Below are 54,642 nucleotides of genomic sequence, written 5' to 3' on the forward strand. Positions count from 1 at the left end.
TTCCGCACGAGCTTCTCTGACATTTCCGCCCATTACCACGTGGAGGTCCCCGTCACGGAGATCGCCTACGCATACGACTACATCAATTCCCGGCATGCCCCTCGCAGGCAGGCCACGCTGAACGACGGGTCCGCGGCCCGGCAGGAAGAATGACGCGCCTCGGCACAGGCCATGCCGAAACGCGTCACGCAAGCAAAGGAAGGAAGCCAACATCACATGAGCATCATCGCAGCACGCATCGACAACCGCCTGCTACACGGCATAGTGGCAACCCAGTGGGTACCCGAGTTCCGTCCGCAGCGTCTCATGGTCATCGATGACATCGTCGCCAACGACCCGACCAAGAAGGCTGCCATGCGGATGGCAAAGCCCTCGGGAGTCGCCCTCTCCATTATCAACAAGGAGACGGCTCTCGCGAACTATCGGGCGGGCAAGTACGACGACCACACGGTCTTCATCGTGGCGCGAGACCCCCAGACCATCCTCGACGTCATACAGACGGGCCAGGTTGTTCCCACACTCGTGGTCGGAGGCACAGTCTTTCCCGAAGAGGGGTCAGACGCCGTCCAGGTGAGCAGTCGCGCCTACGTCACCAAAGACGAGCTGCCCGCATATCGAGCGATTGCTGGCACCGGCTGCGATATCACCGTTCGCTATGTGCCGGCCGACAAGCCCGTAGAGCTCTCCAGCATCATCACGCTTTAGCAAGGGAGTGAACTTATGACACCATCCATCATCCAGATAGCCGTCGTTACACTCATCGCCTTCATCTACGGAGCCGAGAAGAACGCGGGACAAATTCTCACGAACATGTCCGTCACGCCAGCATGGTTCGTCGGACTTGCGCTCGGCGACCCCGTAACCGGCCTCGCCGTCGGCGCCATCGTCCAACTCATGAGCCTGGGCGTGGCGGCCATGGGAGGAGCCTCCGTCCCCGACTATCCCACTGCCGCCATCATTGGCGCCGTCGTTGCCATCACCTCGGGTCAGGAGGCGAGCGTCGGCGTTGCCGCCGGAATCGCAGTCGGCATGCTCGGCCTTCAGCTCGACGTCATCGCCAAGACGGCAAACGGCTTCCTCGGGCGTGCCTCGCAGCGCTTTGCCGAAGAGGGCAAGTACTCGCAGATGAAGAGCGTACTTTTCCTCGGTCCGGTCTTCTATGGCCTTACGGCGGCCATCCCCACGTTTGCCGTACTGCTCTTTGGCGCCGATGCCGTCAACGCTTTCCTCTCCGTCATGCCCTCCTGGTTCACGACCGGCCTCTCCATCGCCGCCGGTATCCTCCCCGTCGTCGGCCTTGCGATGCTTCTGTCCTTCATGCCAATGAAGAAGTTCATCGCCTACGCCATCGTTGGCTTCGTTCTGGCCGCCTACCTGCAGATAAGCATTCTCCCCATCGCCCTGCTCGGTGCCGCCGCGGCCATCGAGTACTACAAGTCGCACAGCAATCCGTCCGTAAACGCCCTCGACGCTGGAGGTCTGGAAGATGAGTAACGAAGTTAACGCCACCAAGGCAAACGAAGCGCCAACCTGCCTGGCAGACGGAACGTACCAGCCAGTCCTCACCGTTTCCGATCTCGACCGTTGCGGCCGCCGCTGGATGCTCGGCGCGTCCATCTATAACTATGAGTCCCAGTGTGCCCCGGCGGTCATGTTCGCAACCGAACCCGCCCTGCGCAAGATCTATGCAGGAGACGAGGAGGGCTACCGCAGGTCACTTCTGAGCACCTATCGCTATTACAATGCGACTCCCCAGGTAAGCGGCCTGCTCCTCGGCGCCGGCCTAGCCTTGGAGGACAAGGGGCACAATGACGCCATCGACGCGGTCCAAGACCTTAAGATTGGCCTCATGGGCTCCCTCTCAGGAGTCGGCGACACGATCTTCGCCATCCTCATTCCCACCATCTTCGGCTCCATCGCCGCCTACATGGGACAGGCGGGAAACCCCGTCGGCGTGCTTCTCTGGCTTGCCGTCGCCATCGCCATCTTCGTATGGAAGCTCTTTGACTGGCGCATAGGCTATAAGTTCGGCGACAAGCTCTTCACGACCCTTGCCGAGAAGATGTCCGTTTTCACCGAGTCGACGTCGGCACTTGGCATGATGGTCGTCGGTGCGCTCATCCCCACCGTCATCAAGGTCTCGTGTGGTCTCACGTTCACCATGGGTGAAGTTACGCTCGACGTCCAGACGGGCATCCTCGACCAAATCATGGTCGGCATGCTGCCCGTAATAGCCACAGCCATCGTCTACGCCCTCGTCAAGCGCAAGGTCAGCATCAACAAGATTGTCCTCGGCATCCTCATCATCTCGTGGGTGTGCGCGGCTTTCGGCATTCTTGCTGCCTAGCCTAGGGCTAGACCAACCCACAAAGGACGCATTATGAGGCACATCATCATTGCATCGCACTACGGCCTGGCAGCCGGACTCGGAGACACGCTCAAGGCCATCATAGGACCGGGGCACGACATCAGGGTTGTCTGCGCGTTTACAGACGAAACCCCGCTCGAGGAGAAGCTCGCCAGCGCATTCGAGGGCATCGCCGAAGATGACGAGACCCTCGTTCTCACCGACATCCTTCAGGGCAGCGTAAACCAGCTCGTAGCCTGCTCGGCTCCGCGAGGCGCGTTCATAGTGACCGGCGTAAACCTTCCCGTGGCCCTCGAGCTCTCGCTCCACGCCGGACAGCTTACTCCCGATGTGGTGAGGCATGTCGTCACCCAAGCCAAAGAGCAGCTCGTCTACCTCGGAGATCTGACTCCGGACGTTGACGAAGAAGACGAATAGGAAAGACGCGACAGTAAGGAGGACGAGACATGCGCAAAGTCCCGACCAATAACCAGCACCTGTTCTACCAACCGAAGGACGTGTGGGTGGGAGACGTCATGCCCTTCGGCAAGGACGGCACGTTCTATCTATACCACCAGCGTGACACGCGCGACCCCGCTCCGCTTGCCGAAGGACAGCCCTTTGGGTGGTCGCTCGCGACCACCCAGGACTTCGTGACGTACCAGGAACACGGAACGGCGATCCCCCACGGCGGAGAAGACGACCAAGACCAGTTCATCTACGCCGGAACCGTCTACGAGGCAAAAGGGGAGGTACGCGCTTTCTATACCGGGTTCAACCGCAACTACCTGCGAGAAGGCAAAACGTCCCAGGTGCTCATGCAGGCGAAGGCCTGCTCGGATGATTATGCGACGTGGAAAAAGACGGGTGTTGCAGCAGAGCTCACGCCTCAGCCAGGATACGATGGGCGCAACTGGCGCGACCCTTTCGTAATATGGGATGACGACCGGAAGGAATACCTCCTCGTACTGGGCACGCGTAAGGGAGACGACCCCTCCAAAACCCTCCAAACTGGCAGGCTCGTTCACTTTACGTCGAAGGACCTCGAGCACTGGCAGTTCAAGGGCGACTTTTGGGCCCCCGGCCTCTACACCATGTTCGAAATGCCAGACATTTTCAAAATTGGCGATTGGTGGTACCTGGTCTACTCTGAGTACAGCGACGAGAACAAGATCGTCTACCGCATGAGCCGCGATCTCTACGGTCCGTGGGAGAAGCCGAGAGATGACGCCTTCGACGGGAGGGCGTATTACGCCGGACGGACCGCCTTCGACGGATCGCGCAGGATTCTGTCCGGCTGGGTCCCCACGCGCGAGAACGACGATGACCGGGCCAACTGGCTTTGGGGTGGCTCGTTTATGCCCCATGAGGTGTACCAGCGCCCCAATGGCACCCTCGGCGTTCGCCCTCCCCAAAGCATAAGGGATGCGTTCGAGTGCCCTGATGCCGTCCCGGATATCGAGCTTCGCGGAGACCACGAACGAACGGAGTGCGTAATCACCGAAAACGCAGGCGAGATCTTCTGCTTCGAGGCAGACGTGACGTTCAGGGACGCTTGCGGCTTCTCAATTCGAGCCTACAAGAATCTCGAGACCGACGAGTCGTACGAATACCGCTTCGACCTCGACGCGAATCGGCTCTCGTTCGACAAGAGTCCCTGTTACAAGTGGTTCCGCGTAATGGATAAGGGGCTTTGGAGGCCAGTCTGGCTCGAGTCCGGGCGTTCTTACCACCTGCAGCTCATCGTTGACGACAACATCCTCGTCCTCTACCTCGACGGTACCGCACTCACGACACGCGTCTGCGAGAAGTTCGGCCACTCGCTTGCTGTTACGGTAACGAATGGCGAACTCAAACTGTCCAACATAGCCTTGGCGAAGGGGCTGCGCGAACAGGAAAAGTAAGCCAGTGAACCTCGTCGCCACAGCGACTCCCCCAGCAAAACATGCGAACAACGGGTCCGGCCGCATTTCGGCGACCGGACCCGTCCTGCGCCCTGATGGCACATGGCCCCAGGCTGCCGACAGCAAGGCGGCCTTAGGGGCCTCGCTTACAGGTTGCGGAGCGCGTCGACGAGGGGGCCTTGTCCTCGGCGACTCGTTGGCCTGCTTGATGACCTTCGCGGACACGCCGGTCACCACGGCACCGGCCGGCACGTCCTCCACGCATACGGCACCGGTGGCCACCGTGGCGCCCTTGCCCACGCGAACATGCGCATGATGTTGGGGTGGGCGGCCAGACGCTCCACGTTGGCCGCGCTGATGCTGCAGCCGGTGCGCCCGGGGATGTTGTAGATGATGCAGGGGATGTCCACCGCGCTGGCCGTGTGAACGAGGCACTGGTAGATGTCCTCCTCGTTGGACTTGTTGCAGTACGGCGAGATGATGAGCGGGGCGTCGGCGTTCAGCTTCTAGTACGTGAGGCTCTTGCGCGCCTGCGTGGCCGTGCAGTTGGAGCCCGAACCGGCGATGGCCGGCACGTGCCCGGCCACGTGCTCCACGACTAACTTGACGACCTCGTTGTTTTCCTCGTCGGTCATCGTGGCTGACTTGCCGGTGGTGCCCAGTGTGAGGATGGCGTCGGTGCCGCTCTCGATCTGGAGTTCGAGCAGCATCTCGAGCTGGGCAAAGTTGACGGAGCCGTCCTCGTCGAATGGCGTGACGAGCGCGATTATGGAACCCTCGAGCTTGCGGACGTCCATGGTTTCCTGCCTTTCCGAGCCGTCCGGGCGCGGGGCGTCCGCGCCAGCGGCAGAGTCGGTTCGAGCGATGTAGCCAGAGACGGAGCAAACGGCGAGGCGCTCGGCGGACAGCGCCGTTGCCGCTCGCTGTGTCGAGCGCAAGTGTCGAGAAGTCGCCATATGTCACTACAGATGTATCATGGAGTGCCGAAGTGCACGCGCCCGTGACGGAACGCGGGCGCCAACCCGTCCCGAGCACCACCCCGCCCGTAAGGTGTGGGACGAAAGGAGGACCAGCCGCATGAACATCCCCGAGACACAGAAAGACCTGCTTGCCTACCTCGATCGCATCACGCGCGAGCTTGGCAGCACGCGGGGCGGGCGCATCCAGAACCGTCTCGACCACTTCACCACGGCATCTATAACCGACTCGCTCGCCATCTCGCGCAGCCTGGCAAGTCAGTATCTCAACGAGCTCGTGCGCGCTGGCCTCGTGGTGAAAGCAGGGGCGCGACCGGTGTGCTACTTCCACCGCCGCTCCCTCGAACGCTTCTTCCAGTCTCGCATTGAGCGTAGCACCTACCCTTCGGTCGAGCAGCTCTTCGCCACGCTCGGAAACGGCGAGCGACTCGACTTTGACCGCGCAATCGGTCACGAGCTGAGCCTTGCGCCCTGCATCAGCCAGCTCTGCGCCGCGCTCAAGTACCCGCCAGCTGGCCTGCCCATCCTGCTCTGTGGCGCTTCGGGAACCGGCAAGGGTCTACTCGCCGAACTGCCCTCGAATACGGCAAGAACGTCGGCGTCCTGCAGCAGGAAGCCAAGCTTGTGAGCATCGACTGCTCGCATTACGCAGACGATGCCCGCGCGCTCACTCACGATCTGTGCGCAGATGGCGGGCCTGCAGATCGGGCGAGCGGCGGCATCGTTTATCTCAAGGACGTCGACACCCTCTCACCCGCTGCCCAGGACGCGCTCTTGGAGTGGGCCTCCGCACAGGCGGGCGCCATTGTGCCAGCCCCTGCTGCGCGCCTTATCTTTGCCACCTCAAACGAGGCAGACAGTACCGAGTGCCGCAGCCTCACGCGTCGCATCCCCATGTCCGCCCAGGTGCCGTCTCTGCGCGAGCGCACCCAGGAGGAGCGTGAGGAACTGACTCTCCACTTCCTCAAGGAGGAGGGCCGACGCATAGGACGCGACATCCTCATAAGTCGCGGAGCCTTCCGAGCCCTCGCCGGCACCAACTTCGAGGAGAACGTACGCGGCCTACGCGACTGCATCACCAACTGTTGCGCCGAGGCCTATCTAGACACGAAGGGTGACAGCCTGGAGATTCGCACCTACCAGCTTCCCTCCGCAATCCTTGCCGGCTCCGCACTTGAGCGCAGCGAGAACGATATGCAGCTCATCGACACCACCCGGAGCATCCAAAGCCAGGCGGACGACCGCGCACGGCATGTACTCGACGCCATGCTGGAGCCATACGAGAGCTATCGCGAAGGCACGCTTGATGGGAGCGCGTGCAGCGCTCAGCTGGTGGAGCGAGCCCGCGACCTTGAGGACTACCTGGCGTTCGGGCAAAACCCGGGCCGCTCGAAGTCCGACGCATACGAGCAGATCGCCGACAGCGTCGTCACTTCCGTGAACGAACTCTACTCGATCGATTTGTCCCGAAAGAGCTCGCATCTAATCGCCCAGGGCATCTGCCTCCAGCTGTGGCCGCCCGCAAACCTCTCGCGTTGGAAGAGCTCCCATGCAAGCGAGCTTTCCGGCATGCGCGGCGTCGTGGCCCAGCGCAACCGCTTTGCCGTTACTGTCTGCGCCTGCATCGCTGATGAACTCAAGGCTACGCTCGGCATCGCGCTCGACGATCTCACGTGTCTGCTCGTCCTTGCGCATGCGGCACTCGCACTCGACCCGTCTAAGCGTCGTCGGAGCGTCGGTATCGTCCTCAGTCATGGCTACTCGACCGCCACGAGCATCGCCGACGCTGCCAATCGGATTCTTGACACGAGGGTCTTCGAGGCCATCGATATGCCCTACGACCAGAAGGTTACGGACGTCGCTGCTCCTCTTCAGCAAATCATCGACCGCTTCTCCTACGCAGACGAGGTCGTCATCCTCGTGGACATGGGATCGCTCCAGGATATTTATAAGAGTCTGGAATCCACCTCCGGCATGACACTCGGCATCATCAACAACGCCTCTACCGGCCTTGCGGTGGAGGTTGGCGCCGGACTTATCGCGGGTCGCTCCGTGCGAGAGGTTCTCGACGATGCTGCGGCAGCTTGCACCTGTAATTATCACATCGTGGCGCGCAACGCCCGACCGGACGCGATTGTCTTCTGCTCCGAAGGCGGACTTGACGCAGCTGCGCGGATCCGCGATCTCGTGGCGCAGAGCCTGCCTGGCGAGTCCCCCGCGCGGCTTGTCGCCGTTGACTGGCGGCAGCTCGCCAATAACGGGTCTGAGGATGCCGCCTTCTCCCAGTACAACGTGCGCTCGGTCATCGGCACGGACAATCCGCACGCCGACGGAGTCCCGTTCATTTCGCTCGAGGAACTCATCGCCGGCGAAGGAACGGCCCAGATAGACCGCGCCTTCGCACGCTTGCTCGACGCTGACGGCTTGCGCACGTTCCACCAGAATCTCGTCAAGAACATGACCCTCAGGAACGTGGTCGAGTCCATCACAATCCTTAACCCCAACAAGCTCTTCGGCGAAATCGAGAGTGCCGCGGAGCGGCTCCAGCAGCTCACCGGAGACGTGATTGGCGCTCGTGTGAGCATGGGGCTCTACGTGCACCTGTGTTGTCTCGTGGAGCGCCTCGTGACCAGAAGCCCCATCGAGAACTACGCAGACGAGCAGCGCTTCGCCAATGAACACAACGATTTCGTCGAGGCATGCCGCACGAGCTTCTCTGACATTTCCGCCCATTACCACGTGGAGGTCCCCGTCACGGAGATCGCCTACGCATACGACTACATCAATTCCCGGCATACCCCGCGCAGGCAGGCCACGCTGAACGATGGGCCCGTGGCCCAGCAGGACGAGTGACGCGCCTCGCAAGCAAAGGAAGGAAGCCAACATCACATGAGCATCATCGCCGCATGTATCGACAACCGCCTGCTACACGGCATAGTGGCAACCCAGCGGATACTGGAGCGAACGGCGAGCCGCTCGTCGGCCGGGAAGCAGTCAAAGGTGGCAAAGTAGTCGCGCGGCTCCTCGGCGCAGCGGATGAGCTGGCCCGACCCGTCCGGACGCATCAGCACCTCGGCACGCTTGAGCCGGCCGTTGTAGTTGTAGCCCACCGAGAACCCGTGCGCGCCCGCATCGTGGATGACGAGCAAGTCGCCCTCCTCCACTTCGGGCGGGCGCCGGTCGATAGCGAGCTTGTCGTTGTTCTCGCACAGCGACCCCACCACGCCGTAGGTGTGCTCGGCAGCACCGCTATGCGGAACGCCCCGCGATCTCGACCGAGAGCACGTCGGAGAACGGGATGTCTAATTGCTGGGGCCTGTCAGCTTGGGGCCTGCCGCCGCGGGTGTAGCCGGACTGCATGCGTTCGGCGCTGCTAGGCACGATGTCGGGCATCGCCGCGGGCAAGACGGCGGGTCTCACCGTGTTCGCCAAGCGCGAGGAGCGTTTTGGTTTTTCGCAAGCAAATGCGGACGAAATCATCGACCAGATTCCCGATCTGCTCAAACATGCAGGGCCCCTATGTGTTTAACCTCATTTTTCCGTGTGCGGTAGAATGGAGTAGTTGAGATCGCGAACGCCTTAAAGGGAGAGTTTTTGTGGATACGCATCTGGATGGGGGCTCTTCCGCCCCGCTGTATCAACAGGTGCTCGATTTGCTCAAGAGCGATATCGAACAGGGGACATATCCCGTTGACTCGCAGATTCCAACGGAACTTGAGCTTTCTAAGATGTACGGCGTGGGAAGGGTCACGGTTCGTCGCGCAATAGAGGAGCTTGTGGGCGAGGGGTATCTCACCAAGCGGCAGGGGCGTGGTACGTTTGTGACCGCGACAAAGATAATTCGCAAGGTGCATCAGAAGGACGATGTTCAGAGTTTTACCCAAGCATGCGCTGAAAACGGCATGAAGGCGGGCGCTCGCGTCGTTGCCCGCAAGACCGTTGCCGCCGATCGCGACCTCGCTTCTTTCTTTGGCTTGGATGAAGGCTCTGACCTCATCTTGGTCTCACGCGTGCGTACCGCAGACGGCGTGCCGGTCCTGTTCGAGAACAACTACTATCCTGTTGACGGATTCGAATTTCTCAAAGATATCGGTCTCTCCAATTGCTCGATATTCGAGGCCGTGGGGGAGCGTACGGGTAGGTATCCCTGTTCATCCGATCCCTGCAGGCTAGAGATCGCCCGTGCGGGAATTGATACCGCCCGCGAGCTCAAGGTCCCAGTAGGGGAGCCGCTATTCTTCATGAACGCGGGCTTTCTCGATTCCAACGGAGAGCGCTTAGTACTACGTGGGTTCGCGCTACAGCTTCGATATCTAGCGGCTCTGTCTCGCGCAGCGCTGTTCTCGCCATCGCCGCAACAGGTCCGTTTAGCGCGTAAAAGTTACCACTTATAGAACAACCTAATATGTTTCTTGACCGGCAATAGGACAACCTAAGATGTTTGCTTATACGTGAGGGTTTTTTGGCAAGCATCGTTGCTCTGACAGGAGGTTAAGAATGTCGGATGCCAAACAGGAGAAGCCCAAGCGCAGATTCCATCTCCAGCTTCCCCATGTGTACACCATCGCGTTCATGCTGATTGTGTTCTTCGCGGTGCTCACATGGATCGTCCCATCGGGTCAGTTCGACCGTCAGACCATTCAGACGGCCGCGGGCGAGCGAGAAGTCGCCGTAGCCGGAACGTACCAAGAAGTCGACAAGGTCTACACCGATTCGGAGACGGGGGAGACCGTCGATCTGCGACAGGGCATCGATGCCGTCCTGCAGGCTCCCGCCAAGGGCATCCAGGCTGCGGCCGATGTCGTCGCGTTCGTCCTGCTGATCGGCGGATCGTTCGCCATCGTCACCAAGACCAACGCCCTAAACGCCGGTATGAGCCGCGTGATCAAGAAGTTGAAGAACAAGGACATCTTGATCATCCCCATCTCCATGGTCCTGCTCTCGATCTGCGGCACCACGTTCGGCATGTCCGAGGAGGCGCTGCCGTTCTACGCGATCTTCATCCCCATCATGCTGAGCATCGGGTATGACTCCATGACCGCATTCATCATCTGCTTCCTCGGCCCCAACCTTGGTTACTGCGCATCCACTATCGATCCTTTCAACGTGCTGATCGCCCAGGGCGTTATCGGCATCGAGGGAAATCCCCAGCTTTGGCTCCGCGCCATCCTGTGGGCCATCTTCACCGCCGCGGGCATTTTCTGGGCCATGCGCTACGCGCGCCGCGTCAAGCTCGATCCCAAGTCCTCCATCACCTATGAGGACGATAAGCAGAAGCGCATCGAGTTCTCTGTCACCGACGCCTCTATCGAAGAGGAGTTCACGCTTCGCCACGAGCTCGTCCTCATTGATTTCGCGGTCGGCATGGGCGTTATCGTGTGGGGCCTCGTTACCCAGGGCTGGTATATGGACGAGATCTCTATGGTGTTCCTGGCCATGGGCCTTCTTGCCGGCATACTCGGCGGCTTGGACGAGAAGACCATTGCGGAGGAGTTCGTCCGCGGAATCGCCGACTTCGCCTACGCAGCCTGCATCATCGGTATCGCCCGCGGCATCCTGGTCGTTGCAGAGGGCGGAATGATCATCGACTCTATTCTTAACTGGCTCGTCGGACTCCTTGCGGGCGCTCCGTCCTTCATCTATACCACCTTCATGTACATCGTCCTCGGCCTGCTTTCGCTGCTGGTTCCTTCCAGCTCCGGCCTCGCTGCACTCACCATGCCAGTCATGGGCCCGCTGACCGAGCTTATGGGTCTCAATCCCGAGGCTGCCGTCACCGCTCTGCAGTTCGCGAACCAGACCATCAACACCATCAGCCCCGTTGCGGGCATGACCGTCGCGGGTCTCGCCGTAGCGAAGATCTCCTTCGGGCAATGGTGGAAGACCATCTGGAAGTTCTTTATCTTCATGGTCCTGTTCGGATTGGTCGCGACTACGATCTCCGGCCTACTGCCGATGTAGGAGGTGCCCGGTGTTTGATCGTTCGCTAGTATTGCTGTCCCGCAGCATCTTTACCGGCCTTTCCGATGAACCGATCGACGGATATGTTTCGATTCGCGGTAATCGCATCGAATCCGTGGGCGCCTCTGATCGGGCTGCCGAATATACTGCGCATGCGGACGAGGTTCGCGACCTTGGCTCCAGAACCGTCATGGCAGGCCTTGTCGACGTGCACACGTTCTTTACCGGCTGGGTGCTCCGTCGCATCGGCGCCGATCTTATCGATGCGACCTCGGCAGATGATGTTTTCACCGCGATGTCGAATTGGAAGGAGGAGCGGCCCCAGGCCCCTATGGCGTTGGGCATGAACCTTCCGGAGACCCTTATGGGTGACGACTTGGTTGATATGTTGGACGAGAAGTTCTCATCCACGCCTGCCGTCGCCTTTACTGCCGGCGCGGAGACCTGCGTGCTCAACTCCGCCGCATCTGCGCGCTATGGTTTTACGCCCGAGGCTTGCTATGCCGAGATGATTTGGCACCTTATGCGCGATTATCTACCTCTTCAGGAAGTCCGCGATGCGTATGGCGACTACATGACCATGCTTAACTCCCGTGGCGTCACCGCCATCAAGGAGATGTGCTTTGACGATTATTACGGATTTGCGGACGAGATGTATCGCCGCGAGCAGGAAGGCGAACTTACGGTTAGGGTCGACATGATGAGCCAGCCCGTCGGGCATGGAGCCGACCTTGATTACGCCTGCTCGGCGCGCGACCGCTTCCAAGGAGACTTCGTCAGGTTCTCCGGCTTCAATCGCATGACCGATCGCGGCGTGTGGTGCGGCCTGGCCGAGATGATCGATCCCTACGAGGAGGGGGCCGATGCGGGTGCCGGCGGAAAGACCGTGGTCGAGGAGCCCGAATGGGACCTCATCTCTCGCGAGCTGTCCGAGATCGATGCCCAGGGATTCCGCTACTCCCTGCATTGCCAGGGGGATGGGGCCGTTCGCAAGACGATCGACCTGTATGAGCGGCTACCGCGTGATGAGTCGGGAAGGCTCGCTCGCAGGCATTCGATTACGGACCTTGAGAACTCCGATCCAGCTGACCTGGCGCGCATGGGCGCCATCGGCGGTATCTGCGAGGTCTATCCCCAGATCCTTACTCTTGATAAGCGCGAGGATTGCCTTTCGACCATGCGTCGCCAGATAGGAGAGAAGAGGCTCTCCCGCAGCTGGAACCGTCGCGCCATGGTGGATGGCGGATGTGTGCTGTGCTGCGGAACCGATCTTCCCCTCCTTATCCCGCATCTAGGAGATTCGATCTACAGCGCCTGCGGAGGGTACTTCGCCGACGGTTTGGACGTCAACCCGCAGAATACCGTTAGCGTTGCCGAGCTGCTGCGGGCATGGACTGCCGGGGGTTCCTACGATCTGGTTCGCGAGAACGATTTCGGCACCCTCGAGGCGGGCAAGCTCGCGGACATCTGCGTTTTGGACCGCGATGTGTTTGCGGTGGACCCCAAAGATGCCAGAGACATCCAGGTCTCGCTCACGCTGAGCGATGGTCGGGTCGTGTACGAAGATTGCTAGGAGAGGAGATGCCCAGCATGGATTTAAACGCTTCCGCGCCCCGCCTGCGTCGCGAGCAGGTCGCCGGCATGAACATTCACTACATCATGTGGTCGCTCGATTATTTCCTTGATGTTCAGCAGCGCCTTGGCTTCAAAACCATCGAGCTTTGGGCGGCCGAGCCGCACGTGACGCTGGACCACACGGGGTATTTCGAGGCCGACAAGCTTCGCCGCAAGATCGAGTCCCGCGGACTCTCCGGGAGCTCCCTGTGCCCGGAGAACGTGGTGTATCCGTGGCAGTACGCTGCCAGAAAGCCCCTCCACGCGCAGCGGAGCCTCGCTTACTTCAAGCACGGCATCGAGCTCGCCGAGGTGCTCGGCGCCCCGTATATGTCCATCAACTCCGGTTGGGGCGATTGGGACGAGGACCGCGAGGAAGCTTGGAAGCGCTCTGCCGAGCACTTGGCGATTCTTGCGGACTATGCCGGCGAGCACGGCGTGACCCTCTGCATGGAGAGCCTGAGGCCGGAAGAGAGCAACTTGGTGGTTACACTCGCGGATGCCAGGCGCATGCTTGACCAAGTAGCCAACCCGCACCTTACTCCAATGGTGGACACTACTGCTATGGGAGTCGCCGGCGAGAGCCTTGAAGAGTGGTTTGCCGAGTTTGGCGATGGTGCCATAAGGAACATGCACTTCATTGATGGCGACCCATACGGCCATCTGGTTTGGGGCGATGGAAAGCACAGCATGGACGATTTCGTGCGTGTCCTCAACGCGCATGGGTTCGAGGGCTATCTTGGCCAGGAGATCACCGATGGAAGGTATTTCGATGATCCCGCAGCAGCGGACCGGCGCAACATGGACGCCTTCGAGAGGTATTTTGTCGACTAGCGCGTAGCTCCCATTCGCGTGGGGCAGTCAACACGCTTGACGAGAAGACTTGCAGTAAACGTTGGCGGATTCGTCCGCCGTATCGAAAGGAAGAATAACAATGAACGCACATGATCTCATCGCCGACGCAATCGCCGAAAAGGGCGGTTTCGATAGCGTCTTCTGGGTTGCCTGCGGCGGCTCCCTCATCGACCTGCTGCCCGCCCATGAGCTGCTTAAGCGCGAGGCGACTACGTTTGCCAGTGAGGCGTATACCGCCCGCGAGTTCGATATCATGCGTCCCAAGCGCCTGGGCGAAAAGTCCCTTGTTATCGCTTGCAGCCACTCCGGCAACACTCCCGAGGTAATCGATGCGTGCTCGATCGCCAAGGCGGCGGGCGCAACCGTTATCGCACAGACCGACAACGCCGGCTCCGGCATCGATAACGGTGAGTGGACGTGCTGGGTATATCCGTGGGGCGAGGGAGTTCCGCAGGCGGAGGTACCCGCCGGCATCTCTTTGGCTCTCGCTGCCGAGCTCTTGGATCAGCAGGAAGGTTATGCTGACCTTGCCGATATGTACGAAGGCATCGCCAAGATGGACCGGATCCTGCCTGCGGCTCGCGAGAAGGTCAACGCCGAACTTTGCGACCGTTTCGCTGCCCTGTGCCAGGACCACAAGTTCCTGTATATCTTGGGATCCGGTCCCGTGTTTAGCCAGACCTATGGCTTCGCTATCTGCTCGCTTATGGAGATGCAGTGGCAGAGCTGCGCCTATATCCACTCCGGCGAGTACTTCCACGGCCCCTTCGAGGTGACCGAGCCCGGAGTCTTCTACTTCCTGCAGATGTCTTCCAGTGAGTGCCGAGCCATGGATGAGCGCGCCCTCGCATTCCTCGAGACCCATACCGACACTCTTATGGTGCTCGACGCCATGGAGTACGGCATGGACCAAGTACCGGCAAGCGTTCGCGCGTTCCTTGATCCAATCCTGTTCTACGCGATGAACTGTGAGCTGCGCTCCGCTCGCGGCAAGGTGTTCGACCATCACCCGGACGTGCGTCGTTACATGGGCATCGAGAAGTACTAGCGATTTTAGAACGGGGCGCGAAGCGCGTTGAGACGTGCGAATCCTCGCGCCTCTTCTGCTCGCCGTAGCCACGGCGGTTTACCTGAATGGAGATAACCATGGCAGCCTATCCTATAAGCGTGCTCGGCTTTGGAGACAACGTTGTCGATAAGTACGAGCATATCAAGACTATGTATCCCGGCGGCAACGCAGTCAACTTCGCCGTCTTCGCCAAGAAGCTCGGTGTCGATCGCAGCGCCTACATGGGAATCTTCGGATCAGATGAGGAGGCCGAGCACGTTATAGCATCGCTTGAGGACGAGGGCGTCGAGCTTCTTCGCTGCCAGCAGGTCCTGGGCGTCAACGGCGCCGCTCGCGTGACCGTTGACAAGACCGGGGACCGTATCTTCCTGGGCTCCAATGAAGGCGGCATACGTGGCGACATGCGCTACGTGATAGACCGCTTCGCCGCCGAGTACGTCAGCGGCTTCGATTTGGTGCACAGCGGCAACTACTGCTTCACCGAGCGCGAGCTCCCCAAGATCAAGGCTGCCGGTGTGCCTATCAGCTTCGACTTCTCCGATGACTCCACCGACGAGTACTTCGAGCAGATTGCGCCATTTGTGACGTACGCCTTTATGTCCATGGGCGACGCTTCCCTGGAGGATATCAAGGCGAAGCTCGAGTGGGTGAAGGCCCTTGGCCCTCAAATCGTATGCGCGTCGCGCGGGAGCAAGGGTTCCGTCGCCTATGACGGCGAAAACTTCTACGAGCAGGGCATCAAGCCCGTGGCGCCCGAGGAGCTCAAAGACGCTATGGCGGCCGGCGATTCACTGCTGACGGCGTTTTTGGTCACCTATCTTTCCAAGAAGAAGGCCGGCGAGTGCGGCGAGGCCGCAATTCGCGAGAGCTTGGACTTCGCTGCCGGTTTTGCGGCGCAGACCTGCAAGATCGAGGGCAGTTGGGGCCACCCGCTGGTCTACGAGAACTAGTTTTTTGTCGTGGCGGGGTGTCTTGGGGCGCCCCGCATTGCGTTGGGAGTCAAGATGTCCGTTCGTGCCTGCGCGGCAGGATTTTGCTGTGCCGATGTCTACCAGAATCTGGATCCCCTGGGTTGCATCCAAGGGGGCCTCTCAGGAGCGCTTCGAGGGGTGCTTCTTGAGTATATGAAGGCAAAAGGGATATGCAATCTTCATATACGGCCTTCTTTTAGAGGGCGTTGTCCTTACTCTTTCATCTCCTTGCTTCTGGACATTTTGTCTATAGGCAAGAGTCCATGGTCGAGACCATGGTGAAGTTCTGCGGCTAGTAATTACTGCATCACATATCTGTTGTTACCTGAGAGGCTCGCTTTTGCGGGCCTCTTTGCGTTGCTATGGAGCCCTGGCCTGTCGATAAATAACGCGCCCGCTTGCTGGGGAGCAAGCGGGCGCCGTTGAGCGAATATGTTTGCGGCCATAGCCGCTGCAGGTGATGGGTTGTCGACTAGTTAGTCGTCGTGTCGGAATCGTCACCCGAGGCAGAGCCAGAAAGCGAAACCGTCAGCGTGATCGTGCTGTCGGTGGACTGCTTGCCGGTGGGGGAGACGCCCGTAACGGTGGCGTTTTCGTTGCCGCTCACGGGGTTGCCGTTCTGATCGCAGAATGCGATGTTGTAGAAACCGGCGTTGTTGAGCGCGGTGACGGCGGCGGAGATGCTCTTGCCGTACAGGTTACCCGGGACGCTGGCCTTGCCGGACTTCTTGGCGATGACGACGGTGATCGTGGCACCGGGCTTCTGCTTGCCGCTAGGGTTCCAGCTAATTACGGTGCCCTCGGTAACCGAGTCGTTTTCCTGGTAGCTCACGTCGACGCCAAAGCCAGCCATGTCGAGAGCGTTGCGTGCCTGGGCCTCGGTCATGTCGGTCAGATCGGGGACGGAGGTGGTGTCAGGACCGCTGGAGACCTTATACGAGATGGTCGTGCCCTTCTCGACTTCCTTGCCGGCATCAGTGCCCTGCTCAAAGACCTGGCCTTCGTCGGCCTCGTTGGCCTCCTCGGTTGCGTTGCCCTTCAGGCCCACGCTTGCCAGCGCGGCCTCGGCCTGGTCCTTGGTTAGGCCGACGAGCTGCGGAACCTCAACTTTCTCGGAGGGCTTGGGGCCCTTGGAGATCACCAGGTTCACCTTGGAGCCCTTGGGCTTCTTAGTGTTGCCGTTGGGGGTCTGCTCGGCAACCTTGCCCTCGTCGACATCGTCGTTATAGCTCTGGTCGACAGTTCCGACCTCAAGGCCGGCCTCCTTGATCAGCTCGATAGCGGTCTGCTGGTCCTTGTTAAGCACATCGGGCACCGTAACCTGCTCGCCCCCAAAGAGCCCGGTGGCGAAGGCCACCACAACGCCAACCACGGCGATTGCGGCGACTACGGCGGCGATGATCTTGTTCTTGTTGGATTTGGGCTCTTCGACCTCGTAGGAGCCGGTGGAGCCCGAAACCGAGCTGCGGGCGGTATTTTGGCCGCTCACGCCCGAGACGGGACGCACCATGGCGCGCGTCTGATCGGAAAGCTCGCGAGTCTTGGTGGCGCCCAGCTCACCGGGGGCACCGATGATGCGCGTGGGCTCCGAGACGTTGACGGCACGGCCCGACAGGTAGCTGTTGAGCACCTGACGCAGCTCGTCGGCGGTCTGGAAGCGGTTTGCGGGGTCCTTCTCCATGCACTTGAGGATGATGCGCTCAAGGTCGGCGTCGACACCGGAGTTGATCTGGCTCGGCGGAATAGGTAGCTCGTTGACCTGCTTGAGTGCGACCGAGATAGCGTCGTCACCGTCAAAGGGCACGCGGCCGGTGGCGCACTCGTACATCACGACGCCCAGCGAGTAGATATCCGAGGTGGGGCCGAGGTCCTGACCACGGGTCTGCTCGGGGCTGACGTAGTGGGCGGTTCCCAGCACGTTGTTGTCTTGCGTGAGGTGGCTGTTCTTGGCGCGCGCGATGCCAAAGTCCATCACCTTGATGTTGCCGTCGGGCAGCACCATGATGTTCTGCGGCTTAATGTCGCGGTGGATGATTTCGTGCTTGTGGGCGACCGAAAGCGCGGAGCTGATCTGCGAGCCGATCTGCGCGACCTTCTTGGGGTCGAGGGCGCCGTGGCTCTTGATGCCGCTCTTAAGGTCGGTGCCGCGTAGGTACTCCATGACGATGTAATAGGTGTCGCCGTCCTTGCCCCAATCGTAGACGCCCACGATATAGGGGGAGGAGAGGCCGGCTGCTGCCTGGGCCTCCTGCTTAAAGCGTGCGGCGAAGGTCGCGTCGCCAGCATACTGCGGCAGCATGATCTTGACGGCTACCGTGCGGTCGAGAACCTGGTCCTGTGCACGGTAGACGGTCGCCATGCCGCCTGTTCCCACCTTATCCTTGAGGAGGTATCTTCCCCCGAGGACCCTCTGTTCCATTCCTGCTCCTAACATAACTATTCGCTCAACGATGTGTGTAGTACCTACGATGTGGCCGCTGGGGCCGTGTGACGCGTTGCCGCTAACCCTTAGGCCGCGGCGCGCCTCGGGTGTCCGATTCGATCATGGGCATCACGCTCCCTGTGCGGCAAGCGCCGCGGTCAGGACGATACCGGCGATCTTGGCGGCCTTGACGTCATGCTTGTCGAAATCCTCCAAGGCCACCGAGATGGCGACCGTGGGTGAATCGTAAGGTGCAAAGCCAACGAACGTCGAGTTGACGTTGGTGCCGCCAGTCTCGGGCGAGCCGGTCTTGCCGGCGACCTTGACACCGGGGATTTGGGCATCGGTGCCGGTGCCGGACTGGACGACGGCAAGCATGGCCTGCTTGACCTGGTCGGCCGTGGCGGAGCTGACGGCCTGACCAAGCGAGCGGGACTGCGTGGTCTTGACCACGGTTCCGTCCGGGGCGAGTACCTGGGCTACAAAGTACGGGTCCATGACCACGCCGCTGTTAGCGATGGCGGCGGCAATCACGGCGTTTTGCATGACGGTGGTCTGCGGGCCGGGCGTGTGGTCCATGCCGACAGGCTGGCCGGCGCCGGCCCAGGCGGTCTCCCACTCGGTCATGAGCGACGGGTCGGCCATGATGGAGGCCGCGGAGGTCAGGTCCTGGCCGAGCTTTTGGCCGTAGCCAAAGGCGTTGGCAAACTGCACGAGCGTGTTTGCGCCAACTTCGTTTGCCACCTGGCCAAAGACGACGTTGGAGGACACGGCAAAGGCCTGCTGCAGGCTGATGGTGCCGTAGCTCTCGTTGGCATAGTTGGTGACCGGTGCGTTGCCGATGTCCATGGAGCCGGGCGCCTGGTAGGTGCTGGTAAGGCTGGCGGTACCGGTCTCGAGTGCCGCGGAAAGCGTAACGACCTTAAACGTTGAGCCCGGCGTGTACAGCGCGTCCATGGCGCGATTGTACATGGAGCCGTCCTCGCCGCCGCCCGTCTGCAGCAGGGCATCGATGTTGGTGTTGTCGTAGGTGGGCGAGCTGGCACATGCGAGCACCGCGCCGGTACGCGGGTCGATGACCACTACAGCGCCCTTAAAGCCCTTGAGCGCCTGCTCAGCAGCCGTCTGGATACGCGAGTCGATGGTGAGCTTGGCGGTGTTGCCCGGCTGGGTCTGGCCCGCGAGCGACGCGATGGCGTTGTTCCAGCTGGAGTAATCCTTAGAGCCGGTGAGCGTGTCGTTCATGACGCTCTCGATGGCGGTGGTGCCATACTGCTGGCTCACGTAGCCAACCACGTGCGCTGCCAGGTTACCGTTGGGGTAGGAGCGTACGTAGGTGCCGTCCTCCTGTTGCAGCGACTCGGCCAGCGTCACGCCGTCGGACGTGATGATGGAACCGCGCTGGATGTACTTGGAGCGGGCGATGGTGTGGTTGTTGGTCGGCATGTCCTGATAGTCCTTGGCCTTGATGACCTGGACATAGGTGAGGTTGCCGATAAGGATGGCGAACAGCGCCGTAAAGGCGAGCACCGCACGGGTTAGACGGTTGGCGAGCGCAACGCGGCCGAGCACACCGGATTCAGGCGTGTCGAGCAGGCGACGGCGCATGCGCGAGCCGATGGAATGGCTGCCGCTGCCGTAGGAAGACGAGGTGGCAAAGCGCGTGCCCGTCGGGGCGGCGGCAGATGCGACCTGATTATCGGTGATGGCGGCCATGGTGCCGGTGCCGGTAAGCTCGGCCTCGCGTCCGGTCGCCTCGTCACCGGCGCGCAGCAGGAGCGCGACGATGATAAAGCTCGCCAGCAGAGAGGAGCCGCCCTGGCTCATAAAGGGCAGGGTGACGCCGGTCAGCGGGATCAGGCGGGTTACGCCGCCGACGATCAAGAAGGCCTGGAAGCTGATGGCGGCCGTAAGGCCTGTGGCACTAAAGGCGGCGAGGTCGGATTTAGCGCGGGCAGCCGTGGTGAGGCCACGCACGGCAAAGAGCATAAACAGGATGAGCACGGCGCCGCCGCCCAAAAGGCCCATCTCCTCGCCGATAGCCGAGAAGATAAAGTCGGACTCGACGACAGGGATGTTGTTGGCCATGCCGTTGCCGATGCCAACACCGACCAGACCGCCATCGGCAAGCGAGAAGAGCGACTGGACGATCTGGTAGCCCTGGCCCTGGGCGTCCTTAAACGGATCGAGCCAAACCTGGAAACGCACCTGAACGTGAGACAGGAACTTGTAGGCGCCCACGGCTCCAACAGCTAAGAGCGCAAGGCCGATAACGACATACGAAAAGCGCCCCGTGGCAACGTAGAGCATCAGCAAGAAGATGGTGTAGAACAGCACGGCCGAACCCAGGTCGCGTTCGAAGACGACGACGAGCAGGCACACACCCCACACGGCAAACAGCGGCAGCAGCAGTCGCAGGCGAGGGATCTTAAAGCCCAGAATCTTGCGGTTGGAGATGGAGAGCAGCTCGCGGTTCTCGGCCAGGTAGCCGGCCAGGAACAGGACGATAAAGACCTTGGCGAACTCGCCGGGCTGGATGGTAAAGCCCGCGATGCGAATCCACAGCTTGGAGCCCGAGATCGTGGTGCCGATAAAGATAGGCAGCATCAGCAGAATGATGCCGATGATGCCAAAGGTGTACTTGTAGCGCATGACCACGTCGAGGTTTTTGACTAATGCAAGCGTTCCCACCATGAGCGCCACCGAGACAAACAGGATGATGAGCTGTGAGATGGCGAGAGCGGGGGCGAGACGCGTCACGAACGTGATGCCGATGCCCGAAAGTATAAATACGATGGGCAGGATGGCGGGGTCGGCACCGGGCGCCAAGATGCGCACGGCAATGTGGGCCGCGGCAAAGGCGGCAAAGAGGCCGATCGGTACGGCGAGCGTCTCAAAGGAGATGGCAGCGCCCGCGGTGAGGACGTACATCGCATACAGCAGGATGACGGGGAACGCCGAGGCGATGAGCAAGAGCAGCTCGGTGTTGCGGCGACTCATAAGCGGCACTCCCTTTCTAATTCTTATCGGAGGCTTCGGCCTCGGCGGACTGTTCGGCGGTTTTCTCGGAATCTGATTCGGAGGTCGATCCCTGATTGGTGTTGTCGCGAATCGTTTGCGCGTCGATCACCTGGCGGGTCTGCTCCTCGTCGATCTGGTGGCGGTACTTGGATATCGTGTCCTGCGCATCGTCGACACTTGTTTGCGGAATGCCCGCCTTGAGGCGGTTTTGCGTGTCTTCGGGCAGGTCGGACAGCTTAATGCTGGTTTCGCTTTCGAGCCAGTGGAGCTTGAGTCCGAGCGGCTTGCCGGGCAGGCCGCGCCAGACGGCGACATTGCCCTGGTAGGTACCCAGGTAGTACGAGCCGGTGACACCCGTGTAGGCCCAGATGCCAGCTGCCAGCACAAAGACGAGGGCCAGGATGGCGGCGATAGTAACGTTGCGGCGACGCACGCGTTGTGCCTCGCGCATGACGCCATCGTCAACCAGGTCAACGACTACTACGGTCACGTTGTCGTGGCCGCCGGCGGCAAGCGCCGCGTCCACTAGGTTGTCGACGCAGATTTGCGCGGTTGAGGACTGCGTGGCGATGTTCTCGATATCGCTATCGGGAATCATGCTCGAAAGGCCGTCGGAGCACAGGATCAGACGGTCGCCTTCCTCGATATGCAGAGTGAAGTGGTCGGCATACATAGCGGGGTCCGAGCCCAGCGCGCGGGTGATGACCGAACGGTTGGGGTGGACGCGAGCCTCATCTGCCGTGATCTCGCCGGCGTCCACGAGCTCCTCCACGTAGGAGTGGTCGCGGGTCACGCGGATGAGCGTGCCCTCGTGGAGCAGGTAGGCGCGAGAGTCACCCACGTGGGCGATGGCGAGCGTGTCGTTTTCGATATAGGCGCAAGTGGCTGTGCAACCCATGCCGGGCTTGCCCAGGCCATTCAAGGCAGCCTCGATTACGGCGGCGTTGGCTGCCTCGACGGCTGCGGCCAGGCGTGCTGCGTCGGCGGACTGTGGGGCCGTCTTGGCGATGGTCTCGACAGCGATAGAAGAGGCCACCTCGCCGGCAGCGTGACCACCCATGCCGTCGCATACGCAAAAGAGCGGCGACTGCACCAGGTAGGAATCCTCATTGTGCGGGCGCACGCAGCCAACGTCGGAGCGGGCGCCCCACATGAGTTGCGTGGTGGTGCCGGCATCATAGGTCGAGTCGGTCTCGATGCGCTCCTCGGTTAGGGGTTCAAAGCTCATGGTCGAGCCGGGGTCTTTGAGCTTGGCCTCAACGGCGGCAACGTCGATTTCGGCTGTGTCACCGGGAGAGACGGTGTCGGTCTCGGCGTTTGATTCGGAATCACCGGTGTCCGGGGAGTCGGGCTCCTCGGAAACGCGGGCGGTCGACTCGTCGTCTTGCGGGCTGACGTCTATAGGCTCGGGCGCCGGCGTAGACGCGGGCGCAACCTTGGATGCCGGGGCTATGGGAAACGCCGGCGCGGCGGGCTCGGGTGCCGCAAACACCGCAGCGCTCTCGTTGATTGCCGCGGCGACGGGCTCTGCAAAGTGAGCCGGCGCCGGGGTTGCTTCGGGCGCTGTGGGCTGTTCCGCAGCATGTGCGCCGATGGGCGCTGCTACGGCATCCTCTTCGTCCTCGTTATCGGCGAGATCCGAAATGTCATGCGTTACATGCGAAAGAGGCAGGGAGAACACGGTGTCCTCGGGCTCCACGGGTGCGGAGCCCGCCGGAGCGGCGTGGGCCGGCGCAGCTGTGGCGGCGGCCGGTGCCTCGGTCATAGTTGCGGACTTGTTCTCCTCGTCGATCATCGACGGTTCACCTTCATGACCACGTCGCCAATCTGGACTTCGTCGCCCTCGCGCAGCGTTGCGGGCTCCACGAGCTGGCGGCCGTTGACGAGCGTGCCGTTAAGCGAGTTGAGGTCCTCGATGATGAGCGCCGGGCCCTGCAGCGAAAAGCGCGCATGCGAGGCCGAGACGAACGGTTCGTTGATGCAGATGTCCGAAGACGGCGAGCGGCCGACGATGACGGGGCCGAGCATGTCTACGTGGATGCCGCGGATACCGCGCGGACCCTTGTCCACATCAATCGTCCAGATAGCCGAGTCGCGGCGCTGCCCGCGCACAAGTCCCACGCCGGTCTTCATGACGGCGAACAGGAAGATATAGAGCAGGGCGACTAGGACGATGCGGCCTGCAAAAAGGACGATATCGATGTTCATAAGCGACTATCCCCTAAATTCAAAGGTACTCAGGCCAAACGTCAGCAGATCGCCGTTGCGCAGCGGGCAGCGCGTAATGCGGCGGTTGTTGACGAGCGTGCCGTTGGTGGAATTGAGGTCCTCGATCGACCAATCCGAGCCCGTAAAGGTGAGCTGGGCGTGGCGGCGCGACACGTTGGGGTCGCGCAGGGCAATGTCGGAAACTGAGCGCTCGCGACCGATGGTCACCTGTGCGGAGGTGATGCTATGGCTCTCGCCGCTCACGACGTCGACGAGCTGGGCGAGCGGGCGCTGCGGGGCGCGAGTGCTCGCCATGTTGGAGGCGATGCCGGCTGCGGCGCCTAGGCCCACGGCGGCACCGGTCGCGGCGGCTCCGCCCATGCCGGCAAGCGCGTCGCGCGAGACGGTCTGCGGCACCGGGATGGGTGCGGCGGCGGGGTCGGGGACGCTAGGCGCGAAGGGATCTGCCACGGCAAGCGGGTCGGGAGCGGCGGCGCGAGGCGTCGGCTGCTGCTGGGGCATGGCGGCGGGGCGCTGCTGCTGCGGGGCAGCAAACTGCTGCTGGCCGGCGCGCGGGGCGCTGGCGGCACGGCTTGCGGCCGAGTTGTTCTGTCCCAGGCCGTTTTGGTAGGCGCGCTCTTCCTCGTACAGGCGGCCGAGCGTGGGCGCATCGACGTTCTCGGCAAAGACCGAGAACTTGCCGGCGCGCAGCTGCGGATCGATCATAAAGCGCACGAGGGGCTCGCCGACAAAGACATAGCGGCGCTTTTCGGCCTGCGCCTTCACAAACTCGCGGACCTCGCGCGAAAGCTCGGGGTAGAACGGGGCGAGCATGGGATCGTCGTCGGCGGCGATCAGGATGGTATAGAGTGCCGGCGCCGTGTTGACGCCGTTGATCACCAGAGTCTGATCCTCCATGTCGCGAGCGGCCTGCTTGGCAAGCTTCTTAAAGGAGAACGGGGCACGGGTGGCACCGAAGATGCCGGCCACGTGGTCCTCGAAGATGTTCAGGAAGTTCACGAAAGATCACTCTCCGTATAAGTTCTTTGGTATCCGAGCAAATATAGGCATATCCCAACGATTATAGAGGATAGGGTTCCCGCAACCGCCGCCTTGGCGACGACCGCGGCTGCAAGGCTGGCAATTTCCATATGGTGTGCAAGACAGGACGCCGCTGCGCAGCCGATGCCGGTGACAGCGATGGCGGCGATTGCGGCAAGGTTTGAGCCCTGATCGGCACGCTTGGCATGGGCATTGAGCAGCGCAGATGACGCCGCGGCAGTTGCCGCTACCAGCACAAAGGCAGCCCAAAGGAGCGGGTCTCCCAGCGCTGCGGCAACGTTACCGAGCCCCAGCACGCCTCCGGCTGAAAGCGCGACCGTGGCCAGACGGGCAAAAAGCGCGCCCATGCCCGTTGCCGCGGCGGCGCTTGCCGGGCCGAGCCAAAATGACGCGACGCCGGCGGCGACCCCAGCTGCCAGGAAGGTATTGCCGGTCAGACAGCCAAGCGCGAGTGCACAGGTGAGCGTGGCGCTCGCGGCAGTCTCGGTGCGACCCCAGGCGATCCACCAACCGGACATGGCGGCGGCAAAGATCACCGCGACGGGCAGCATCGACAGGATGCCCTGTGCCTGCATGGTGGCGTTGGCCATGAGCACCAAAAAGCCCACAGCCGAGATGGCCGAGCCAATCTGGGGGGCCAGGCCAGCCGCCGCTCCGATCGCGATGGCCGCAATGACCAGGCCGGGAAGCGCCGCGACCCCGGCCGTTTGCATCAGCAAAAAGCTAAAGGTGCCGCACGTTAGCGCCGAGATAGTGCGCATGGTGTAGTCGCGCGCATGGCTCCAGCGCGTGCCCGCCCAGCCAAGTGCGGGGTCGACCTCGATGGCGTCGTCCTCGTAGTGCGACGGCTCGATATCGTCGAGCTCCTGCTCGTCATCCGAAAGTTCGCCAACCATTTGCTCTAGGCTGCGACGGCCCTCGCGCACGCTGCCCAGACCGGCAAGGAGCTGGTCGCAAAATGCCTCGATGCTGTTGGGGCGGTCCTGCGGCATGGGGGAGAGCGCGCTCATGAGCGCGGCCTCGGCTCCCGGGGGAAAGTGTGGTATCAGCTCGCTGGGATAGGTGGCGCCGCCGATGATGCGGTCGAGCGAGTCGGCGGGCGTGGCCGCCATAAAGGGGGCGCTGCCGCACAGGCCCTCATAGATTACACAGGCGAGGGCAAAGACATCGGCGCGCTCATCGACCGTGCCGGTCTCGATATCGAGCTGCTCGGGCGGCATGTAGCCGATGGTGCCGCCGCGCGAGCCGCCAAAGCCACCGGCGGACGACAGTCGCGCCATGCCAAAGTCGGTGAGCTTTACATTGCCCGAGTGGTCGATGAGCACGTTGGCGGGCTTAATGTCCAGGTGGAGTACGCCATTACTATGGGCGAAGGTGAGCGCCTGGCCTAGGGCATCGGCAATGGCCGCGGCCTCGTCAAAGGTAAGTGAGTGACCGTCCACGCGGTGCAAAAACTCGGCCAGCGACATGCCATCGACATATTCCATAACCAGGTAGGCATAGGCTGTGTCGTGCGTAAAGTCGATGACCTGCACGATGTTGGGATGTTGAAGCATGGCGGCAGTGTGCGCCTCGCGCAGGACATCCATGATGTCGCTGGCGGGCATGCCGACACCGTTAATAAGGGGGATGCGCTTAATGGCGACGCGGCGGCGCAGGTGCGTGTCGCGGCAGATCTCGATGGAGCCAAAACCGCCGGTCGCAAGTGTCTCGAGCGGCTGGTACCGCTTGAGCAGCTCGCGAGAGCTGGTGCCCTCCAAAGGAACGTCCGGCGAGAACCGGGCGGTATGTTGCGAGAAAAGCGGCATGGCCAACCCTCGTGCGTTTAAAGTTCGTTTGCGAGCGGCGGGCGCGGGGCCGAGCCGTTCGCGGTGGCATAGATGCTGCTAGTGTAGCACGCTCGGGTGCATGGGGAGGATAGCGGGATGCGAGGCTGCCTGTCTGGCTTGGCCTTAGCGCTTCTTCTTGTTCTTCTTCTGCTTGCGCTTGGTCTCCTGGGGCTTGTCGCCCTGCTTGGCCTCGGCGGCGGCCTTCTCGGCCTTCATTTTCTTCTTCTTGGTCTCGATGCGGAGTTTTTTGTTGATGCGCGCCTTAAGGAAGGGACCGAACTGCTCGGCATCGCCGCGGACAAAGGTGTCCTTAGGGATCGTCACGCCCTGGTCGGCGAACATGGCCACAAAGATGCGCTCGCCGTCGAGCACGTGGTCGAGCTTTTCAAACGGGAAGAACTGTGACTTGCCGCTCTTGCCCCAAACCATCAGGCCGTCCTCGTTGGCGGCGACGCGGCGATAGCGGCCACCCATGGACTCGTCGGCCTCAACGGCGTCGATAAAGTCGCGGGCGAGGGTGTGGTGCAGGTTTTTGCTCCACCAGGCCAAAAAGGCGCCGAACACGATCAGGACGACGCCAAACTTGATCCAGTTGCCGCCGGCCACCAGCATGCCGATGCCGATGAGCGCGGCAATTGCCGCGGCGACATACAGCGAGCCGCGACGCCTGGGCGAGGCGACCAGGCGGGCGAAGTCGGTGACCAGGTCGTTTTCGTACTGGTACTCGTTGAGGTACAGGATGCCGTCGTCGGCTGCGGCCTGCTCCTCGAGCGCGACCTCGACCTGGTCGGCTGCTTCGGAGGGGACGAGGTTGCTCTCTGCGTCTGCCATGCTCTTTGGACTCCTATCGCGGCGGGCTCGCCGTACGGGTATTATGGAATGCAGTATGCCGTGCGACCGCATGGCCGCCGCGGCAACAAGACTCAGTATACCCGGGGGAGCACCCATGGAATCGTTGTACCGAAAGTATCGCCCGCTCACCTTCGACTCCGTGGTGGGCCAGCAGCATATCGTCTCGACGCTCGAGCACGCCATCACCGAGGGGCGCCTGTCCCACGCGTACCTATTCTGCGGACCGCGCGGCACGGGCAAGACCACCATGGCGCGCATTCTGGCCAAGGCGCTGCTGTGCCGCAATGCCGAGGCGGCGCGCGCCGAGGGTGCAAGCGGCTGCATGCCCGACGGTACTTGCGAGGAGTGCGAGCTCATTGCCGAGGGTAACCACCCCGATGTCTACGAGCTCGATGCCGCAAGCCGTACTGGCGTGGACAACGTGCGCGAGGAGATCATCAACTCCGTCAACTTTGCCCCGGTGCGCGGCAAGTACAAGATTTATATCATCGACGAGGTCCACATGCTCACGACGGCGGCGTTCAACGCGCTGCTCAAGACGCTTGAGGAGCCGCCGGCACACGTGATCTTTGTGCTGTGCACCACCGACCCGCAAAAGATTCTGGAGACCATCCTCTCGCGCTGCCAGCGCTTCGATTTCCATCGTATCGGCAACGAGGATATTGAGCATCGCCTGACATACGTGTGCGAGCAGGAGGGCTTCGATTACGACGACGAGGCGCTGGCTATCGTGGCACGCCATGCCAAGGGCGGCATGCGCGACGCGTTGTCCACGCTGGAGCAGCTGAGCGTTTTTGGCAACGGCGCCGTGCATGCGGACGATGCCCGCTCGCTTTTGGGCGAGGTTTCGGACCAGATCCTGGGCGAGTTTGCCCGCGCCATTGCCGATCGCGATGTTGCCGAGCTATATGGACTGATCCGTGCGCAGGTCGAGGAAGGAAACGACCTGCTGGAGCTGACGCGCGACCTGGTGGCGCATGTGCGTGACGTGTACGTTGCCTGCGTTGCCGGTGCCCGTGCCGAGCTGTTTGAGGGCGGCTCCGAGCAGGCCGAGGCGCTTGCTGCCGAGGCCGCTGCCTTTGGCGAGCATCCTGCCGACCGCCTGGCCCGTGTGCTGACAGTGCTCGACGATGCCGCGCTGGAGATGAGGGGCGCGAGCGACGTGCGCCTGGTGCTTGAGATTGCCTGCACGCGTCTGGCACGTCCCGAGGCTGATTTAACGATTGAGGCATTGGCCGAGCGCGTGGCACGTCTGGAGGCCATGGTTGCCAACGGCGCCGTGCCGGCGAGCGTGGCCGCTGCTCAGGCCGCCGCGCCTGCAGCATCCGTACCCGCTGCTGCCCAACAGCCGACGCTCATTTCGGGCGCCCGTGCTGCCGCTCCGGCGGCATCCGCTGCCCCCGCTGCTACGTCCGCGCATCAGGGTGGCATGCCTTGGGACCGCGGCGCTGCTGTTCCGGCTGCCCAGTCTGCTCCCCGTTCTGCGTCCGTGTCAGCTTCCAAGTCTGCAGCGCCTGCACCTCAGCCTGCGCCGACGTCGACGCCTCAGCCCGTTGCTGCCCCCGCGCCTGCCACCGCTCCGGCACCTAAGCCCCAGTCCAACAATGCCGCCCAGGTTGCCGCCGCCGGTGCTGCCGAGACGCCCGCGGTCGAGGATGCCGGAGAGCTGCAGCGCAAATGGGCCGAGGTCGTCGAGCGTGTCAAGGCGCGTCAGGCTTCCTACGCAGGGCTTTTGCTCAACGCCCGCGCCACGGCCGACGACGGCTCCAAGCTCACCGTCTCGTTCCCCGCGGGCTCGACCTTTGCCATCAAGATGCTCGGTCGCGCCGATACGCAATCGGTGGTCCTGCCGACGGTCTGCGCAGTCTTCGGTCGTCGTACCGTCGACTATGTCTTGGATGGGGGTGGCACGCCGGCTCCTCAACATGAGGAGCATTCTCCATCTGCACGGGCTGCGGCATCTGCGGACCCGCAACCCGTGTCCTCGGCGGCCCCTGCATCCTCGAGCGCCAGCGCGCCGCAGCGGCAAGCGACACCGGTAGCGGCGTCGACCCCGTCGGCGCCTAAGCCCGCGGCGCCCAAACCGGCTGCTCCGACACCCGTGTCCAAGCCCGCCTCGCCCGCGCCCAAGTCGTCTGACCTAGGCAAAGCCCCCTGGCTACGCTCCGACAACCCCGCCGGCGCTCCTGCCACGGGTAAGCTCCCGACCGAGCCCGCACCCCGTGCGCCCGAGCGCTCGGCTGCCCCCAAGGCTCAGTCTGTCGCGCAGTCCGCGCCGTGGGAATCCGAGCAGGTGCCCTACGACGACGCCATGGTCGGCGGCTTTGCCGGCGATGCGAGCGGGGACGATCTTCCTCCGTTCGACGTGCCGGGTGCGGCGTCCGCGCCCAAGTCCGCTGCAGCTGCCCCCAAAGAGGGGGACGCCCCCGCTGCCCCTTGGGAGTCCAACCCCGGCGCCGGCAGCCCCTTCGGCCATCAGGGCGCAGCCCCGAGCATCCCGCAGACCGAGGACGAGGCCAAAGCCCTCATCCGCAACGTCTTCGGCCAGGCCACCATCTTCAAACCGGTGGAGTAACCGTGCGGGCGGGTATGCTGCTCAAGAAAAGATTTCTTTGAACGGAGCGAGCTTATGATGTGGGAATATGTCCGCCTTGAGGACGATACGCAGGTTTCGTATTCCGAAGTCCGGGAGGACAACACAGTGAAGGTTGTTGTGGAGCGCCCGCGCGATTGGGGTTTTGACACGGCGGAGTGTATCTTGCCGGCATTCAATTGGGTGTCACACGAGGGCTTTAGCGAAGCGGACCTCAAAGAACTCGATGATTTTGTGCGTAATAACGCCCCGCTTATCTTGCGTTTTGCTCACGAAGGCGGACGAGTCTATGCCTAATGCCTAGTTTGTTTCGACTTGGCCATATATCACTTTCTTTTGTCCGGGCGCATCTGTATTTCGGACATGTGTAGTGTGGTGCCGCGTATATCGCATTCGAGCAGACAGGCACGTGACGGTCGGCCTAGGATGCTGAGGTCGATACGATACGTCGCATGGCTGTCCGTGTACTCGACTTGCTCGGCGTTAATGGTTGCTCCGATTGCCAAATAAACGCCTAGCTCGGCATCGACAATCTTGAAGTCCTTTATCTTGACCTTGAACTCTTGATAGAGGGACGGGCTGTTGTAGTAGACGGTTCGGGTTCCGTCGGTGCACTCATCGGTCGTCTCCCATTTGACGACGGGCTGGTCCGAGCTGGCTATCAGCAGTTCTGCTCCAAAAGCTATGGCATGGGTGATGACAACCAGCAATGCCCAGCCGACAAAGAGATAGAGAACCACATATGCAACGGGGTGTTTTGAGCGGATGTTTTGGAGCGCGTTGGGGGCATTCATGGGGCACCTCCAAATTACTATCTATGGCAATCAAATTATACCCTGCCGCCATGTGCGCCGCCTCGAGCAGCGGTTCGGCATTTAGCTATTTAGTGGCGCACATGAAATGCCGGATTCGGCTCTACTAGATTGAGTGTGCGATATTATGCAACCTTGCATAATTCGACCTTGCATAATCTTTGAGTGCGGTTTGTATTGGAGGACATGTATATCGACTGAGGTAACACGTCCGCCCCGCTCTCTCGCCGCGCGCCGTGGTACGATTTTTGAGTTTGAAAGTCCCGCCGTGCTCCGGCTGCCCTTGCAGCTCGGCGTGCGGCCGCACGTAAAGGAGCCATCATGGCCGGTATGAACATGCAGCAGATGATGAAGCAGGCTCGCAAGATGCAGGAGCAGCTTGCCGCCGCGCAGGAGAACCTCAAGTCCCAGACCGTCGACGCCTCTGCCGGCGGCGGCATGGTCAAGGTGACCGTTAACGGCGAGATGGAGCTCGTCAACCTCACCATCGATCCCGATGCGCTCGATCCCGAGGACGTCGATATGCTGCAGGATATGATCATGGCTGCCGTCAACGAGGCCGTCCGCGGCGTCAACGAGCTCGCCAACAAGCAGATGGGCGCCATCACCGGCGGCCTCAACATCCCGGGCATGCCGTTCTAAGACACGCATATATATGAGTGCCAACCACAGTCTGCAAAAACTGCTCGATGAGCTGGGCCGTCTGCCGGGCATTGGTCCCAAGTCGGCCCAGCGCATCGCCTATTACCTGTTGGAGGCCGACGCCGAGGAGGCGCGCCGCCTGGCCGAGGCCATCCTGGAGGTCAAGCAGGAGGTCCACTTTTGCAGCCGCTGCTTTAACTACGCCACGGCCGACGAGTGCTCCATCTGCCAGGACCCGATGCGCGATACCACTCGCATTTGCGTGGTGGGCGAGCCGCGCGATGTCCAGGCGATCGAGCGCACGGGCAGCTACCACGGCCTCTACCACGTATTGGGCGGCGTGATCAGTCCCATGGACAAGATTGGCCCCGAGCAGCTGCACATTCGAGAGCTGCTGGCACGCTTGGGCCACGAGGACATCCACGAGGTCATCATCGCCACCAACCCCAATATTGAGGGCGAGACCACGGCGAGCTATCTGGCCCGTACCATCAAGCCGTTGGGCGTCGAGGTGTCGCGTCTGGCAAGCGGCCTTCCCGTGGGCGGCGACTTGGAGTATGCCGACGAGCTTACGCTTGGCCGCGCCATCGAGGCCCGCCGCGCGATTTAGGTGGCGAGCCTGCTCCTGCCGTATGTTTTCCTCGCGACGCACGGGTTAGTCATAATTTCCCCGTGCGACTGTGAGTTTGTTGTGCAACAAAGATGCTTCGTATCTGCTTATCGCATGGATGCTTCCGCTCGCATCCTTAATTTGTCCATTCGTTGCGCAACCTTTTTGGTTCGCTGATACACTCAAATATGGATTCGAATGAATGCGCCGCTCCCGAGCGGCGTGTTTTTGTTGGAGGAGAACGCATGCGGCCCGGTGGCACTCAGACAAAGCGCGGCGCCGCGGTGCGCATACGACGCCGACTGGGCTTGGCGCCGCGGGCGTACGCACTGCTATCGTGCTCGCTGGTGCTGGTCATAGCTGGCGTTTCTGCCTATGGCATGACCGTGCCGTCCATGATGCAGGCGCATGCCGCACGCGAACCGCGCGTGGGGGCATGAGGTCAAAAGCGATCTGGGCACCACGACTGGATATGCTTGGGCAAGTGTGGTCGGGCATATTGTGTTTGGCACCGACGATGCGGACGGCGCCGAGGCCCTGGACAACGAAGTCACGCTTGCCAATGGCAAAACCATCGTGCTCACCAACACCAAGATCATCGATCGATTGTCCAACAATAGCGTGGCGGCAACGGTGAATAAGGTCGAGCAGCAAAAGGAGCAGGACGCCCAGCAGTCCGGAAAGCCCGGTAGCTCGGATACTTCTGGCTCCGGCTCGGATTCATCGAGTTCGGGCGGCGGCTCTGGGTCGGGTTCCTCTACCGGAGGGCCTGGAAACGGCGGCTCGACGGGCGGCAACACTGACAACGATGCAAACTCCGGCGGCCTTTCCGCTGCTGAGGAAGAGAGCATTCACAGTTGGCTTGTGACCAAGTACAACATGCTCGACGGCTATGTTTCTCGTGCCAATGACGTGGTCTCGACCTATAACTCTACGGGGGATCCCAGGCCGTGCGACAGCCTGGTCGGGGAGATGTTTGTCATTCGAGCCGAGTTCGGTCGTCAGACATTCTCGCCCCGGTCAAGGTGGTATCAGCAGTATGCCAATCTGTGGGGCTGTTACACCAACCTATGTCAATGGGTCGGCCATTACGGCGATGATGACGTCGCGCTCGGTAACTTCAACAATAACGTGGCGGCGCTTGCCCTATGATGACCGATCTTGCATCCACCACACCACAATCGCTCGGTCGCGATCCCATGGTCGGCCTGCGCCTGGCGCGTGTCGACGGGTTTGAGCCGGCCATTGCGCTCGGTCAGGACGAACTGCCTGCCTATCTGCGTCGTTTTACGATACTGTTTGCCGACGATGCCACCATGCGCCGTGGCGGTATCGGCCGCGTGACGCGTGCTGTCAACGCCCAAGGCGAGGACGTAGCACTCAAACAGCTCATCTTGCCGACGCGCGATGAGTTTGACGACGATGCCGCCCATGAGTCGCTGGTCGCCAAGTTCAAAGCGGCATTTCGCGAGGAATATGAATGCCATCGCGCCCTTTCGGGCCTTAAGGGCTTTCCCCGCCTCTATGGCTGGGGCGAGGTTGACGGTGTGCCTGCAATTGTCATGGAATGGGTCGAGGGCGAGACGCTCGCCCGCTTGCGCTCGCGACTCGCCGTGGACGATGCCGGACGCCTATCGCCGCTTGTGGCGGCGCGCTTGGGGCGCGACCTGTTCGACCTGCTCTGCCGCATGAGCCTGGTGGGGGAGGGCTTTGTCCATCGCGATATCTCGCCCGCTAATATTATGGTGCGTACGGCGCGTTTACCGCTTGACCGGCAGCTTGCCGAGGGCACCTTTGGCCTGTGCCTGATCGACTTTGGCTCGTCGCTGGCGCTTGAGCCTGCGTCGGCCGTGGCCGGTACCGGCGGCAAGGCATCCTTTACCGAGCGCTATGCCACGCTGCGTCGCGCGACGGTTGCCTATGCCCCGCCCGAGATGCTCACCGACGATATTCCCGATCTGCGCGCTTTGCGTATGTCGCCGGCGATCGACGTCTATGCCGCGGCAAGCACGGTTTACGAGCTCATTGCCGGCGTCGCGCCATACGAAGCCGCGCCGAGCACTTCGGGCACCTCGGGTTCGCGCAAAAAGACGCGCGACATCGCGAGCCCCTACCGTCTCAAGATGGACACGCGGCCCGACTATCCCATTGGTGCCCATGCGCCCGGTTGTGATTTGACTCAGCTGCTTCGTCGTGAGCCCGATGTGGCGCTCGCCGCGGCCGAGCAGGCCCAGCAGCTAGGGCTTGAGCCGGATTCCGAAGAGCTACGCGATGCGCTGGCGTTTGTCGATGCCCAGCTGTTCGACGTGGTGATGGCCTGTCTGTCCAGCCATCAAAAAGATCGTCCCGAGCCGGCGGCGGTCGAGGCGGCGCTCTCAGCGTTTTGTGACCACTATGCGCAAAATGTCGGCCGCTCGCTCCGCGGCGAGCCGCTCACGCCGTGCCCCATGGATGCGTCTGGCCGCGCGGTTCGTCGCGCGCTGATGGTCGGCGCGACGGTCGTCTGTGGCGTGGTTTGGGCTGTGATCGTGGTTTCGGCCGCGCTGCTGGCGTCGGGCGCTCGCGTGACGGCGACTTTGGGATCGCTCGTGTGGTCTGGGTCGCTACCGGGTATTATTGCCGCACTGGCGTTGGCGCTGCCAGGCATAGCCGGCGTTGCCGCGGGGGCGCTTGCGCGCGATCGGCGCTCGGGCTTCCTGCAGGGTGTGCTTGCGCTTTCTGCCTGCGAGGTTCCGGTGCTGGTTGTGGCTGCATGTAGCGTATTTTCCCAACGCGCCGTGATAGGCGGCCTTGTTGCCGCTCTGGTTGCAACCTATACGCTTACGTGGTTTTTGCTTGCGATGGGCTTTGCCTTTGAACTTCCCGTTTCGGCACCGCGACGCACAAAAGCCCAGATGGCGACTCCGCTTGCCGGTGGAGCCGCAGCTGCCCGTACTTTTGGCGGACCTGTCGAAGTATCGTCCGATTCTATTTCTACGACTAAGGAGGCCTAGGTCATGGCATCTCAAGTTGAGCTCACCCCATGCGGGGCCATGTTTGACATCTTTAAGCGCGCGGCGCATCTGAGCCATATCGAGCTGTGCGGCTTGGTGCTTTCGTCCCGTCCGCTCGCCGACGGCCGCAGCCCGCAGAGCCGAGCCGCCGATCGCTCTTGGGTTTCCCGCTTTATCGTTCGCGCGCCGGTCGGCACGCTTCAGCATCGCTACTTTGCCGAATACGGTACCTCGGCTGCGCGTATTATGTCGCAACTGGCCCTGCGCCAGCGCAATCCCATGGACTCCACGGCTGTGATCAATATGGTGTGCGGTCCTGCAGGTGAACCGATGGTACGCGCGCTCGAAGAGTGCCACCAGGACACGAATCTCTATCGCAACGCGCTCGATCGCCTGTCCCAGGCGGCGGAACTCATGCCCGCCGAGCGCGCCGAGGCCGTGCTGGTGCTGTTTGTCGCCGTCGGTTGTTCGGCGGATGTGCGGTCCTCGGTGAACTATGCCATCGACTACGCGCACGCGACCTGTGGCGGAGGCACATCCACGCCGCGTTCGCTTGGCATGTCGATGACCGCGGGCGAACGCGAACCCGCCCCGGCGCACCCCTTGGGCTTGCTGCGCGTACAAAACAGTTTTGTCGTGAGCGCCCCGCGCTGGATTCAGCCGAGTGAGCAGGGTGTTGAGATTGGCGCGCTGGCCACTGGTGAGGGCGATATTACCGACGTCGGCGACGATGTCTCGGCCCGCCATGCCCATATCTGGTGCGATGCTCAAAATATCTGGCACGTCGAGGACTTGTCGTCCACCAACGGAACCGTGGTGGTAAACGGGGCCACGCGCGTCTGCATTCAGGTCGAGCCCGGTCGTTCCGCCCAACTTAATCCCGGCGACGAGCTCAAACTCGGCGAATCCACTACCTACGCCATCCTCTTCGGTGCCCTCTAGCCAGTCCCGCCAAATGGTCCCTCCGTCCCCAAGGGATCATTTTGCTCCCGGCAGTCACCCGAGGTAAACCTTTACCGCCCGCCTATATTTGCCGAAATTACACTTGACGGCGGGGTACAATAAACCCGCATGCGGATTTCCGTTGCGGGCGCTTCCCATCGCCGGGGCGTGCCCGGGAGCATCCGGCATGCGGCCTTTGCGGCGCTCGGTCATGTGCAAGACGGGCGGTCGGGCCTGTAGGGCGCATCAGCTGCCCCTCGCCTCGGCATGTCTTCTCTCCACGCCATGTACCTGCTGCTGAGCCTGCCTGCCAGATGATTGGAAGCAACAGCGTAAATCCCATCACGCCAACATCCCGGCGATCGCCGGGGCCTGTATACCTATATGAGAGGAGAGGGGTATATGGCGCGTAAGTTTAAGTCTATGGACGGCAACGAGGCGGCCGCATATGTTTCGTATGCGTACACCGAGGTAGCGGGAATCTATCCCATTACGCCGTCCAGCCCGATGGCCGACCATGTCGACCAGTGGGCGGCCCAGGGTCGCAAGAACATCTTCGGCACCCCGGTCAAGGTCGTCGAGATGGAGTCCGAGGCAGGTGCAGCCGGTACCGTTCACGGTTCGCTGGGTGCCGGTGCTCTGACCACCACCTACACGGCTTCTCAGGGTCTGCTCCTGATGATTCCGAACATGTACAAGATCGCGGGCGAGCAGCTCCCGGGCGTCTTCCACGTCTCCGCGCGTTGCGTCGCTTCCCACGCCCTGAACATTTTTGGCGATCACTCCGACGTCATGGCTTGTCGTCAGACCGGCTTCGCCATGCTCGCCGAGGGCAACGTCCAGGAGGTCATGGACCTCTCGCCGGTGGCTCACCTTGCCGCCATCGAGGGCAAGACCCCGTTCCTTAACTTCTTCGACGGCTTCCGCACCAGCCACGAGATCCAGAAGGTCGCCATGTGGGACTACAAGGATCTGGCCGAGATGTGCGACATGGACGCCGTCCAGGCTTTCCGCGATCACGCGCTCAACCCTGAGCACCCGCACACCCGCGGTAGCCACGAGAACGGCGATATCTTCTTCCAGAACCGTGAGGCCTGCAACAAGGTCTACGACGAGCTTCCCGCCGTCGTCGAGGGCTACATGAAGAAGATCAACGAGAAGCTCGGCACCGATTACGGCCTGTTCAACTACTACGGCGCTCCCGATGCCGATCGCGTCGTCGTGTGCATGGGCTCCTTCTGCGACGTGCTCGAGGAAGTCATCGACTACCTCAACGCTCACGGCGAGAAGGTCGGCCTGGTCAAGGTTCGTCTGTTCCGTCCGTTCTCCATCAAGCACTTCGTCGACGTTCTCCCCGAGACCGTCCAGAAGATCGCCGTCATGGACCGTACCAAGGAGCCGGGTTCCATCGGCGAGCCGCTCTACCAGGACGTCGTCTCCGCTCTCTACGAGGCCGGCAAGACGGGTATCAAGGTCGTCGGCGGCCGTTACGGTCTGGGCAGCAAGGACACGCCTCCCGCGTCCGCGTTCGCTGTCTTCGAGGAGCTCAAGAAGGACGAGCCCAAGCGCGAGTTCACCATCGGCATTGTCGACGACGTGACCAACCTGAGCCTGCCCGAGGCCGAGGATGCGCCCAACACCGCAGCCCCCGGCACCATCGAGTGCAAGTTCTGGGGTCTGGGTGGCGACGGTACCGTCGGCGCCAACAAGAACTCGATTAAGATCATTGGCGACCACACCGACAAGTACGTCCAGGCCTACTTCCAGTACGACTCCAAGAAGACCGGCGGCGTCACCGTCTCGCACCTGCGCTTTGGTGATTCCCCGATTCGCTCGCCGTACTACGTGACCAAGGCCGACTTTGTCGCCTGCCATAACCCCAGCTACATCGTTAAGGGCTTCAAGATGGTCCGCGACGTCAAGCCGGGCGGCACCTTCCTGGTCAACTGCCAGTGGAGCGACGAGGAGTTCGCCGAGCACATGCCCGCCGTGGCCAAGCGCTACATCGCGAACAACAACGTCAACGTCTACCTGATCGACGCTATCGACCTGGCCGCCAAGGTCGGCATGGGCAAGCGCACCAACACGGTGCTCCAGTCCGCCTTCTTCGCGCTGGCCAAGGTCCTGCCCGCCGAGGACGCCCTGCAGTACATGAAGGACGCGGCTACCAAGTCCTACATGAAGAAGGGCCAGGCCATCGTCGACGCCAACCACAAGGCCATCGATGCCGGCGCTACCGCTTTCCGTAAGTTCGAGGTTCCGGCCGACTGGGCTACCGCCGAGGATGTCGCTCCCGTCGAGCTCTCCGAGGAGACCAAGTCCGCTATCGCCCAGCAGGTCAAGAACCTGCTCGAGCCCATCGATCGCATGGACGGCGACAGCCTGCCTGTTTCCGCCTTCGTCGATTGCGCCGACGGCCAGTTTGAGCTGGGCGCCTCCGCATACGAGAAGCGCGGCGTCGCCGTGGTCGTTCCCCACTGGGATGAGACCAAGTGCATCCAGTGCAACCAGTGCGCCTACGTGTGCCCGCATGCCACCATCCGTCCGTTCGCGATGACCGAGGACGAGGCTGCCGCCGCGCCCGAGGCTACCCGCACGCTCGACGCCATGGGCCCCAAGGCCAAGGGCATGAAGTTCACCATGGCTGTGTCCCCGCTCGACTGCATGGGCTGCACCAACTGCGTCAAGGTTTGCCCCAAGGGCGCCCTCGAGATGGTTCCCACCGAGCAGGAGATGGACCAGCAGCCCGTTTGGGACTACATGGTCGAGAACGTCTCCGAGAAGAAGGAGCTCATCGCGGCCAACGTCAAGGGCAGCCAGTTTAAGCAGCCCTACCTGGAGTTCTCTGGCTCCTGCGCCGGCTGCGCCGAGACCGCCTATGCACGTCTGGTGACCCAGGTCGCCGGCGATCGCATGTTCATTTCCAACGCCACCGGCTGCTCCTCCATTTGGGGCAACCCCGCTGCCACCGCTCCTTACTGCAAGGACAAGGACGGTCACGGCCCGGCGTGGAACAACTCCCTGTTCGAGGACAATGCCGAGCACGGTCTGGGCATGGCCGTCGGTTACGAGGCCGTCCAGCACAAGCTGATCGCCGCTACCCAGGACATCATCGCTGCCGATGGTCCGTCCGATGAGCTCAAGGCTGCCGGCCAGGCTTGGATCGACTCCGTCAACGACGCCGAGGCCTCCAAGACCGCTGCCGCTGCCTACGTTGCCGAGCTCGAGAAGTGCGGCTGCGACGCTTCCAAGGCGATCCTCGCCGACAAGGCTTACCTCACCAAGAAGTCCTTCTGGATCTTCGGTGGCGACGGTTGGGCCTACGACATTGGCTTCGGTGGCCTGGACCACGTCCTGGCTTCCGGCCACAACGTCAACGTCTTCGTCTTCGACACCGAGGTTTACTCCAACACCGGTGGTCAGGCCTCCAAGGCCTCGAACCTGGGCCAGGTCGCTCAGTTCGCCGCTGCCGGTAAGGTGACCAAGAAGAAGTCCCTGGCCGAGATTGCCATGAGCTACGGCTACGTCTACGTGGCGCAGGTCGCCATGGGCGCCAACCCGGCTCAGACCCTCAAGGCCATTCACGAGGCCGAGGCCTACGACGGCCCGTCCCTCATCATCGGCTACAGCCCCTGCGAGATGCACTCCATCAAGAAGGGCGGCATGCAGAACTGCCAGGCCGAGATGAAGAAGGCTGTCGAGTGCGGTTACTGGAACCTCTTCCGCTTCAACCCCGAGGCTGCTGCCGGCAAGAAGTTCTCGCTCGATTCCAAGGAGCCCGCGGGCGGTTATCAGGAGTTCCTGATGAACGAGGCCCGTTACGCTTCGCTGACGCGTTCCTTCCCCGAGCGCGCCGAGGAGCTCTTCAAGGAGAATGAGCAGGCCGCTATGGACCGCTATCAGCACCTGCTGAAGCTCAAGACGGTGTACAACGAGGCCTAGGTCTCCCACCGCAGGATCTGAGGGCTAACCTTCGCGTACGTCCTCGGACATGAAAGAACCCCCGCTGCGCACTACGTGCGGCGGGGGTTCTTTCGTTCTGCGGAGTGTCCGCGAAGGTTAGCCCTCAGATCCTGCTACGACTACGTCCTCGGATTGTGTGGGCGGATGAAGGACGTAGTTGGCCGGGTATTCCGTCCCCTTCGCTGTTTCGCGGCTTTGCCGCGAAACCTCGCGCCACTTTGGGGATGGATGGGGGACTTGGCTGTTGCCGCCTTTTCGGAGCCCTTCTTTATTCCTTATGCTGGATGAAAAGCCCCTTGTTTTTGCAGGGGTGCATACTCGACTTATAAGTGCATAGAATCTCGTATAGCGCGAGTAAGATATCGCGCTGTCCGTTTTGTGTTTAGCAGAGATGTAGTTTGCATAATCCGACATAATCCTTGCTGCATTTAAATAAAGTTGCACGTAAATGGCGTAGATATGTCTGAGCTGGTGTTCTGTACGCTGAGCGGACAAAAACGACCGTTCACCGTTCCGCTATTTTCAAAATGAATAAAATGAGCGATAAAGAGAATATAAACCTTAATAAACTCGCGTATCGCACGGACGCGGGTTATTAATGGGTTGTAGGCCTTTTACAGAAAGGATTCCAGCAATGTCTAAGCCTCTTGGCAAGCCCGATCGTATTGTCGTCGCCCTTGGCGGCAACGCCCTCGGCAACAACCCCGTCGAGCAGATCGAGGCCGTGAGCAACACCGCCCACGCTCTCCTCGGTCTCATCGAGCAGGGCAACGAGATCATCATCACCCACGGCAACGGCCCGCAGGTCGGCATGATCCAGAACGCCTTCGCCGCTGCCCACGACGCCATCGGTACCCCCGAGATGCCGCTGCCCGAGTGCGGCGCCATGTCCCAGGGCTACATTGGTTATCACCTGCAGCAGGGCATCGGCCGCGAGATGCACAAGCGCTATAAGCGTTGGCACGCCGCCACCGTCGTCACCCAGATCGAGTGCGATCCGGATGATCCCGCGTTCAAGAACCCGACCAAGCCGATCGGCCCCTTCTACACCGAGGAGCAGGCCAAGGAGTTCATGGCCGAGGATCCCTCCAAGGTCTTCGTCGAGGATTCCGGCCGCGGCTGGCGTCGCGTCGTCGCTTCCCCCGATCCCAAGAAGATCGTCGAGGCTGACTCCATCCTCAACCTGCTCGACAACGAGTTCATCGTCATCGCCTGCGGTGGCGGCGGCATCCCCGTCGTCCGCGACTACGAGAACAAGGGCTGCTACAAGGGCGTTCCCGCCGTCATCGACAAGGACCTGGGCGGCGAGCTGCTGGCCGAGGACTGCGACGCCGACGTTCTGTTCCTGCTGACCGCCGTTGAGCATGTCGCCATCAACTTTGGCAAGCCCAACCAGGAGGAGCTCGAGGACCTCACCGCCGACGAGGCCGAGCGCCTGGCCGACGAGGGCCAGTTCGGCAAGGGCTCCATGGAGCCCAAGGTCCGCGCTGCCATCAAGTTCGCCCGTTCCCGCAAGGGCCGCACCTGCATCATCGGCGCTCTGGACAAGGCCGCCGAGACCATGGCCGGCCTCTCCGGTACCCGCATTCACGAGTAGTCTCTACTCTGTTGCCTCTCTCGTGGGCGCTAGGCAAAGCACCCACAAACTAGCCTCTCTTCATGAGCCCCGCAGTCCGCTCCGACTGCGGGGCTTTTGCTATTCACCTAGTCATTGGGGACGTTCTTAAATGACTAGTCAAACAAGAGCGTCCCCAATGACCACTCATTTAAGTCTGTCCCCAATGACTAGTAGTAGGCCCACATGGCTTCGACTTCGTTGAGGACCTCTACGACGCCCCAGCGGCGGGCGCTGCGGCTGGCCGAGTTGGGGTCGTAGACGCCAATCTGGTTGGCGTCGTCGATGCCGTAGAGCACGATGTAGTGGCCTACGTTGGTAAATGTACCGGGGCGCACTGCGGCGATGACGGGCGCACCCGAGCGAAGTGCTTGGGTAATCGATTCGCGATCGTTATAGAGCTGTGTTCCGTTGAGCCCCAGCTGCCACGCACCGCCTGTCATAAACGACCACTCGGTGGCACCAGTGGGGGCGTAGTTGCCGGCTTCGGCCAGCGCGCATATATCGACCGGCGTCTTATCGGTATGGCCGGTCTTAAAGATATAGACCATGGTGAGGCAGGTAGGACCGCAAGCGTTTTCGCGAATAGTGCCACCGGCATAGGGCAGCTCCGACCATGCGGGGTCAATTTGGTAGATGTGGGGCATGGTGCCGGCCTGCCATTGCGAGCGTGGGGTCGAGAACGCAAAGGAGTAACCGGGCGCGACGGGAGCTTTAAGCAGCTTGTCCTCGGCAGTGGGCTCAAGACCGGCTGATCCGTGGGAGATACAGGATCCCAAAAACACAAAGACGAGGCAGGCGGCGATGGAGCAAAGCGCAAGGCGTAGGCGGCGGGCCGGAAGCGCGTGGCTTGTGGTGTGCGACGCGGGGTGAGGGGCGGAATTGCCGCGATCGCGTTGAGGTCGCGAAAAGGAGCGCTTGACGTAGTAGTCGGTCTTACGGCGATCGTAGCGGCGTGGCTGCGATGTGTCGGTCTGACGTTGGCGTGTGCTCGTACTGACGCGGTCTGACTGCTGCACGGTACGGCTTTGCTGCCGCGAAGAAGCCCCGGGCTGCTCTTGGGGGCGCTGCGGGTTGTCGTTGTCGGAGGTGCTTCTGGGCGTTGGCGTGGTGCGGCCGGCAAGGCGCACGCTTTGTGGCCGTTGGTCGCCGTCATTGTATCCGTATGCCATTCGAATCACCTTGCCTCATGTGTAACTTGTCTATCCTACATAAAAAGATGCACGACACATGGGTATGTGCGCCAAAAGCCTGACAAATGGTATGAACGTTGCCGCGCCGCGCGCCAAGCGTCACGGCAACAGGTATTCAAAAGCAGACAAGATGAAAGCGTCCAAGACGAATGACGTCTCCCGCCGTTCGTCCCAAAAACGGTGCCGCTCGTTTTGCAGTTCTGCCTTCGGTCGAGCTGCGAGCGGCGCTGCTGCGCCAAGGCCGTATCTTAAAGCCATGGAATAAAAGCGCGCGGCAAAACGGACCGCGCAAGGGGTGACGCCAAGGGGCGTCAAACAGGAAAGGAGGGGAACAATGGCGGACAAGAATGCAGAAGTTGCAGTCGAGGATAACGGCGGCATGAAGAAAACGCTTTCGCTCTGGAACTTCTTCACCATCGGTTTCGGTGCCATTATCGGTACCGGTTGGGTTCTGCAGGTCGGCGACTGGATGGTCGTGGGCGGCGGTCCCGTTCCCGCTATGATCGCATTCCTCTTGGGTGCAATCTTCCTCGTGCCCGTCGGAGCTGTTTTCGGTGAGCTCACGGCTGCTATCCCCATCTCGGGCGGCATCGTCGAGTATGTCGATCGTAGCTTTGGCCGTACGCTGAGCTACATCACCGGATGGCTTTTGGCCCTGGGCAACGGCATCCTGTGCCCGTGGGAGGCCATCGCCATTTCGACCCTCGTGTCCGAGATGTTCGGCAGCCTGCCCGGCCTTGAGTGGCTGCGCGCCGTCAAGCTCTACACCATCCTGGGGGCCGACGTTTACCTGTTCCCGACGCTGATCGCGCTCGGCTTTGCAGTCTACGTCATCTTTCTCAGCTTCCGCGGTGCCAGCTCGGCTGCCAAGCTTCAGGCCTTCCTGACCAAGGCCCTGCTCTGCGGCATGCTGCTCGCCATGGGCGTCTCGCTGTTCACCGGCTCGCCGGACAACGCCATGCCCGTGTTCTCCCAGGTCGCCGGCGCTGGCGGCGGCAAGGCCGCTACCGAGAGCTCCAGCCTGTTTGCCGGCATCGTGTCGGTCCTGGTTCTGACCCCGTTCTTCTACGCCGGCTTCGACACCATTCCTCAGCAGGCTGAGGAAGCAGCCGAGGGCCTCAACTGGAACAAGTTCGGCAAGATCATCTCCCTGGCCCTGCTGGCCGCCGGCGGCTTCTACATGGTCTGTATCTACTCGTTCGGCACCATCCTCGACTGGCATGAGTTCGTTAAGAGCCCGGTTCCCGCGCTCGCCTGCCTCAAGGGCATCAACATGCTTCTGTACCTGGCCATGCTCGTCATCGCCACGCTTGGACCCATGGGCCCGATGAACTCCTTCTACGGCGCCACGAGCCGCATCATGCTCGCCATGGGCCGCAAGGGCCAGCTGCCCGAGCAGTTCGCCGAGGTCGACCCCAAGTCCGGCGCTCCCAAGCTTGCCTGCGTCGTCTTGGGCGTCATCACCGTCGTCGGACCGTTTTTGGGCAAGAACATGCTCATCCCTCTGACCAACGTGTCGGCTCTCGCCTTCATCTTCTCCTGCGGCATGGTCGCCCTCGCATGCCTGCGTATGCGCTTCACCGAGCCCGACCTGCCTCGTCCCTACGAGGTGCCCGGCGGCAAGTTTGGCATCGGCCTCGCCATCGGTGCCTGTGCCATCATCATCGGCCTGCTTGTGATTCCGTTCTCTCCCGCCTCCCTCAACATGGTGGAGTGGAGCATCGTAATCGGCTGGCTGGTCGTCGGCCTGGCTCTCATGGCCTTCACCAATTCCCGCAAAAAGTAACGCCGAGCCGGGGCGGATCAGGTGCGCGGGCCCCTCTCTTCCGCGCACCGAACCCGGCGCCACTTGGGTAGCTTTGTGAGGCCTTAACCCAACACGGCCTCGCCCACTATATGGATCCATAAGGAGGAACCATGTCCACTAAGTATGCAATCGTTGGCGGCAAGCTCATCGACGGTACCGGTGCCGAGCCGGTCGAGAACTCCCTCGTTCTCGTCGACGACAACGGCAAGATCGAGTACGCCGGTGCTATGCAGGACCTTCCCGAGGGCGTTGAGGTCATCGACGCCGCCGGCAAGACCGTCCTTCCCGGCCTGATCGACACCCACCTGCACTTCTCGGGCAACCTGACCGACGATGACACCGATTGGGTCATGCAGCCGCTCCTCGAGAAGCAGGCCGTCGCCGTCAAGCAGGCCTACGACTGCCTCACCCACGGCCTCACCACCGTCTGCGAGATCGGCCGCTTTGGTATCCAGATCCGTGACTGCATCGACAAGGGCGTCTTCAAGGGCCCGCGCGTTCTGGCCACCGGCCTTGGCTTCTGCCGCGTTGCCGGCCACGGCGACTCCCACCACTGCAGCCAGGAGCTCAACAAGGAATCGCACCCCTGGGGCGATCAGGTCGACGGTCCTTGGGATCTGCGCAAGGCCGTCCGTCGTCGCCTGCGTGAGAACCCCGATGCCATCAAGATCTGGGCTACCGGTGGCGGCATCTGGCGCTGGGACTCCGGCCGCGACCAGCACTACTGCTCCGAGGAGATCCAGGCCGTGGTCGAAGAGGCAAAGATGGTCGGCATCCCCGTGTGGAGCCACTGCTACAACAACCACGCCGCTGCCTACGACTCCGTCCGCTTTGGCTGCGAGCAGCTGATTCACGGCTTCGATATCGATGAGCGCACCATGGACCTCATGGCCGAGCAGGGCACCTTCTTCACTCCGACGATCGCCTTCCTGCCCACCTGGTACGCCACCTATCCGCCCGTCTACGTCCCCGAGCTGCACGACAAGTACGAGGGCACCCTGGTCGAGAAGGAGCTGCAGCGCAACTACGACTGCCTGCGCGAGGCCAAGAAGCGCGGCGTCGTCATGACGATCGGCTCCGACTCCTTCTCCTTCGTCACTCCGTACGGCACCTGCTCCATCGAGGAGATGTACGAGTTCGTCGACAAGATCGGCTTCACCCCGGTCGAGACCATCACCTGTGCCACCCTCAACGGTGCCAAGATGTGCCACATCGAGGACGAGACCGGTTCCATTGAGGCCGGCAAGTGCGCCGACCTGCTGGTCGTCAACGGTGACGTCGCCGCCGACATCCACGTGCTCAACACCGACAACATGGACGTCATCATGAAGGACGGCTGGATTGTCGAGGCCGGCACCTTCGGCGAGGCAAACAAGTACAGCGCCTAAGCTACCGTTCATCGATGGCTTGATGTAAAACACAGTATTTGATTGCATAATGCAATGGAGAGGGTCGCTTGCGGCCCTCTTTATTGCTATGGGGTGTGTCAGTAAGAAGGAGATGACGGTGGATCTCAATAGGCTGATTCTGGGCAAGAGCTACAACTCTACTAAGGTCTTTCGTACCGCTCAGCATGTGGTTCAAGCCATCTTGCTCGGTATTGTCGTTCCGCTGCTTATCCTGCTGCTCATCTGGGATCTAACCGATAATCCCAATCCCGTTCCGGCCGTTGTCGTCATTGCCGGCTTGGTCATGCTGTGCTTCTTCTTCTCGTACGTCTTTGTCGTTCCCGACGACCTCACATCGAGCGCAACCGACCGCACGCTCGCCATCGCTTCAAAAATATTCGCCTACACGTCGCGCGGCCTTACGCCCGAAGCTGCCCTAGGCGCCTCTAAGATCATCCTGTCCGAAACTATCGCCTCTGCCATCTGCTTTACCGACGGCAAGCAGGTGTTGGCAAGCTGGGGCGAGGACTCGGCAAAATGCCCCGCGGGCACCCCGGTGGTGCTGCGGACTACGCTCAACGTGATCAACAGCGGTGAGCAAAGCGTGTTCTCGCGCGATGCCTCGACCGAGACAGGTGGCTACTTTCCGCGCCTGCGCGCCGGTATTGTCGCACCGCTTACCGTGCGCGGGCATTGCGTGGGCACGCTCGAGCTGTATTATCCCCGTCTGAGCAGCATCGATATGCGCCAGACGGCGCTTGCCTCGGGCTTTGCCGACCTCATTTCCACGCAGCTTGCGAGCTTTGAGCTCGAGCGCCAGGACGAGCTTACGGCCCGCGTGGAGCTGCGCGCCTTGCAATCGCAGGTCGATCCTCATTTTCTGTTTAACACCATCAGCACCATCGTGTCGCTCGTGCGTACCGAGCCGGACAAGGCCAGGTCGCTGCTGATCGACTTCTCCAACTACTACCGTCAGACGCTTTCTGATTCCGATACCCTCACAACGCTCGAGCACGAGGTGGAACAGGGCACTCGCTATATCAATCTTATGCAGGCTCGTTATGGCGACGGCCGTCTGCGCGTCTCGGTCGATATCGACTTTGAGGTGCGCGATTGCATGGTGCCGCCGTTTATCTTGCAGCCGTTGCTCGAAAACTGCATCAAGCACGCGCAGCGCGAGACCGAGCCGCTTTCTATTCATGTTAGGGCTTTCGAGACCGATGACGGTTTGGAGATCATCGTCGAGGACGATGGCATCGGTATGAGCGAAGAGGTCTGCGCGCATCTGTTTGAGCAACATCGCCTGGAGGAGCCCGAGAGCATTACCGCCGACGGCTCCGTCAAGCGAGGTTGCGGCCTGGCGCTCTTCAACGTGCTTCAGCGCATCCATTTCTTTTACGGAGAAGATTCCGGCATGCGCGTGAAGTCCCAGGAGGGCGTGGGAACGCAGGTCATCGTCGAGCTGAACGGCGAGCCGCATGAGCCCGCGCCGTTGACGGCGTAGCACGCGGTTGGATTGAGAGAAAAAGAGGGGAAGCACATATGTCCGAAGGCTGGAACATCTTGGTGGTTGATGACGAGCCTCCCATTAGGGCTGAGCTACGCTATCTGTTGGAAAAGGATGCGCGTGTGGGCCAGATTGCCGAGGCGGGCAATGTCACCGAAGCCGTGGAGTCGATTCTCTCGAACAAGCCCAACGTGTTGTTTTTGGACATCACGATGCCCGGCCGCTCGGGAATTGAGCTTGCCGAGACGCTGCAGAACCTAAAGACGCCGCCGGTGGTTGTGTTTGTGACGGCGTTTGCCGAGTTTGCCGCCGATGCGTATAACCTTGATGCGGTCGACTATGTCGTCAAGCCGGTCGAGGACGCACGCCTGTCAAAGGCACTCGACAAGATCGAGGCAGCCTTGGGTGCCCGTCGTGTTATCCACGCTCCGCGCCAGCCTTTACGTCTGACGGTGGACCGCAGGGGCAAAAAGGTGTTCATTCCCGCCGCAGACGTCTGCTACTTTGAGGCGCGCGCCGATTTTTGCAACGCCATCTGCGCCGAGGGAACGTACCTGATCAATGAGTCGATCTCTTCGCTCGAGCGTCGCTTGGTCTCCGAGGGCTTTATTCGCGTTCATCGCAGCTATCTGGTCAATTTGGAAGACGTGCACAATGTCGAGATCGGTTCCACGGGTCTTATGGAGCTCAGACTCGATCGCGTAACCTCGACGGTGCCCGTGTCCCGCCGTCGCGCTGCCGAGGTTAAAGCACACTTGGGGCTTGCGTAGACGGTCTGCGTGCCGTCGTTTACCATCGCAGGTTTGGCATGGGCGCGCGGTGGGCATAATGGGTGGCATCGAATGAAATCGAAAGGATCATTATGCCCGCGCTTATCACCCATCATCTGTTTGGCGAGGAAAGCATCGACCGTCTTCCGCAGGGCGTCATCACGTCCGATGAAGAGCGCATTGCCTTTATCTTGGGCAACCAAGGCCCCGACCCGTTTTTCTTTCACATTCTGACACTGCGTGTTTCCGACTGCACGCTGCTGGCGCAGGTCATGCATCGGTCGCGCATGTCTCGCCAGTTCGCGTGCCTGCGCGACGGCGTGTCGCATCTGCTGCCGCGCGACGCCAGCTTGGGTCGCGCCTTTGCGCTGGGCCTGCTGTCTCATTATGTGCTCGACCGCAACGCCCACCCCTTTGTCTATGAGCAGCAGTTTGGCATCGTGGAGTCCGATTCAGAGCTTGAGGATTCGAGCAGTCAGGTTCATGCCGTGATCGAGAGCGACCTGGATGTACTGATGCTGCAGCTTAAACGCGATGGCGCTACGGTTGACGATTACCCGCCGGCGGGCGAGATCGTCACCACCGATCGCATCAATCGCGTGGCCGGCGTGCTGATGAGCTATGTTGCCGGACGCGTGTACGGCATTGACATTCCGGCGGGGGAGTACGGTGCTGCCGTTGCCAATATGCAGCGACTTTACCGCGCGATTGAGCCGGCCGGCTCCGCAAAGACGCGCGCGATCTCGCTGGTTGAGGGCTTGGTGCACGACTACTCGCTGCTCGACGGCCTTGCCCATCGCGTGACGACGGAGCTGCCCGAGCGCACCGGTAACCTGGGCCATCTGACATGGAAGAATCCCTTTACCGACGAGGTCTCGAACGAAAGTTTCCCCGAGGTCTTTGATCGCGCGCTGGTCGATTACGAGTGCACGGTCGCACGTTTTATCGAGACCGGCGACATGGACGCCGTGACCAGTCACGTCAACTACAGCGGTCGCGTGCTCGAAGTCGATGAGGAGTTCGACCGCGAGGAATAGGGCCCGTGCGTGCCCCTTTGCCGAATCCTTACCGGCGGTTCTGGACAATTGGGGTACGATGAACTAACTGCATATCGGGCGAATACGAAGGGTCCCTGTCCATGAAATACACCAAGCTCGAGCGTAACTGGGTTATGTATGATGTGGGCAATTCGGCCCTCGTGCTGCTCAATACCTCGGTGGTGCCCATTTACTTTAACGCCATCAATACCGGTGCTTCCTCGGCCGACCTGGTGGTCGCCTGGGGCAATGCGCAGACGATCGCCTCGCTGGTCATCGCCATGCTCATGCCCATTCTGGGCGCGCTTGCCGACTACGCCGGCAACAAGATCAAGTTCTTCTTGGGCTTCTTCCTCACGGGCCTGGTGCTTTGCCTGGCGCAGGCTATCCCAATGTCCGCCATGGCATTTTTGACCGTGTACGTGCTGTGCACCATCGGCCTTAACTCTTCTATGACGTTCTACGACGCCATGCTGCCCGACATTACCACCGACGAGCGCATGGACGCCGTGTCCAGCTCGGGCTATGCCTGGGGCTATATCGGTTCCACCGTGCCGTTCGTCATCTGCCTGGCGCTCATCATGGGTGGCCCCGCTCTTGGCGTCCCCACCATGCTGGCAACGCGTCTGTCGTTTATCATCACTGGCGCCTGGTGGCTCATCTTTACTCTGCCGCTCATTCGCACCTATAAGCAAAAGTACGGTCGCGAGCGCGGTCCCGAGGACACCATCGGCCACATCGTGGGCGGTGTGTTCTCCGAGGTCGGACACACCATGCGCGAGATCGCCCACAACAAGACCGTGCTGGTCTACATGGTCGCGTTCTTCTTCTACATCGACGGCGTGCACACGGTCATTTCCATGGCAACCAGCTACGGCTCGGCTTTGGGCATCGATTCGACACAGTTGGTGCTGGCGCTGCTCGTTACGCAGTTTGTTGCTTTTCCGTCTGCCATCATCTACGGCAAGCTCGCTGGACGCGTGGGCACGCTCAACATGATCCTGGTGGCCGTCGCCGCCTACATGGGCATTGTGCTGTTTGCCGCGTTCTTCCTAAAGACCGCCTTCGAATTTTGGGTGCTTGCCATTATGGTCGGCCTGTTCCAGGGCGGCGTGCAGGCGCTCAGCCGTAGCTACTTTGGCCGCATTATCCCTAAGGAAAAATCCAACGAGTACTACGGCTTCTTTGACATCTTTGGTCGTTATGCAAGCGTCATGGGCACCTTCCTGGTGTCGGTCGTCACCTCGCTGACCGGCAACCCGTCGCTGGGCGTCCTTTCCATTGGTGTGCTGCTGGTCGTTGGTTTTATGCTGCTGGTCCGCCTGTCCCGCATGACTCGGGCGGCAGGGCATGCCGCATAGGAGCGAGCGGCTATTGTGCCTGTCCACGGTACTCTTTTGGGGTTATCCGCAATAAACATTGCGACTTGCGAGCAATGATTTGCCCAAGTGGGTATGATGGAATCAGCTAGGTCGCGGGGCGTCGCCTGTGTTTGGCGGCGTCCCGTTTTTGTGTTGCAGGGAGGGTAAGGCATGAACGCCACAGTCGTGATTCCAACGTATTGGGCGGGCGATGACGCTTGCGCAAACGCCCCTGGCACTTATGACCATTCGACGCGACTCAACGCCGACAATTCCGAACTCGACCGCTGCCTGGCCTCGCTTGAGCAGGTGCGTGACATCCCACGCATCATCCTTTTGGTGGTCTGTCCCGTTTCTGCCACAGCCGATGTGTCGCTGCGCGTGCACGAGATTGTCGACGCGCATCCCACGCTCAAGGTCACCGTTGTCACCAACACCCAGGCCTCGCGCATCGCAGACCGGGTTGCTCAGATCGCGCCCAAGGGTTCGGGCGAGTGCGTGAGCCTGCGAGGCTACGGTGCCATCCGCAACATGGGGCTAGCCTGTGCCGCTGTGCTGGGGCATGACGCGGTTATCTTTTTGGATGACGATGAGACTGTCATCGACGCCGACTTTATGAAGCGCGCGACCTATGCGTTGGGGCAGCAGACGCGTCAGGGCTTGCCGATCTTGGTCAAGAGCGGCTATTTCTACGATCGCGACGGCTCGCCGCTGGCTCCCACGGACAAGGCGGGCATCTGCCATCGTTGGTGGACCAAGCGCATCGAGTTCAACCGTTGGATGAAAAAGGCGCTTTCGGGCACCCGCATCTCGCGCTCCAACTACGTGTGCGGCGGCCTGATGGCCCTGCACGCCCGCGCCTTTACGCGTGTGGCCTTTGACCCGTTTATCACCCGCGGCGAGGACTTGGATTACCTCTTTAACATGCGCATGTTTGGCTACGACGTGTGGTTCGATAACGAGTGGACCGTGCGCCATCTGCCTCCGGAGTCCGAAAAGCGCTCACCGCGCTTTATGCAGGATGTATACCGTTGGTACTACGAACGGGCCAAGTTGACATTCGCCGCGCATCAAAAGGAGCTCATTCCCGTTACGGCGGCATCGCTCATGCCCTACCCGGGCCCGTGGATTTCGCGCGAGCTCGACGACCGCGTGCGCAAGACCGCTATGGTCCGCAGCGTGTTTACCCGCGAGCATGAGGGCTACCTGCGCATCTGGCGCCATGGTATCGACGAGGCAAAGGCCTATGCGCGCCAAAACGCTGCAAGCTACCTGCGTTTCCAGAGCTTTTGGCCCAAGATCATGGACGGGCTTTGGCGTGACGCACAACTGATCAGTATCCTGGAGGGGGCCGAATGATCGACCGCCGCGCCCAGCGCGATAGTTCAATATCAATCTTTCGCATCATTGCCGTTGCCTGCGCCATTTGCGTGCTGGTGTACTTTATTTTTGCCTTGGTGACCGGTATCGAGCCGATCGCCACGGTGATTGCCTGCGCGCTGCTGTGCATCTTTCTGTGCATCTTTATCTTTTTGACGCTCAATCCCGATTCGGTGCGCTCCCAGTACACCGAGGAGACGCTCTCGGTGGCCTCGGCCATGCTCGAGGACATTAAGGGCGGTCTGACGCAGGAGTCAGCGCGTTTGGTGTGCCGGCGCATTTTGCCCGAGACGCGCGCCATGACGGTGGCCATCACCGACGAGGACAACGTGCTTGCCTGCGCGGGCGAGTTTGAGGAAAAACTGCTGCCCGATACTCCCATCCACACGCTTGCCACACGCTACGTTATCGAACATGGCATCGTGCAGTCGTTCAACCGTATGGTGGATGTCGTGGGCTCGGACGGCTCGCACAACCAAGTCCCCGCCGGCATTATCGCCCCCATCAAGGTGGGCGATCGTACCGTCGGCACGCTCAAGTTCTACTACAAGACCCCGCGCGCCGTCGACCGTACCCAGTATGCGCTTGCCTCGGGCTTTGCCGAGATCTTGTCCACACAGCTCGCCATCCACGAGCTCGAGGTGCAAAAGGAACTCACGGCGCGCGCCGAGGTGCGTGCGCTGCAGGCGCAGATTAACCCGCACTTCCTGTTCAACACGCTGAACACCATTGCATCGTTTACGCGCACCGACCCGCTGCGGGCCCGCGAACTGCTTCGTGAGTTCTCATCGTTCTATCGTGCCACGCTCGACAACTCGGGATCGCTTATTCCGGTCTCGCGCGAGGTCGCACAGACCAAGCGCTACCTTACCTTTGAGAAGGCCCGCTTTGGCGAGGACCGCGTGCTTGCGACGTTCGATGTGTCCGAGGACGTGGAAGATACGCTGGTGCCGGCGTTCGTGATCCAGCCGATTGTCGAGAACGCCGTACGTCATGGTATGGGCGATGACGACGCCCTGAGGATCGACGTGACCGTTCACCAAGACGGCGAGGATGCAATCTTGATTGCCGTGGCCGATAATGGCGTGGGCATGGATGAGGGTACCGCCGCCAGACTGTTTGACGAGCGTTCTGCCCGTCCCGACGCCAGCTCTCCCCAGGGTGGCGGCGCCGGTGTGGCCATGCACAATATTTCGGAGCGCATCCATCGCTTTTATGGGCCGCACTCCTATACGCGTGTCGAATCGGCGCCGGGTAAGGGCACCAAAGTGCTCCTTCATCTTGATTTGTCAGAGAGCATCTTTGACATTCAAGAGTAAAATAAAAGACTACGGGCTCAACGTCATGCGACGGATGCCCGGCGTAGTTAGTTGACGAAAGGTTTTATCCCTATGCTGCGTGCGATGATTGTGGATGATGAGGCGCCGGCTCGCTCGGAGCTTCGCTTCCTGCTCGAGCAAACGGGCAAGATCGGCACGATCACGGAGGCGTCGAGCGTCCGCTCCGCCATCGAGATGCTTATGGAAAGTCGCGTGGATGTCGTGTTTCTCGATATCTCGATGCCCGGTGCCTCGGGCCTGCAACTTGCCGAGGCGCTGCATAAGCTCAAAAATCCGCCGGCGATCGTGTTTGTGACTGCGTATAGTGACCATGCGGTCGAGGCATTCGACGTGGATGCCGTCGATTATCTGATGAAGCCGGTCGAGGAAGCTCGCTTGGATCGCGCGATCGAGAAGGTCATGCAACGCACCAAGCCGGTTACGGACAGCAAGGTGACCATCGAGCGTATCCCGGTGGAAAAGGGCGGCCGCAAGGTGCTCATTCCCGTGGACGACATTCGCTTTATCATGGCCAAGGACGATTACTCCTGCATCTATACCGTCGATGATCGCTTTTTGTCGACGACCTCGCTGGCGCAGTTTGAGGCCAAACTCTGCGACTTTGGCTTCTTCCGTGTTCACCGCCGCTATATCGTCAACTTGGCGTGCGTCACGGATGTGGAGACGGTGCCCTCGGGCGCCATCCAGCTGGGCATTACGGGCGTCGACGAACGCGTGCCGGTTTCGCGCCGCCGCGTCGTGCCGCTCAAGAAGGCTCTGAGTCTCTAGCACACTGGCCCCGCAGCCCTGTAGACCCATCGTCTGCGGAGCCGTGGGGCTTTTTTGTATGTATCTGCCGAATCGTTTTTTGCGGAAGGATCCCATGAACAGCGCAAGCGCCAAGCGCATCGACATCATCTCGGACACCCACGGCTATTTATCGCCTGCGCTCTTGGATGAGCTTGAGGGCGCAGATCTGATTATCCACGCCGGCGACCTCACGTCAGAGATGGACTACGAGCACCTATGCACCATCGCTCCCGTGCGGGCCGTACTGGGCAACAACGATTACTACCGCGACTACGGCCCCGATGTAGACCGTCTTGCGCTTTTTACCTACGAAGGCCTCAAATTCGCCGTAGCCCACTACCGCGAAGACCTTCCGGTGGGATCCGTAGACGTAGCCATCAACGGCCACACCCACGTAACCAAAGAAGCCCAAGTGGGCCGTTGCTTAGTCCTCAACCCGGGCAGCGCCAGCTACCCCAGAGGCACCCGAGGCCCCACCATGGCCAGAATGCTAGTAAAAGACGGCAAGATCCTAAGCACTAAGTTTATTGACCTAGAGTAATCACAACAAAAACGGGGGATGCAGATGCGTCCCCCGTTTCCATTTGAGCCAATGGCCGAGCTTCAACAAGATCCATCAGACCAACCCCGCCGCGGAGAACGGGGCCGCCGAGCCGCGAAGCGGCGAGCGACAACAACGGCTCGAACAAAGTGACGGCAGGGAGGGTCTCCGGGGCCGGCTGGCGCGGGTTAAGTTTGTCGCGAGTTCCGCACGCAAAGGAAAGCACTTAATGTGCTTTCCGTCTTGCGCAGGACTGTAGAGCAGCAA

The 54,642-nt window shown here is 61.3% G+C and carries 43 protein-coding genes and 2 pseudogenes; 33 read left to right on the forward strand and 12 right to left on the reverse strand.

The annotated features are described in order from the left end of the window. Nucleotides 1-216: 216 nt before the first annotated feature. Genes I1969_RS05995 through I1969_RS06015 form a run of 5 tightly spaced genes read left to right on the forward strand, consistent with a single transcriptional unit; the run spans nt 217 to nt 4,251 of the window. A complete protein-coding gene (locus I1969_RS05995) occupies nt 217-705 on the forward strand; it encodes a PTS system mannose/fructose/N-acetylgalactosamine-transporter subunit IIB (protein WP_195233841.1) in 489 nt (162 codons plus the stop codon). A gap of 15 nt (nt 706-720) precedes the next feature. After that, nucleotides 721-1,494, forward strand: coding sequence for a PTS mannose/fructose/sorbose/N-acetylgalactosamine transporter subunit IIC (locus tag I1969_RS06000; protein WP_195233843.1), 774 nt, complete (start codon nt 721-723; stop codon nt 1,492-1,494). Beyond that, nucleotides 1,487-2,347 (forward strand): PTS system mannose/fructose/sorbose family transporter subunit IID, encoded by an 861-nt coding sequence (locus I1969_RS06005; RefSeq protein WP_195233845.1) that lies wholly within the window; start codon nt 1,487-1,489, stop codon nt 2,345-2,347. Before I1969_RS06000 ends, I1969_RS06005 begins: the two co-directional genes overlap by 8 nt. A gap of 33 nt (nt 2,348-2,380) precedes the next feature. Then, nucleotides 2,381-2,785 carry a PTS sugar transporter subunit IIA gene (locus I1969_RS06010; RefSeq protein WP_118080241.1) on the forward strand — a complete coding sequence of 135 codons (405 nt, stop codon included), beginning with the start codon at nt 2,381-2,383 and terminating at the stop codon, nt 2,783-2,785. Between the two features lie 29 nt (nt 2,786-2,814). Further along, nucleotides 2,815-4,251 (forward strand): family 43 glycosylhydrolase, encoded by a 1,437-nt coding sequence (locus tag I1969_RS06015; protein WP_195233847.1) that lies wholly within the window; start codon nt 2,815-2,817, stop codon nt 4,249-4,251. A gap of 230 nt (nt 4,252-4,481) precedes the next feature. Here I1969_RS06015 and I1969_RS06020 read toward each other — a convergent pair. Beyond that, nucleotides 4,482-5,207: pseudogene (locus tag I1969_RS06020) on the reverse strand (dihydrodipicolinate synthase family protein). Between the two features lie 121 nt (nt 5,208-5,328). On the opposite strand from I1969_RS06020, the gene I1969_RS06025 reads away from it, so the two are divergent. Continuing rightward, nucleotides 5,329-5,856, forward strand: coding sequence for a hypothetical protein (locus I1969_RS06025; RefSeq protein WP_195233849.1), 528 nt, complete (start codon nt 5,329-5,331; stop codon nt 5,854-5,856). Further along, on the forward strand, nt 5,853-8,081 hold the full coding sequence (locus tag I1969_RS11250) for a PTS sugar transporter subunit IIA domain-containing protein (RefSeq protein WP_195233857.1): 2,229 nt from the start codon (nt 5,853-5,855) through the stop codon (nt 8,079-8,081). Before I1969_RS06025 ends, I1969_RS11250 begins: the two co-directional genes overlap by 4 nt. A 32-nt stretch (nt 8,082-8,113) precedes the next feature. On the opposite strand, the pseudogene I1969_RS06035 reads toward I1969_RS11250, so the two are convergent. Together I1969_RS06035 and I1969_RS11170 are read right to left on the reverse strand one after the other, a co-directional pair. Next, nucleotides 8,114-8,461 (reverse strand): annotated as a pseudogene (locus tag I1969_RS06035) (hypothetical protein); the annotation flags it as partial. Between the two features lie 140 nt (nt 8,462-8,601). Next, nucleotides 8,602-8,736, reverse strand: a complete 135-nt coding sequence (locus tag I1969_RS11170) for a hypothetical protein (RefSeq protein WP_267471224.1) — start codon at nt 8,734-8,736, stop codon at nt 8,602-8,604. 88 nt (nt 8,737-8,824) lie between these two features. Here I1969_RS11170 and I1969_RS06040 point away from each other — a divergent pair, with 88 nt between their 5' ends. The 6 genes from I1969_RS06040 to I1969_RS06065 all read left to right on the forward strand — a co-directional run bounded on the left by I1969_RS06040 (nt 8,825) and on the right by I1969_RS06065 (nt 15,677). Then, entirely contained in the window at nt 8,825-9,622 is a 798-nt protein-coding gene (locus I1969_RS06040; protein WP_271748019.1) for a GntR family transcriptional regulator, read from the forward strand. A gap of 103 nt (nt 9,623-9,725) precedes the next feature. Beyond that, nucleotides 9,726-11,189, forward strand: coding sequence for a YfcC family protein (locus tag I1969_RS06045; RefSeq protein WP_195233861.1), 1,464 nt, complete (start codon nt 9,726-9,728; stop codon nt 11,187-11,189). Between the two features lie 10 nt (nt 11,190-11,199). After that, the gene (locus I1969_RS06050) at nt 11,200-12,762 is read left to right on the forward strand and encodes an amidohydrolase (protein ID WP_195233863.1); all 1,563 of its coding nucleotides are present in this window, start codon (nt 11,200-11,202) and stop codon (nt 12,760-12,762) included. A gap of 17 nt (nt 12,763-12,779) precedes the next feature. After that, nucleotides 12,780-13,637: a sugar phosphate isomerase/epimerase family protein gene (locus I1969_RS06055; RefSeq protein WP_195233865.1), complete on the forward strand. Its 858-nt coding sequence runs from the start codon at nt 12,780-12,782 to the stop codon at nt 13,635-13,637. A gap of 100 nt (nt 13,638-13,737) precedes the next feature. Further along, nucleotides 13,738-14,706: an SIS domain-containing protein gene (locus tag I1969_RS06060; protein WP_195233868.1), complete on the forward strand. Its 969-nt coding sequence runs from the start codon at nt 13,738-13,740 to the stop codon at nt 14,704-14,706. A gap of 98 nt (nt 14,707-14,804) precedes the next feature. Further along, the gene (locus tag I1969_RS06065) at nt 14,805-15,677 is read left to right on the forward strand and encodes a PfkB family carbohydrate kinase (protein WP_195233870.1); all 873 of its coding nucleotides are present in this window, start codon (nt 14,805-14,807) and stop codon (nt 15,675-15,677) included. A gap of 493 nt (nt 15,678-16,170) precedes the next feature. Here the strand turns inward: I1969_RS06065 and pknB are convergent, their stop codons facing one another. The 7 genes from pknB to I1969_RS06100 form a co-directional block, all read right to left on the reverse strand. Further along, on the reverse strand, nt 16,171-18,117 hold the full coding sequence (pknB, locus tag I1969_RS06070) for a Stk1 family PASTA domain-containing Ser/Thr kinase (protein WP_195233872.1): 1,947 nt from the start codon (nt 18,115-18,117) through the stop codon (nt 16,171-16,173). Between the two features lie 132 nt (nt 18,118-18,249). Further along, nucleotides 18,250-21,120: an FtsW/RodA/SpoVE family cell cycle protein gene (locus I1969_RS06075; protein ID WP_195233873.1), complete on the reverse strand. Its 2,871-nt coding sequence runs from the start codon at nt 21,118-21,120 to the stop codon at nt 18,250-18,252. Nucleotides 21,121-21,136: 16 nt separating this feature from the next. Beyond that, nucleotides 21,137-22,936, reverse strand: coding sequence for a Stp1/IreP family PP2C-type Ser/Thr phosphatase (locus I1969_RS06080; RefSeq protein WP_195233875.1), 1,800 nt, complete (start codon nt 22,934-22,936; stop codon nt 21,137-21,139). Then, nucleotides 22,933-23,349 carry an FHA domain-containing protein gene (locus I1969_RS06085; protein ID WP_006235180.1) on the reverse strand — a complete coding sequence of 139 codons (417 nt, stop codon included), beginning with the start codon at nt 23,347-23,349 and terminating at the stop codon, nt 22,933-22,935. The genes I1969_RS06080 and I1969_RS06085 overlap by 4 nt, the downstream gene beginning before the upstream one ends. Before the next feature lie 6 nt (nt 23,350-23,355). Continuing rightward, a complete protein-coding gene (locus I1969_RS06090) occupies nt 23,356-24,369 on the reverse strand; it encodes an FhaA domain-containing protein (RefSeq protein WP_035136732.1) in 1,014 nt (337 codons plus the stop codon). Continuing rightward, the gene (locus I1969_RS06095) at nt 24,366-26,219 is read right to left on the reverse strand and encodes a serine/threonine-protein kinase (RefSeq protein WP_195233877.1); all 1,854 of its coding nucleotides are present in this window, start codon (nt 26,217-26,219) and stop codon (nt 24,366-24,368) included. The genes I1969_RS06090 and I1969_RS06095 overlap by 4 nt, the downstream gene beginning before the upstream one ends. A 144-nt stretch (nt 26,220-26,363) precedes the next feature. Continuing rightward, nucleotides 26,364-27,071, reverse strand: a complete 708-nt coding sequence (locus I1969_RS06100) for a hypothetical protein (RefSeq protein WP_195233879.1) — start codon at nt 27,069-27,071, stop codon at nt 26,364-26,366. A gap of 115 nt (nt 27,072-27,186) precedes the next feature. Here I1969_RS06100 and dnaX point away from each other — a divergent pair, with 115 nt between their 5' ends. Together dnaX and I1969_RS06110 are read left to right on the forward strand one after the other, a co-directional pair. Further along, a complete protein-coding gene (dnaX, locus tag I1969_RS06105) occupies nt 27,187-29,667 on the forward strand; it encodes a DNA polymerase III subunit gamma/tau (protein WP_195233881.1) in 2,481 nt (826 codons plus the stop codon). Between the two features lie 54 nt (nt 29,668-29,721). Continuing rightward, nucleotides 29,722-29,982 carry a hypothetical protein gene (locus tag I1969_RS06110; protein ID WP_195233884.1) on the forward strand — a complete coding sequence of 87 codons (261 nt, stop codon included), beginning with the start codon at nt 29,722-29,724 and terminating at the stop codon, nt 29,980-29,982. 29 nt (nt 29,983-30,011) lie between these two features. Here the strand turns inward: I1969_RS06110 and I1969_RS06115 are convergent, their stop codons facing one another. Beyond that, a complete protein-coding gene (locus I1969_RS06115; RefSeq protein WP_195233886.1) occupies nt 30,012-30,479 on the reverse strand; it encodes a hypothetical protein in 468 nt (155 codons plus the stop codon). A gap of 339 nt (nt 30,480-30,818) precedes the next feature. Here I1969_RS06115 and I1969_RS06120 point away from each other — a divergent pair, with 339 nt between their 5' ends. From I1969_RS06120 to arcC, 8 genes are all read left to right on the forward strand, one after another. Further along, entirely contained in the window at nt 30,819-31,139 is a 321-nt protein-coding gene (locus I1969_RS06120; protein ID WP_006235174.1) for a YbaB/EbfC family nucleoid-associated protein, read from the forward strand. Between the two features lie 13 nt (nt 31,140-31,152). Then, the gene (gene recR / locus I1969_RS06125; RefSeq protein WP_006235173.1) at nt 31,153-31,749 is read left to right on the forward strand and encodes a recombination mediator RecR; all 597 of its coding nucleotides are present in this window, start codon (nt 31,153-31,155) and stop codon (nt 31,747-31,749) included. A 245-nt stretch (nt 31,750-31,994) separates the two neighbouring features. After that, the gene (locus tag I1969_RS06130; protein WP_195233888.1) at nt 31,995-32,189 is read left to right on the forward strand and encodes a hypothetical protein; all 195 of its coding nucleotides are present in this window, start codon (nt 31,995-31,997) and stop codon (nt 32,187-32,189) included. Beyond that, nucleotides 32,158-32,901, forward strand: a complete 744-nt coding sequence (locus tag I1969_RS06135) for a hypothetical protein (protein WP_195233890.1) — start codon at nt 32,158-32,160, stop codon at nt 32,899-32,901. Before I1969_RS06130 ends, I1969_RS06135 begins: the two co-directional genes overlap by 32 nt. After that, nucleotides 32,898-34,742 (forward strand): serine/threonine protein kinase, encoded by a 1,845-nt coding sequence (locus tag I1969_RS06140; RefSeq protein WP_195233891.1) that lies wholly within the window; start codon nt 32,898-32,900, stop codon nt 34,740-34,742. The genes I1969_RS06135 and I1969_RS06140 overlap by 4 nt, the downstream gene beginning before the upstream one ends. A 3-nt stretch (nt 34,743-34,745) precedes the next feature. Next, nucleotides 34,746-35,684, forward strand: a complete 939-nt coding sequence (locus tag I1969_RS06145; RefSeq protein ID WP_117746467.1) for an FHA domain-containing protein — start codon at nt 34,746-34,748, stop codon at nt 35,682-35,684. A gap of 402 nt (nt 35,685-36,086) precedes the next feature. Beyond that, the gene (nifJ, locus tag I1969_RS06150) at nt 36,087-39,626 is read left to right on the forward strand and encodes a pyruvate:ferredoxin (flavodoxin) oxidoreductase (RefSeq protein ID WP_195233893.1); all 3,540 of its coding nucleotides are present in this window, start codon (nt 36,087-36,089) and stop codon (nt 39,624-39,626) included. Between the two features lie 655 nt (nt 39,627-40,281). Further along, a complete protein-coding gene (arcC, locus tag I1969_RS06155) occupies nt 40,282-41,244 on the forward strand; it encodes a carbamate kinase (protein WP_006235166.1) in 963 nt (320 codons plus the stop codon). A 188-nt stretch (nt 41,245-41,432) separates the two neighbouring features. Here the strand turns inward: arcC and I1969_RS11050 are convergent, their stop codons facing one another. Then, nucleotides 41,433-42,434, reverse strand: a complete 1,002-nt coding sequence (locus tag I1969_RS11050) for a C39 family peptidase (protein ID WP_229028295.1) — start codon at nt 42,432-42,434, stop codon at nt 41,433-41,435. A 355-nt stretch (nt 42,435-42,789) separates the two neighbouring features. On the opposite strand from I1969_RS11050, the gene I1969_RS06165 reads away from it, so the two are divergent. The 10 genes from I1969_RS06165 to I1969_RS06210 all read left to right on the forward strand — a co-directional run bounded on the left by I1969_RS06165 (nt 42,790) and on the right by I1969_RS06210 (nt 54,375). Further along, the gene (locus I1969_RS06165) at nt 42,790-44,241 is read left to right on the forward strand and encodes an APC family permease (protein WP_195233895.1); all 1,452 of its coding nucleotides are present in this window, start codon (nt 42,790-42,792) and stop codon (nt 44,239-44,241) included. A 131-nt stretch (nt 44,242-44,372) separates the two neighbouring features. Beyond that, nucleotides 44,373-45,650 (forward strand): metal-dependent hydrolase family protein, encoded by a 1,278-nt coding sequence (locus I1969_RS06170; RefSeq protein WP_117633809.1) that lies wholly within the window; start codon nt 44,373-44,375, stop codon nt 45,648-45,650. 112 nt (nt 45,651-45,762) lie between these two features. Then, nucleotides 45,763-47,154: a sensor histidine kinase gene (locus tag I1969_RS06175; protein WP_117786915.1), complete on the forward strand. Its 1,392-nt coding sequence runs from the start codon at nt 45,763-45,765 to the stop codon at nt 47,152-47,154. 38 nt (nt 47,155-47,192) lie between these two features. Further along, nucleotides 47,193-47,927, forward strand: a complete 735-nt coding sequence (locus I1969_RS06180; RefSeq protein WP_195233897.1) for a LytR/AlgR family response regulator transcription factor — start codon at nt 47,193-47,195, stop codon at nt 47,925-47,927. Nucleotides 47,928-48,019: 92 nt separating this feature from the next. Next, entirely contained in the window at nt 48,020-48,964 is a 945-nt protein-coding gene (locus I1969_RS06185) for a zinc dependent phospholipase C family protein (protein ID WP_195233899.1), read from the forward strand. A 101-nt stretch (nt 48,965-49,065) separates the two neighbouring features. Then, nucleotides 49,066-50,325, forward strand: a complete 1,260-nt coding sequence (locus tag I1969_RS06190) for an MFS transporter (protein WP_195233901.1) — start codon at nt 49,066-49,068, stop codon at nt 50,323-50,325. Nucleotides 50,326-50,496: 171 nt separating this feature from the next. Beyond that, nucleotides 50,497-51,684, forward strand: a complete 1,188-nt coding sequence (locus I1969_RS06195) for a glycosyltransferase (RefSeq protein ID WP_195233903.1) — start codon at nt 50,497-50,499, stop codon at nt 51,682-51,684. Beyond that, nucleotides 51,681-53,024 carry a histidine kinase gene (locus I1969_RS06200; RefSeq protein WP_006235157.1) on the forward strand — a complete coding sequence of 448 codons (1,344 nt, stop codon included), beginning with the start codon at nt 51,681-51,683 and terminating at the stop codon, nt 53,022-53,024. The genes I1969_RS06195 and I1969_RS06200 overlap by 4 nt, the downstream gene beginning before the upstream one ends. A gap of 72 nt (nt 53,025-53,096) precedes the next feature. Further along, a complete protein-coding gene (locus I1969_RS06205) occupies nt 53,097-53,813 on the forward strand; it encodes a LytR/AlgR family response regulator transcription factor (RefSeq protein ID WP_022094115.1) in 717 nt (238 codons plus the stop codon). A gap of 94 nt (nt 53,814-53,907) precedes the next feature. Further along, nucleotides 53,908-54,375, forward strand: coding sequence for a YfcE family phosphodiesterase (locus tag I1969_RS06210; RefSeq protein WP_006235155.1), 468 nt, complete (start codon nt 53,908-53,910; stop codon nt 54,373-54,375). The last annotated feature ends 267 nt before the right edge of the window (nt 54,376-54,642 follow it).

The organism is Collinsella aerofaciens (assembly GCF_015548375.1).
GTDB lineage: Bacteria > Actinomycetota > Coriobacteriia > Coriobacteriales > Coriobacteriaceae > Collinsella > Collinsella aerofaciens_AB.

Excerpts from the sequence above, each read along its gene's own strand:
- I1969_RS06135 (WP_195233890.1), top strand. The coding sequence starts at position 32,158 with ATGCCGCACGCGAACCGCGCGTGGGGGCATGAGGTCAAAAGCGATCTG.
- I1969_RS06190 (WP_195233901.1), top strand. The coding sequence starts at position 49,066 with ATGAAATACACCAAGCTCGAGCGTAACTGGGTTATGTATGATGTGGGC.
- I1969_RS06145 (WP_117746467.1), top strand. The coding sequence starts at position 34,746 with ATGGCATCTCAAGTTGAGCTCACCCCATGCGGGGCCATGTTTGACATC.
- I1969_RS06085 (WP_006235180.1), bottom strand. The coding sequence starts at position 23,349 with ATGAACATCGATATCGTCCTTTTTGCAGGCCGCATCGTCCTAGTCGCC.
- I1969_RS06170 (WP_117633809.1), top strand. The coding sequence starts at position 44,373 with ATGTCCACTAAGTATGCAATCGTTGGCGGCAAGCTCATCGACGGTACC.
- I1969_RS05995 (WP_195233841.1), top strand. The coding sequence starts at position 217 with ATGAGCATCATCGCAGCACGCATCGACAACCGCCTGCTACACGGCATA.
- I1969_RS06075 (WP_195233873.1), bottom strand. The coding sequence starts at position 21,120 with ATGAGTCGCCGCAACACCGAGCTGCTCTTGCTCATCGCCTCGGCGTTC.
- I1969_RS06015 (WP_195233847.1), top strand. The coding sequence starts at position 2,815 with ATGCGCAAAGTCCCGACCAATAACCAGCACCTGTTCTACCAACCGAAG.
- I1969_RS11050 (WP_229028295.1), bottom strand. The coding sequence starts at position 42,434 with ATGGCATACGGATACAATGACGGCGACCAACGGCCACAAAGCGTGCGC.
- I1969_RS06045 (WP_195233861.1), top strand. The coding sequence starts at position 9,726 with ATGTCGGATGCCAAACAGGAGAAGCCCAAGCGCAGATTCCATCTCCAG.
- I1969_RS06060 (WP_195233868.1), top strand. The coding sequence starts at position 13,738 with ATGAACGCACATGATCTCATCGCCGACGCAATCGCCGAAAAGGGCGGT.
- I1969_RS06100 (WP_195233879.1), bottom strand. The coding sequence starts at position 27,071 with ATGGCAGACGCAGAGAGCAACCTCGTCCCCTCCGAAGCAGCCGACCAG.
- nifJ (WP_195233893.1), top strand. The coding sequence starts at position 36,087 with ATGGCGCGTAAGTTTAAGTCTATGGACGGCAACGAGGCGGCCGCATAT.
- I1969_RS06080 (WP_195233875.1), bottom strand. The coding sequence starts at position 22,936 with ATGATCGACGAGGAGAACAAGTCCGCAACTATGACCGAGGCACCGGCC.
- I1969_RS06095 (WP_195233877.1), bottom strand. The coding sequence starts at position 26,219 with ATGCCGCTTTTCTCGCAACATACCGCCCGGTTCTCGCCGGACGTTCCT.
- I1969_RS06205 (WP_022094115.1), top strand. The coding sequence starts at position 53,097 with ATGCTGCGTGCGATGATTGTGGATGATGAGGCGCCGGCTCGCTCGGAG.
- I1969_RS06165 (WP_195233895.1), top strand. The coding sequence starts at position 42,790 with ATGGCGGACAAGAATGCAGAAGTTGCAGTCGAGGATAACGGCGGCATG.
- I1969_RS06000 (WP_195233843.1), top strand. The coding sequence starts at position 721 with ATGACACCATCCATCATCCAGATAGCCGTCGTTACACTCATCGCCTTC.
- dnaX (WP_195233881.1), top strand. The coding sequence starts at position 27,187 with ATGGAATCGTTGTACCGAAAGTATCGCCCGCTCACCTTCGACTCCGTG.
- I1969_RS06210 (WP_006235155.1), top strand. The coding sequence starts at position 53,908 with ATGAACAGCGCAAGCGCCAAGCGCATCGACATCATCTCGGACACCCAC.
- recR (WP_006235173.1), top strand. The coding sequence starts at position 31,153 with ATGAGTGCCAACCACAGTCTGCAAAAACTGCTCGATGAGCTGGGCCGT.
- I1969_RS06140 (WP_195233891.1), top strand. The coding sequence starts at position 32,898 with ATGATGACCGATCTTGCATCCACCACACCACAATCGCTCGGTCGCGAT.
- I1969_RS06115 (WP_195233886.1), bottom strand. The coding sequence starts at position 30,479 with ATGAATGCCCCCAACGCGCTCCAAAACATCCGCTCAAAACACCCCGTT.
- I1969_RS11170 (WP_267471224.1), bottom strand. The coding sequence starts at position 8,736 with ATGTTTGAGCAGATCGGGAATCTGGTCGATGATTTCGTCCGCATTTGC.
- I1969_RS06025 (WP_195233849.1), top strand. The coding sequence starts at position 5,329 with ATGAACATCCCCGAGACACAGAAAGACCTGCTTGCCTACCTCGATCGC.
- I1969_RS06175 (WP_117786915.1), top strand. The coding sequence starts at position 45,763 with ATGACGGTGGATCTCAATAGGCTGATTCTGGGCAAGAGCTACAACTCT.
- I1969_RS06010 (WP_118080241.1), top strand. The coding sequence starts at position 2,381 with ATGAGGCACATCATCATTGCATCGCACTACGGCCTGGCAGCCGGACTC.
- I1969_RS06120 (WP_006235174.1), top strand. The coding sequence starts at position 30,819 with ATGGCCGGTATGAACATGCAGCAGATGATGAAGCAGGCTCGCAAGATG.
- I1969_RS06005 (WP_195233845.1), top strand. The coding sequence starts at position 1,487 with ATGAGTAACGAAGTTAACGCCACCAAGGCAAACGAAGCGCCAACCTGC.
- arcC (WP_006235166.1), top strand. The coding sequence starts at position 40,282 with ATGTCTAAGCCTCTTGGCAAGCCCGATCGTATTGTCGTCGCCCTTGGC.
- I1969_RS06110 (WP_195233884.1), top strand. The coding sequence starts at position 29,722 with ATGATGTGGGAATATGTCCGCCTTGAGGACGATACGCAGGTTTCGTAT.
- I1969_RS06130 (WP_195233888.1), top strand. The coding sequence starts at position 31,995 with ATGCGGCCCGGTGGCACTCAGACAAAGCGCGGCGCCGCGGTGCGCATA.
- pknB (WP_195233872.1), bottom strand. The coding sequence starts at position 18,117 with ATGGAACAGAGGGTCCTCGGGGGAAGATACCTCCTCAAGGATAAGGTG.
- I1969_RS06200 (WP_006235157.1), top strand. The coding sequence starts at position 51,681 with ATGATCGACCGCCGCGCCCAGCGCGATAGTTCAATATCAATCTTTCGC.
- I1969_RS06185 (WP_195233899.1), top strand. The coding sequence starts at position 48,020 with ATGCCCGCGCTTATCACCCATCATCTGTTTGGCGAGGAAAGCATCGAC.
- I1969_RS06195 (WP_195233903.1), top strand. The coding sequence starts at position 50,497 with ATGAACGCCACAGTCGTGATTCCAACGTATTGGGCGGGCGATGACGCT.
- I1969_RS06180 (WP_195233897.1), top strand. The coding sequence starts at position 47,193 with ATGTCCGAAGGCTGGAACATCTTGGTGGTTGATGACGAGCCTCCCATT.
- I1969_RS06065 (WP_195233870.1), top strand. The coding sequence starts at position 14,805 with ATGGCAGCCTATCCTATAAGCGTGCTCGGCTTTGGAGACAACGTTGTC.
- I1969_RS06055 (WP_195233865.1), top strand. The coding sequence starts at position 12,780 with ATGGATTTAAACGCTTCCGCGCCCCGCCTGCGTCGCGAGCAGGTCGCC.